The organism is Rhizobium sp. J15 (assembly GCF_002531825.1).
Classification (GTDB): Bacteria; Pseudomonadota; Alphaproteobacteria; order Rhizobiales; family Rhizobiaceae; genus Rhizobium.
Genome location: NZ_NWSX01000017.1, coordinates 1 through 56294 on the forward strand (window position 1 = coordinate 1; position 56294 = coordinate 56294).

54 protein-coding genes (1 of these 54 running past the window's edge) are annotated in these 56294 nt (G+C 63.5%); 14 read left to right on the forward strand and 40 right to left on the reverse strand.

Annotated elements, in window-relative coordinates:
- Window positions 1-498: 498 nt before the first annotated feature.
- The 4 genes from CO670_RS16515 to CO670_RS16530 form a co-directional block, all read right to left on the reverse strand.
- Window positions 499-900: a GFA family protein gene (locus CO670_RS16515; protein WP_097591234.1), complete on the reverse strand. Its 402-nt coding sequence runs from the start codon at window positions 898-900 to the stop codon at window positions 499-501.
- Between the two features lie 10 nt (window positions 901-910).
- A complete protein-coding gene (locus CO670_RS16520; RefSeq protein WP_097591235.1) occupies window positions 911-2440 on the reverse strand; it encodes a carboxypeptidase in 1530 nt (509 codons plus the stop codon).
- A 100-nt stretch (window positions 2441-2540) separates the two neighbouring features.
- Entirely contained in the window at window positions 2541-3833 is a 1293-nt protein-coding gene (locus tag CO670_RS16525) for an MFS transporter (protein WP_097591236.1), read from the reverse strand.
- The gene (locus CO670_RS16530; protein WP_097591237.1) at window positions 3830-4507 is read right to left on the reverse strand and encodes a FadR/GntR family transcriptional regulator; all 678 of its coding nucleotides are present in this window, start codon (window positions 4505-4507) and stop codon (window positions 3830-3832) included. The genes CO670_RS16525 and CO670_RS16530 overlap by 4 nt, the downstream gene beginning before the upstream one ends.
- A 508-nt stretch (window positions 4508-5015) precedes the next feature.
- Between CO670_RS16530 and CO670_RS16535 the strand changes: the two genes are divergently transcribed.
- The gene (locus CO670_RS16535; RefSeq protein ID WP_097591238.1) at window positions 5016-5828 is read left to right on the forward strand and encodes a class II glutamine amidotransferase; all 813 of its coding nucleotides are present in this window, start codon (window positions 5016-5018) and stop codon (window positions 5826-5828) included.
- A gap of 31 nt (window positions 5829-5859) precedes the next feature.
- Here CO670_RS16535 and coaBC read toward each other — a convergent pair whose 3' ends face one another.
- A complete protein-coding gene (gene coaBC / locus CO670_RS16540; protein ID WP_097591239.1) occupies window positions 5860-7065 on the reverse strand; it encodes a bifunctional phosphopantothenoylcysteine decarboxylase/phosphopantothenate--cysteine ligase CoaBC in 1206 nt (401 codons plus the stop codon).
- Between the two features lie 129 nt (window positions 7066-7194).
- A complete protein-coding gene (locus tag CO670_RS16545; protein WP_097591240.1) occupies window positions 7195-7959 on the reverse strand; it encodes an SDR family oxidoreductase in 765 nt (254 codons plus the stop codon).
- A gap of 125 nt (window positions 7960-8084) precedes the next feature.
- Between CO670_RS16545 and CO670_RS16550 the strand changes: the two genes are divergently transcribed.
- Window positions 8085-8990: a LysR family transcriptional regulator gene (locus CO670_RS16550; protein ID WP_097591241.1), complete on the forward strand. Its 906-nt coding sequence runs from the start codon at window positions 8085-8087 to the stop codon at window positions 8988-8990.
- Here the strand turns inward: CO670_RS16550 and CO670_RS16555 are convergent.
- Window positions 8969-9862 carry a LysR family transcriptional regulator gene (locus CO670_RS16555; RefSeq protein WP_097591242.1) on the reverse strand — a complete coding sequence of 298 codons (894 nt, stop codon included), beginning with the start codon at window positions 9860-9862 and terminating at the stop codon, window positions 8969-8971. The genes CO670_RS16550 and CO670_RS16555 overlap by 22 nt on opposite strands.
- A gap of 90 nt (window positions 9863-9952) precedes the next feature.
- Here CO670_RS16555 and CO670_RS16560 point away from each other — a divergent pair, with 90 nt between their 5' ends.
- Complete coding sequence (locus CO670_RS16560; RefSeq protein ID WP_097591243.1) at window positions 9953-11200, forward strand: MFS transporter; 1248 nt, start codon at window positions 9953-9955, stop codon at window positions 11198-11200.
- The gene (locus CO670_RS16565) at window positions 11197-11583 is read left to right on the forward strand and encodes a VOC family protein (protein ID WP_097591244.1); all 387 of its coding nucleotides are present in this window, start codon (window positions 11197-11199) and stop codon (window positions 11581-11583) included. The genes CO670_RS16560 and CO670_RS16565 overlap by 4 nt, the downstream gene beginning before the upstream one ends.
- 30 nt (window positions 11584-11613) lie before the next feature.
- Here the strand turns inward: CO670_RS16565 and CO670_RS16570 are convergent, their stop codons facing one another.
- The 8 genes from CO670_RS16570 to ubiE all read right to left on the reverse strand — a co-directional run bounded on the left by CO670_RS16570 (window position 11614) and on the right by ubiE (window position 21497).
- Entirely contained in the window at window positions 11614-13275 is a 1662-nt protein-coding gene (locus CO670_RS16570; protein WP_097591245.1) for a urocanate hydratase, read from the reverse strand.
- 56 nt (window positions 13276-13331) lie between these two features.
- Window positions 13332-13661 carry a TfoX/Sxy family protein gene (locus CO670_RS16575; RefSeq protein WP_097591246.1) on the reverse strand — a complete coding sequence of 110 codons (330 nt, stop codon included), beginning with the start codon at window positions 13659-13661 and terminating at the stop codon, window positions 13332-13334.
- A 3-nt stretch (window positions 13662-13664) separates the two neighbouring features.
- Window positions 13665-14762, reverse strand: coding sequence for a DUF917 domain-containing protein (locus CO670_RS16580; protein WP_097591247.1), 1098 nt, complete (start codon window positions 14760-14762; stop codon window positions 13665-13667).
- The gene (locus tag CO670_RS16585) at window positions 14743-16023 is read right to left on the reverse strand and encodes a Zn-dependent hydrolase (RefSeq protein ID WP_097591248.1); all 1281 of its coding nucleotides are present in this window, start codon (window positions 16021-16023) and stop codon (window positions 14743-14745) included. Before CO670_RS16585 ends, CO670_RS16580 begins: the two co-directional genes overlap by 20 nt.
- On the reverse strand, window positions 16020-17399 hold the full coding sequence (locus CO670_RS16590) for an amidohydrolase family protein (RefSeq protein WP_097591249.1): 1380 nt from the start codon (window positions 17397-17399) through the stop codon (window positions 16020-16022). The genes CO670_RS16585 and CO670_RS16590 overlap by 4 nt, the downstream gene beginning before the upstream one ends.
- A 21-nt stretch (window positions 17400-17420) precedes the next feature.
- Window positions 17421-19007, reverse strand: coding sequence for an aromatic amino acid lyase (locus CO670_RS16595; protein ID WP_097591250.1), 1587 nt, complete (start codon window positions 19005-19007; stop codon window positions 17421-17423).
- Between the two features lie 90 nt (window positions 19008-19097).
- The gene (gene ubiB / locus CO670_RS16600; protein WP_097591251.1) at window positions 19098-20672 is read right to left on the reverse strand and encodes a 2-polyprenylphenol 6-hydroxylase; all 1575 of its coding nucleotides are present in this window, start codon (window positions 20670-20672) and stop codon (window positions 19098-19100) included.
- A gap of 48 nt (window positions 20673-20720) precedes the next feature.
- On the reverse strand, window positions 20721-21497 hold the full coding sequence (ubiE, locus tag CO670_RS16605; RefSeq protein ID WP_097591316.1) for a bifunctional demethylmenaquinone methyltransferase/2-methoxy-6-polyprenyl-1,4-benzoquinol methylase UbiE: 777 nt from the start codon (window positions 21495-21497) through the stop codon (window positions 20721-20723).
- A gap of 150 nt (window positions 21498-21647) precedes the next feature.
- Between ubiE and mutM the strand changes: the two genes are divergently transcribed.
- The 5 genes from mutM (at window position 21648) to CO670_RS16630 (ending at window position 27444) form a co-directional block, all read left to right on the forward strand.
- Window positions 21648-22538 carry a bifunctional DNA-formamidopyrimidine glycosylase/DNA-(apurinic or apyrimidinic site) lyase gene (mutM, locus tag CO670_RS16610; protein ID WP_097591252.1) on the forward strand — a complete coding sequence of 297 codons (891 nt, stop codon included), beginning with the start codon at window positions 21648-21650 and terminating at the stop codon, window positions 22536-22538.
- Window positions 22539-22561: 23 nt separating this feature from the next.
- Entirely contained in the window at window positions 22562-23335 is a 774-nt protein-coding gene (locus CO670_RS16615) for an enoyl-CoA hydratase (RefSeq protein WP_097591253.1), read from the forward strand.
- Window positions 23336-23526: 191 nt separating this feature from the next.
- Window positions 23527-23805 (forward strand): 30S ribosomal protein S20, encoded by a 279-nt coding sequence (gene rpsT, locus CO670_RS16620; RefSeq protein WP_008524652.1) that lies wholly within the window; start codon window positions 23527-23529, stop codon window positions 23803-23805.
- A gap of 842 nt (window positions 23806-24647) precedes the next feature.
- A complete protein-coding gene (gene dnaA, locus CO670_RS16625; protein ID WP_097591317.1) occupies window positions 24648-26198 on the forward strand; it encodes a chromosomal replication initiator protein DnaA in 1551 nt (516 codons plus the stop codon).
- Window positions 26199-26361: 163 nt separating this feature from the next.
- Entirely contained in the window at window positions 26362-27444 is a 1083-nt protein-coding gene (locus CO670_RS16630) for a saccharopine dehydrogenase C-terminal domain-containing protein (protein ID WP_097591254.1), read from the forward strand.
- A gap of 63 nt (window positions 27445-27507) precedes the next feature.
- Here CO670_RS16630 and hemW read toward each other — a convergent pair whose 3' ends face one another.
- The 4 genes from hemW to rph are packed head-to-tail and all read right to left on the reverse strand — an operon-like array spanning window position 27508 to window position 30506.
- Window positions 27508-28710 carry a radical SAM family heme chaperone HemW gene (gene hemW / locus CO670_RS16635; protein ID WP_097591255.1) on the reverse strand — a complete coding sequence of 401 codons (1203 nt, stop codon included), beginning with the start codon at window positions 28708-28710 and terminating at the stop codon, window positions 27508-27510.
- Window positions 28711-28719: 9 nt separating this feature from the next.
- The gene (gene rdgB, locus CO670_RS16640) at window positions 28720-29364 is read right to left on the reverse strand and encodes an RdgB/HAM1 family non-canonical purine NTP pyrophosphatase (protein ID WP_097591256.1); all 645 of its coding nucleotides are present in this window, start codon (window positions 29362-29364) and stop codon (window positions 28720-28722) included.
- The gene (locus CO670_RS16645; RefSeq protein WP_097591257.1) at window positions 29365-29790 is read right to left on the reverse strand and encodes a VOC family protein; all 426 of its coding nucleotides are present in this window, start codon (window positions 29788-29790) and stop codon (window positions 29365-29367) included.
- Window positions 29787-30506, reverse strand: coding sequence for a ribonuclease PH (rph, locus tag CO670_RS16650; protein ID WP_097591258.1), 720 nt, complete (start codon window positions 30504-30506; stop codon window positions 29787-29789). Before rph ends, CO670_RS16645 begins: the two co-directional genes overlap by 4 nt.
- Window positions 30507-30631: 125 nt before the next feature.
- Between rph and hrcA the strand changes: the two genes are divergently transcribed.
- A complete protein-coding gene (hrcA, locus tag CO670_RS16655; RefSeq protein ID WP_097591259.1) occupies window positions 30632-31720 on the forward strand; it encodes a heat-inducible transcriptional repressor HrcA in 1089 nt (362 codons plus the stop codon).
- A 111-nt stretch (window positions 31721-31831) separates the two neighbouring features.
- Window positions 31832-32467, forward strand: a complete 636-nt coding sequence (gene grpE, locus CO670_RS16660) for a nucleotide exchange factor GrpE (protein ID WP_097591260.1) — start codon at window positions 31832-31834, stop codon at window positions 32465-32467.
- A 42-nt stretch (window positions 32468-32509) separates the two neighbouring features.
- Here the strand turns inward: grpE and CO670_RS16665 are convergent, their stop codons facing one another.
- Complete coding sequence (locus CO670_RS16665; RefSeq protein WP_097591318.1) at window positions 32510-33454, reverse strand: nucleoside hydrolase; 945 nt, start codon at window positions 33452-33454, stop codon at window positions 32510-32512.
- Between the two features lie 272 nt (window positions 33455-33726).
- Here CO670_RS16665 and CO670_RS16670 point away from each other — a divergent pair, with 272 nt between their 5' ends.
- Window positions 33727-34152 (forward strand): Hsp20 family protein, encoded by a 426-nt coding sequence (locus CO670_RS16670; protein WP_097591261.1) that lies wholly within the window; start codon window positions 33727-33729, stop codon window positions 34150-34152.
- Between the two features lie 49 nt (window positions 34153-34201).
- Window positions 34202-34459, forward strand: coding sequence for a DUF1150 family protein (locus tag CO670_RS16675; protein ID WP_088684489.1), 258 nt, complete (start codon window positions 34202-34204; stop codon window positions 34457-34459).
- Window positions 34460-34768: 309 nt separating this feature from the next.
- Here the strand turns inward: CO670_RS16675 and CO670_RS16680 are convergent, their stop codons facing one another.
- The 16 genes from CO670_RS16680 to CO670_RS16755 all read right to left on the reverse strand — a co-directional run bounded on the left by CO670_RS16680 (window position 34769) and on the right by CO670_RS16755 (window position 48862).
- On the reverse strand, window positions 34769-35470 hold the full coding sequence (locus CO670_RS16680) for a tRNA (guanosine(46)-N(7))-methyltransferase TrmB (protein ID WP_097591262.1): 702 nt from the start codon (window positions 35468-35470) through the stop codon (window positions 34769-34771).
- A complete protein-coding gene (gene metK / locus CO670_RS16685; RefSeq protein WP_088676616.1) occupies window positions 35467-36720 on the reverse strand; it encodes a methionine adenosyltransferase in 1254 nt (417 codons plus the stop codon). Before metK ends, CO670_RS16680 begins: the two co-directional genes overlap by 4 nt.
- Before the next feature lie 178 nt (window positions 36721-36898).
- Entirely contained in the window at window positions 36899-37318 is a 420-nt protein-coding gene (locus CO670_RS16690; protein WP_088676617.1) for a helix-turn-helix domain-containing protein, read from the reverse strand.
- Between the two features lie 151 nt (window positions 37319-37469).
- Window positions 37470-39074, reverse strand: a complete 1605-nt coding sequence (lnt, locus tag CO670_RS16695; RefSeq protein ID WP_097591263.1) for an apolipoprotein N-acyltransferase — start codon at window positions 39072-39074, stop codon at window positions 37470-37472.
- A 66-nt stretch (window positions 39075-39140) separates the two neighbouring features.
- Complete coding sequence (locus CO670_RS16700) at window positions 39141-40283, reverse strand: hemolysin family protein (protein WP_097591264.1); 1143 nt, start codon at window positions 40281-40283, stop codon at window positions 39141-39143.
- Entirely contained in the window at window positions 40280-40795 is a 516-nt protein-coding gene (gene ybeY / locus CO670_RS16705; RefSeq protein ID WP_097591265.1) for an rRNA maturation RNase YbeY, read from the reverse strand. The genes CO670_RS16700 and ybeY overlap by 4 nt, the downstream gene beginning before the upstream one ends.
- Window positions 40795-41847, reverse strand: a complete 1053-nt coding sequence (locus CO670_RS16710) for a PhoH family protein (protein ID WP_097591266.1) — start codon at window positions 41845-41847, stop codon at window positions 40795-40797. The genes ybeY and CO670_RS16710 overlap by 1 nt, the downstream gene beginning before the upstream one ends.
- A gap of 18 nt (window positions 41848-41865) precedes the next feature.
- Window positions 41866-43275: a tRNA (N6-isopentenyl adenosine(37)-C2)-methylthiotransferase MiaB gene (miaB, locus tag CO670_RS16715; protein ID WP_097591267.1), complete on the reverse strand. Its 1410-nt coding sequence runs from the start codon at window positions 43273-43275 to the stop codon at window positions 41866-41868.
- Window positions 43276-43324: 49 nt separating this feature from the next.
- Window positions 43325-44122 (reverse strand): 1-acyl-sn-glycerol-3-phosphate acyltransferase, encoded by a 798-nt coding sequence (locus tag CO670_RS16720; RefSeq protein ID WP_097591268.1) that lies wholly within the window; start codon window positions 44120-44122, stop codon window positions 43325-43327.
- Between the two features lie 27 nt (window positions 44123-44149).
- Window positions 44150-44578: a Fur family transcriptional regulator gene (locus CO670_RS16725; RefSeq protein WP_097591269.1), complete on the reverse strand. Its 429-nt coding sequence runs from the start codon at window positions 44576-44578 to the stop codon at window positions 44150-44152.
- Window positions 44579-44662: 84 nt separating this feature from the next.
- Window positions 44663-45163, reverse strand: a complete 501-nt coding sequence (locus CO670_RS16730; protein ID WP_176538959.1) for an N-acetyltransferase — start codon at window positions 45161-45163, stop codon at window positions 44663-44665.
- Window positions 45160-45822 carry a tRNA (adenosine(37)-N6)-threonylcarbamoyltransferase complex dimerization subunit type 1 TsaB gene (gene tsaB, locus CO670_RS16735; protein ID WP_097591271.1) on the reverse strand — a complete coding sequence of 221 codons (663 nt, stop codon included), beginning with the start codon at window positions 45820-45822 and terminating at the stop codon, window positions 45160-45162. Before tsaB ends, CO670_RS16730 begins: the two co-directional genes overlap by 4 nt.
- Before the next feature lie 89 nt (window positions 45823-45911).
- Window positions 45912-46478, reverse strand: coding sequence for a NifU family protein (locus CO670_RS16740; RefSeq protein WP_088676962.1), 567 nt, complete (start codon window positions 46476-46478; stop codon window positions 45912-45914).
- Between the two features lie 220 nt (window positions 46479-46698).
- Window positions 46699-47190 carry a universal stress protein gene (locus CO670_RS16745; protein ID WP_097591272.1) on the reverse strand — a complete coding sequence of 164 codons (492 nt, stop codon included), beginning with the start codon at window positions 47188-47190 and terminating at the stop codon, window positions 46699-46701.
- An 87-nt stretch (window positions 47191-47277) separates the two neighbouring features.
- A complete protein-coding gene (gene trpS / locus CO670_RS16750; protein WP_097591273.1) occupies window positions 47278-48342 on the reverse strand; it encodes a tryptophan--tRNA ligase in 1065 nt (354 codons plus the stop codon).
- Between the two features lie 121 nt (window positions 48343-48463).
- A complete protein-coding gene (locus CO670_RS16755) occupies window positions 48464-48862 on the reverse strand; it encodes a VOC family protein (protein ID WP_097591274.1) in 399 nt (132 codons plus the stop codon).
- 189 nt (window positions 48863-49051) lie between these two features.
- On the opposite strand from CO670_RS16755, the gene CO670_RS16760 reads away from it, so the two are divergent.
- Complete coding sequence (locus CO670_RS16760; RefSeq protein WP_097591275.1) at window positions 49052-49480, forward strand: D-Ala-D-Ala carboxypeptidase family metallohydrolase; 429 nt, start codon at window positions 49052-49054, stop codon at window positions 49478-49480.
- A gap of 100 nt (window positions 49481-49580) precedes the next feature.
- On the opposite strand, the gene murJ is transcribed toward CO670_RS16760, so the two are convergent.
- The 4 genes from murJ to mutS form a co-directional block, all read right to left on the reverse strand.
- The gene (gene murJ, locus CO670_RS16765) at window positions 49581-51161 is read right to left on the reverse strand and encodes a murein biosynthesis integral membrane protein MurJ (protein ID WP_097591276.1); all 1581 of its coding nucleotides are present in this window, start codon (window positions 51159-51161) and stop codon (window positions 49581-49583) included.
- Window positions 51162-51171: 10 nt separating this feature from the next.
- Window positions 51172-54078, reverse strand: a complete 2907-nt coding sequence (locus CO670_RS16770; protein WP_097591277.1) for a [protein-PII] uridylyltransferase — start codon at window positions 54076-54078, stop codon at window positions 51172-51174.
- Between the two features lie 132 nt (window positions 54079-54210).
- On the reverse strand, window positions 54211-54486 hold the full coding sequence (locus CO670_RS16775; RefSeq protein ID WP_097591278.1) for a hypothetical protein: 276 nt from the start codon (window positions 54484-54486) through the stop codon (window positions 54211-54213).
- Window positions 54487-54496: 10 nt separating this feature from the next.
- On the reverse strand, window positions 54497-56294 hold the 3' portion of the coding sequence (mutS, locus tag CO670_RS16780) for a DNA mismatch repair protein MutS (RefSeq protein ID WP_097591279.1). The gene runs 929 nt beyond the window's last position; the window shows 1798 of its 2727 coding nt (coding positions 930-2727); the start codon falls outside the window, past its right edge; its stop codon occupies window positions 54497-54499.

Here is a 56294-nt window from a genome sequence, read left to right on the forward strand (position 1 = left end):
AGCTGATTTGGGAATCCTGAATGTCGATTGGTCCTAGTCCATTTTCAGTTGTAGGGTGTTAAGACTAAGGTCCCAAGATTAAGTAAGACCAAGGTCTGAAGGTTGTCGGGATAACAACTCCGAAGATTACGTCCTCAGGAAAATGCAAGAGAGGGTTTGTAAAATTCAGAAGATATCTGGTTAAGACTATCGCAACCTCTCGCGCCCCACGCGAGGATTTCCCCCACGTCTTTTGTATACTATAAATTCATCTATGGCGCACTTAGCCAGTTCGAGCTAAAGGACGGAGTTGTATTGAGAGGAATTGCCGTTTTTTCTGTTTGTTCACGTGTGAATACATCGCATTCACGCAATCGGCAGGGTTCGCGGGCGTCGCAGGTAGTCGAAACGCGGAGCGCTTTTTGATTGTGATAAAGCGAGCGTGAACGCGATCGGGAGGACGAGCGGGGTCGCGCTCCTCGATTGCATCCTGATGTCCCGGATCAACGGAGTTTCGTCCTAGTCCTCGCCATCGAACCGTGGCAGCGGTTCGATATTCTCCACCCAGGGCAAGGCCGACCGGCACCAGATCTGTTTCCTGGGCGCCAGCTCTCGCCGCTGATCGATGCCGCCGAGGCGAATGCCGACCGCGCCGCCGTCGCCATTCGTGCGGTAAAGCGGCGATCCGCAATTCGGGCAGAAGAATTGCCGGCTGAGGCCGCCGCTGTCGCCATATTTGGCGTAGCTTTTCGGCTCGCCCGATAGGAGGCTGAAACTTCCCGGCCGCGCCGGCGCCGTGACGCGATAGGCGGAGCCCGTCAGCCGCTGGCAATCGGTGCAGTGGCAGATCGAGACCCGCTCCGGATCGATCTCCGCCTGATAGCGGATCGCCCCGCAGTGGCATCCTCCTGATATATGCATCGGCAATTCCTCAATCCGCCGGCTGAGCGAGCGGCCTCGCGGCGTAGAAGGCTTTCGCATCCGCCGTGAAGGCGGCCCGCTGGTCGGCTTTCGTGTAGAACATGTGGCCGCCGCGATAGAGTTCCAGCCCGACGCGGCCGCCGGCGAGCGACGGCGGCAGATGATCGACGACATAGCGGCTGACTCCGTAAGGCGTCACCACATCGCTGTAGCCATGTGCGATGAGGAGATGGAAGGCCGTATTCGAGGCGAGCAGCTGCCTGACGTCGTCGGTAGCGCTTGCCTGGAAGCGCGATCCGCCGCGCCCGCCGCCCCATTCCCAGCGCCGGCTGATATCGCCGTCGAGCAGCGAATAGGTCATTTCCGTCTTGAAGCCGAGTTCGTTGCGGGCATAGTCGGCGAAAGCGCCGCCATAGGCCCGGGTAAAGCCGTCGAGAATGGCGTCGTCCCCACGGTCGTAATCCGATTCCGGATAGGGGTCGGGGGCTGCGAAGGAGGCGTCGTATGAACTCATCACCTCGCCGCTTCCCGCATCCGAGTGCTTGACGAAGGAATTACCGAGGAAGCCGCGGTTGCGGGCGACGATATCCTGGGGAATGCCGGTCAACCGGGAGATCCTGCCGTAGAAGGCGTCGGCCTCGGCACCTGTCGGCGGCGGACCGGCCAGTGTGGTCAGATAGTCGCCGAGCGCAAAGGTCTCGGCCTCGCGCTGCTTCTCTTCATCGAAGGCGTTGTCCCGGTCGAGCTTGGCCGCGGCCAGCGACGGCAGTTCCAGTGCGGCGCCGAGCGCGAACTGATCGGCATTGAACATCAGCTGGCCTTCGAGCAAGGGCGAAAGCATCACCGCGCCGGCAACGATGATGCCCTGGCTTTCCTGCAGCGCCGAGGCGACCTTGGCCGCACGGAAGCCGCCATAACTTTCGCCGAGAAGATATTTCGGCGAGTTCGAGCGGTTGTTGTGCGCGATATAAAGAGCGATCGCCTTGGCAATGCTCTGGGCATCGGCATCGACGCTGTAATAGTTGGAGGCGTTGTCGGCCTTCGCTGTTCGGCTCCAGCCGGTGCCGATCGGATCGATGAGCACGAGATCGGTGAAATCAAGCCAGCTTTGCGCGTTGTCGACGAGCTTCGCATTGGCGCCGTCGCGGCCCTGCGGCCCGAAATCGAGCACTTTCGGCCCGACCAGCCCGAGATGCAGGAAGGCGGAAGCCGCCCCCGGCCCGCCATTGAAGGCAAAGGTCAGCGGTCGGTCTCGCCCGCCGTCCTTTGCGACATAGGCGGTATAGAAGATCGCGCCGGTCTGGGCGCCGTCCTGGCCGAAGAGATCGAGCGTACCGGCGGTCGCGGTATAGGCGATCGTCCGCCCGCCGATCGTCAGCGCGTGTTCCGTCACGGAATCGGCCGGCAGCAGCTTCAGCACGCCGTCGCGCGCGCTGCGCTCGACATTCGCCTGGCCTTCGCCGGTTTCCTGAGCTTGGGAAAGGGCAGGGGCGAGCGGCGCCATAAGCGCGGTGAGCAGAAACAGGGTTCGTATACGCACGACTTGTCCTCCGGCGAATCCAGGCGGAGATAGCGTAGCACCCGCGGCCGGCGACCGGCATCAAGAGAAGGTGATGGGCGAGTGACAGCGGAAGAGCGGCTCAGGATGCCTTCTCGACCGCGTGCACATTCACTTCCAGAGCCCGGCCGGCCCTCCAGCCGTTGATTGCCGCCCCGAGCCCGAGCGCGACGAAGAGGAGCGCGCACCAGGAAAAGCTTCCGGTCCAGCCGCGGATGAGGCCGACCACCAGCGGGCCGATCGCCGCAAGCAGGTAGCCGACGCACTGCGCCATGCCGGAGAGATGGGCGGCGACATCGGGATCGCGCGAGCGCAGCACGATCGTCGTCATCGCCGCCGCGATCAGCCCGCCCTGGCCGATGCCCTGCAGCACCGCCCACAGCCAGACGGTCGAAAGCGGCGCGAAGAGCAGGCCGAGCAGGGCAGTGACGGCGACGCCGCAGAGGCTCGCATTGATCAGCCGTTGGTCCCGGCCGCGCACGGCGATATGCGGCACGATGAGGCAGGATGCCGCCTGTATCATCACCGACATGGAAACGATCGCCCCGGCGGTGACGCCGTCGATCCCGCGTTCGCGCAAGATCGGCACCAGCCAGCCGAAGACGCAATAGGCGAGCGCCGATTGCAGGCCCATGAACAGCGTAACCTGCCAGGCGAGCCGGTCCCGCCAGAGGCCTTCGACGCGAAAGCCGTTTCGCCTCGGCTGGCCGCCGCTGCGAAGAACCTGCGGCAGCCAGATCAGGCCGACGACGAGCGCCGGCAGCGCCCAGGCGGCGAGCGCGCCCTCCAGCGAGCCGCCGAGCGCGTGCTCGATCGGCAGCGTCAGGCCGGCGGCACTTGCGGCGCCCGCGCAGAGCGCCATCGTATAGAAGCCGGTCATCAGCGCGGCTTGCGCGGGGAAATCCCGCTTCACCAGCCCCGGCAGGAGCACGTTGCCGATGGCGATGCAGGCGCCCGCAAGAGCGGTGCCGATGAAGAGCAGGGGCACGGAAGAAAGCCCGCGCAAAGCCGTGCCGAGGGCAAGAAGCAGGATGACGCCGAGCAGCGTGCGTTCAGAACCGATGCGCTGGGCAAGACGCGGCGCCAGCGGCGAAAAGGCGCCGAGGCAGACGACCGGCAGCGTCGTCAGCAGGCTGGCGCCGAGTGCGGTGAGGCCGAGTTCGGCGCGGATCTCAGGCAGGAGTGCGGAGGCGCTGGAGAAGACCGGACGCAGGTTGAAGGCGATCAGCACGAGGCTGGCGCCGAGCAGAAAGCGATCCGCAGCGCCCCGCACCGGTGTCGCCCGCGGCGGCGGAAGGCTGCCGGCCTCGGCATCGATCAGCAGGTCGTCGGCAGGGTCGAGTGCGTCGACGGCCTGGTTGGACGGTGTGCTCATGACAGGATCATCCGGTCGAGTGCCGCAAGAACCGGCGCCATGAAGCGGCGCACTGCCGCGTCTGCTCTGTCGGGATCGCCGGTTTCGATCGCGTCGACGATACGGGCATGCGCCTGCATGTCGGGCTCGGGAATATCCTTGCCGAGCGTCGCCGCGATGGTGTCGGCGATCGAAGCCGAGAAGAAGTCATAGATCTCGATCATCGCGCGGTTGCCGGAGGCGGCGATGACCGCCTTGTGGAAGGCGAGGTCGCGCCGGATGAAGGCGGCCTCGTCGCCGCCGGCGTAACTGCCGCGTTCGGCAAGCAGCCTGCGGAGACCGGCGACCGTCTCCGGCGTCTTGCGCGCCGCTGCCAGCCGGGCTGCCTCGACATCGAGCGCCAGGCGCGCTTCGAACTGGTCGCGCAGGCTTGCCCGCCGCGCCATCGTCAGCGGCCGGCCGGCATCGCTGGTCGAGCGCACATAGGTTCCCGAACCCTGCCGGGTTTCGAGATAACCCTGGGAGACGAGCACCCGCACCGCCTCGCGAACCGTGCCGCGGCTGACGGAAAGCATGGCGGACAGCGTGGCCTCGTTCGGCAGCTTGTCGCCGACCGCCCAGCGCTTGCCGAGAATGTCGCTGCGGATCGCCTCGATCGCCTCGTCGGCGAGGTTGGTCTTGCTGAGCGCCTGCATCTTCTACTCATAAAGTCATCTGATGACTTTATGAGTAGAAGGATTTCAACCTTCCGTCAATGGGATGAAGAGCAGGCAATAAAAAAGGGCCGCCTCGGCGACCCTTTCCATGAGTTTGGCCTCATACTGGCCTGGACTGTCGATGCAGCCCCAGGAAAGCGGGTATTAGCGCGAGGGCTGCCTCGCTTTCATCACCTCTCCCATGCCCGTTACGAGGTCCGAAATCTCATTAGACATTGGATCACCTTCCTTTCGTTCTGTTGCTGATAGACCAAAGGTAGGCTGATTCTTTTGAGATGCAAGTAGAAATCGCTCTACACGCTGCCCTGGTGGCCGCGAGGCGTTCACGAGAGAAGACAGCGTTTCGCGGAATTTGAACCGGTGCTCGGTCACGAAACAGTCATGATCGGCTTGCAAATCGCCTCCGCGTTAAGCTGTTATTAGCCGCAGCGTTCGACAATTTCAGCATTCCCGCCGGTGCGGCGGCGGGTTCCGGAGCAAGAAAGCCATGTGTCGCTGGGCAGCCTATCGCGGAGATCCCCTCTATCTCGAGGAGCTGGTGTCCTCGCCTGCCCATTCGCTGATCGAGCAGTCCCATTGCGCCACCCGCGCCAAGACGGCGACGAACGGCGATGGCTTCGGCATCGCCTGGTATGGCGACAGGCCCGAGCCGGGCCGCTACCGCGACATCCTGCCGGCCTGGTCGGATTGCAATCTGAAGAGCCTGGCGCGGCAGATCCGCTCGCCGCTCTTCCTCGCCCATGTCCGCGCCGCCACCGGCGGCGGCACGCGGCGCGACAACTGCCATCCTTTCACCCATGATACCTGGTCCTTCATGCACAATGGCCAGATATCCGGCTTCGAGCGCCTGCGCCGGCCGATGGAGGCGATGCTCGACGACGAGCTGTTCAATGCCCGCGGCGGCACCACCGATTCCGAGCTGATGTTCCTGCTGGCGCTGCAGTTCGGCCTGCGCGAGGCGCCGATCGCCGCGATGGCCGATATGGTCGGTTTCGTCGAGGACCTGGCTGAAAGCAGTCTCGGCTCCATCCTCTTGCGCTTCACCGCCGCCTTTTCCGACGGGAAGACGCTGTATGCGATCCGCTATGCCACAGATCGCAAGGCGCCGACGCTCTATGCTTCTCCGGTCGGCACGGGCCACTGCCTCGTGTCCGAACCGTTGAATGACGATGTCGATGCCTGGGCCGAAATTCCTGATGGCAGCGCCGTCATCCTCGGCGAGGACGGTATCGAGGTTACCGATTTCCGGCCGGAGAAACGCGGCGCGGCAAAGCCGCAGCGTGTGGCCATATCGGCCTGAGTCGTCCGGCTGTCAGCTGAGCCACTCGCGACTAGCGGAGTCGCTCGGCGATCAGCGCCGCCAGCCTTTCGGCAACGTCTTCCTTGGCGAGGTCAGGCCATTGCTCGACGCCGTCATGGCGGACAAGTTTGACGCTGTTGCGGCTGCCGCCCATGATGCCGGTGGCAGGAGAGACGTCATTGGCAACGATCATGTCGGCGCCCTTCCTCTCGAGCTTCGCCCTGGCATTGCTTTCGACGTCCTGGGTCTCGGCGGCAAAGCCGATCACCAGTTTCGGCCGCATCGTGTGATGGCCGACGGTCTTCAGGATGTCGGGGTTCTCGGTGAGTGCCAGCGTCGGAATGGATTCGCCGGGATGTTTCTTGATTTTCTGATCGGCGGCCGAAGCCACGCGCCAGTCCGCCACCGCCGCGACCATGACGGCGATGTCGGCCGGCAGCGCCGCAAGCACGGCGTCGCGCATTTCCTCGGCCCGCTCGACATGGATGACGCTGACGCCGATCGGATCGGGGATCGTCACCGGACCGGATACCAGCGTCACCTCGGCCCCGAGTTTCGCCAGGGCCGCGGCGATTGCATGCCCCTGCCGGCCGGAAGAGCGGTTGGCGATGTAGCGCACCGGATCGATCGGCTCATGCGTCGGTCCTGACGTGACGATCGCCTTGCGTCCCTTGAGCGGCTTTTCGCCGTCGTCGAGCAGCGCTTCGGCCGCGGCGACAATCTCCAGCGGCTCCGCCATCCGGCCGATGCCCGCCTCCCGGCTTTCGGCCATTTCGCCGGCCATCGGCCCGACGAAGCGGACGCCGTCTCGCTTCAGCGTTGCCACATTGCGCCGGGTCGCCGCATGCGCCCACATGCTGGGGTTCATCGCCGGCGCGGCAAGCACCGGCCGCTCCGTCGCCAGCAGCACCGTCGAGGCGAGATCGTCGGCAAAGCCGTTCGCCATCTTCGCCATCAGGTCGGCTGTGGCGGGAGCAATGAGAACCAGATCGCAATCGCGCGCCAGCCTGATATGGCCGACATCCTGTTCGTCCTGCCGCGAAAACAGATCGACAAAGACATGATCCGCAGCCAGTGCGCCGACGGCAAGCGGCGTGACGAATTCCTGCGCCCCCTTGGTCATGACAGGGCGCACGCTGGCGCCGCGCTCGCGCAGCCGCCGGATCAGATCCAGGCTCTTGTAAGCCGCGATGCCGCCCGAGATGATGAGGAGGATGCGTTTGCCGCTGAGAGCCATGGCTTTCTACCCGTCGCCTTTTTGACCTGCTCCGACCCTAAGCCTTTGGCGCAGAACATGCAATCGCGCGGACGTCAAGCGCTGCGGCCGGGTTCGAGGCACACCACCCGGCCGCCAGATATCGCCGTTTCAGCTGCGCGTGATCGAAATGCCGCCGTCAACAAGCGAGGCCGTGCCGGTGACGAAGCTCGCATCGTCAGAGGCGAGGTAGAGAACCGAGCGGGCGACTTCCTCAGGTGTCGCGACACGCTTCAGCGCATGCATGTTGGTGACGGCAGCCTGCTTGTCCGCCGTATCGTTCATGTCGCGATACATGTCCGTATCGACGGCGCCCGGCAGCACGGCGTTGACGCGTACGCCCTGCGGCCCGAATTCGGCGGCGAGCGCCTGGGTCAGGCCGATCAGACCGGATTTGCTGGCGGCATAGGCGGCCACACCGGGAAATGCGAAGCTGTAGCCGACGAAGGTCGAGGTGAAGATCACCGAGCCGCCACCATTCTCCGCCATCGCGCCGATCTGGTGCTTGGCAGCGAGGAAGGATGCCGTGAGATTGACGGCCACCGTCTCGCTGAAGCCTGCTTCCGAAACGCCGGTGCTCGGGCCGGCCTCGCCGATGATGCCGGCATTGTTGAAGGCGATGTCGAGCTTGCCGTAGTTCGTTACGGCGGCCGTGACCAGCGCCTTGTGATAGTCTTCCGACCGGACGTCGCCGGCAACGGCCATGGCGTCACCGCCCTCCGCCCTGATCTCCGCGACGAGACTGTCGAGCTCGGCCTGCCGGCGGGCGCCGACCACGACCTTTGCGCCTTCGGCAGCAAAGAGCTTCGCCGTGACGCGGCCGATGCCGGAGCTTGCGCCGGTAACGATCGCGACCTTGTTGTTCAAGCGGTTCATGGTTCGATCTCCTGTGTTGATGCGGGTCGGCGCTTGCCGTCCCTTTCGTTGAATGGAAGATGGCATTTTTCCTTCGTTCGGATTAGTCTTCAAATAGGGGAATTCGAATTCGGAAAGTCCGGACAATGATCAGGATCGAAGGCATTACCGCTTTCGTCGCGGTGGTCGAGGCCGGCTCGGTTAGCGAGGCCGCGCGGCGTCTGCGGCTCTCCAAATCCGTCGTCAGCGAAAGACTGGCGGAGCTGGAGAAGTCACTCGGGGGGATGCTGCTGCACCGCACGACCCGCAAGCTCACTTTGACGGAGGATGGGACGGCTTTCCTGGAGCGCGCAACGCGTATCGTGCGCGAGATCGAGGACGCCGCAGCCGCTATGGCGGAACGGCGCGGAACTTTGTCCGGCTCGATCCGCATCGCCGCCCCCGTCACCTTCGGCCGCATGCATCTCGGTCCGGCGCTCTATCCCTTTCTCGCCGAACATCGCGAAATCGAATTGACCCTCGATATCGACGATCGCCGCGTCGATGCCGCTTCCGATGGTTACGACGCCATCATCCGCCATGGCCCGATCGCCGACAGCCGGCTGGTCGCCTGGAAGCTTGCACCGAGCCGTCGTCTTCTTTGCGCCTCACCGGACTATCTCGCACGGGAGGGAGTGCCGGCGTCGCTGATCGATCTCAACAGCCATCGCGGCATCTTCTACACCAATCGCGGTGTTGCCGACTGGCGCTTCGAGACCCCAGAGGGGGCAGTCCTCGTCCGCGCGAAACTGGCGCTCGGCATCAACAACGGGGACATGCTCCGCGACGCCGCCATCGCCGGCCTCGGGATCGCGCTGCTGCCCGCCTTCATCGCCGGCCCGGCCATCCGCGACGGCCAGCTTGCTGAAATCGATGTCGGTCACAGGCCTGAAGCCGAGTTCATCTACATGGCCCATCCCGAGGGCCGAAATCCCTCGGCCAAGCTGCGCGCCATCGCCGATCACCTGAAGAAGAGCTTCGGCGACCCGCCCTATTGGGATCCGCCAGGATAGCTCAGCAGGCTCATCAGGTTCTCGGTGACGGGCGAGCGATGCGTTTTCAGCATCGCCAGCGCCAGACGCGCGACCGCCGGCGGTCCCTCGATCGGCCGGTAGGCCACACCTTCGAGCTTGATCTGCGAAATCGAGGCCGGCACGATCGAGACGCCGAGATCGGCCGCTACCAGATTGACGACGGAGGAAATTTGCGGCGCCTCCTGCGCTACGGTCAGCTCGAACCCTGCCTTGCGGCAAGCCAGCACGACATCGTCGTAAAGGCTCAACCCCACCAGGCGGGGAAAGAGGATGAAGGGTTCCTTCGCCAGCGCCGCAAGCGGCAGGCTGTGGTGCAGCGCCAGCCGGTGGCTGGCGGGCAGGGCGATCACCATCGGCTCGTCAGGCAGCCGCCGGAGCCGGATGCCGGCGGGATCGTCAAGGCTCGGGCGCATGAACGCGGCATCGAGTTCGCCCGCTTCCAGCTTCTGCATGAGCGCCAGCGTATTCATCTCCATCAGCGCCAGCCGCACCTCCGGCCAACGCGCGCGAAAGCGGCGGATCGTCGTGCTGACGACGGGATTGAAGGCCGAGGAGGCGGTGAAGCCGAGCGACAGGCGCCCCGTCTCGCCGCGATTGGCTCTCTGCGCGGCAAGCTTCGCCTTCTCCGCTGCCGCCACCGCGGCCCTTGCCTCGCCGAGGAATGCAGCCCCCGCCGCCGTCAATTCGGCCCCGTGCGGTACGCGATGAAAGAGTGCTGCCCCCACCTCCGTCTCGAGGTCGCGGATCTGCTGGCTGAGGGGCGGCTGGCCGATGCCGAGCTTGCCGGCTGCGCGGGTGAAATTGCCTTCCTCCGCCACCGCCAGGAAATATCTGAGGTGCCGCAGCTCCATCGCCATCTCCAAAACCTATTGAAGTCGTCGGTTTCATATATTGGACAAATGGAGGGGCGTCGACTAGATCGGCAGTGGAAGGATGAAGTTATGCCGACGTCGCATGCAGTGAAAGCCTCCGAGCAAGCCGCGATATCGGGAGAAAGGCACTATCTCTCGCGCGGCACCGGCGCCTATCGCCGCGCCAGCCTGGCGCTCTTCCTCTCCGGTTTTTCCACCTTCTCGCTGCTCTATTGCGTGCAGCCGCTGCTGCCGATCTTTGCGCAGCAATTCTCCGTCAGTCCGGCCGAAAGCTCGTTGGCGCTGTCGCTCTCCACCGGCTTTCTTGCGCTCGCCATCATTTGCGCCGCCGCCGTCTCGGAAGGGCTCGGCCGCCGCAGCCTGATGTCGATGTCGCTGGTCGGCGCGGCCCTGCTGACGATTGCCACGGCCTTTGCGCCGAACTGGCACCTGCTGCTTGTCATCCGCGCCCTGCAGGGCCTCGTCCTCGGCGGCGTACCTGCTGTGGCCATGGCCTATCTTGCCGAGGAGATCGACCCTCGCGGCCTCGGCGCCACCATGGGGCTTTATGTCGGCGGCACGGCCTTCGGCGGCATGTCCGGCCGCGTGCTGACCGGCATCTTCGCTGAATATCTCGGCTGGCGGCCGGCGCTCTTCCTCATCGGCGCCATCGGCCTTGCCGCCGCCATCGGCTTCATCGCCCTCCTGCCGCCGTCAAGGAATTTCGTCCGCCGGCCGGGCTTCGATCCGCGCTACCATGCGAAGGCCTGGCTCGGCCATGTTGGCAATCCGGCGCTGCCCTTCCTCTTCGCCATCGCCTTCCTGGCGATGGGTTCCTTCGTGACCATCTACAATTATGCCGGTTTCCGCCTCATGGCGCCGCCTTACGGCCTCAACCAGACCGAACTCGGCTTGATCTTCACCGTCTATCTCTTCGGTATCGGCGCTTCCTCGGTCGGCGGCCTCATCGGAGACCGGATCGGCCACTTCCGCGTCCTCCTCTTCGGCCTCGCGCTGACGGCTGCCGGCAGCGCGCTGACGCTCTTCGCGCCGCTGCCGTCAATCATCCTCGGCATAATAGTGCTGACGACCGGCTTTTTCATGAGCCATTCCATCGCCAGCGGCCTGGTCGGCAACCTGGCGCGCGGCACCAAGGGCCACGCCTCGTCGCTCTATATGCTCGCCTATTATGTCGGCTCCAGCCTCATGGGCTCGGCCGGCGGCTGGTTCTTCGCGGTCGAAGGCTGGGCGGCCGTCGTTGCCTTCACGCTTGCCATGCTGGCGCTCGCCTTTATCTGCGCCGGTGCCGCCCAGCATTTCACGAGGAGAAAAATATGATCCGCATCGACCGTTTCGATCATCTCGTGCTGACCGTCGCCGATGTCGCAGCCACCTGCGATTTCTATTCCCGCATCCTCGGCATGTCGGTCGAAACCTTCGCGGAGGACCGAAAGGCGCTGAAATTCGGCCGCCAGAAGATCAACCTGCATCGGGCCGGCCATGAATTCGAACCCAAGGCGAAGCATCCGATCCCCGGCTCGGGCGATCTCTGCTTCATCGCCGAAACGCCGCTTGCCGACGTTATCGCCCATCTGCAGGCATCGGGCATCGTGATCGAAGAGGGTCCGGTCGAACGCACCGGCGCGACCGGGCGCCTGCGCTCGGTCTATTTCCGCGATCCTGACGGCAATCTCATCGAAGTTTCGAATCTGATTGATTGACTGGATATTTGGCTGAGGCTGCCTCCGGGCTCAATCCAGCCGGATATAGGGCACTTCCTTCTTCGCCACCTCGTCCAGCGCCTCCTCGTAGCCCGCATCGGCGTAACGCATCACGCCGAGGGCGGTGTCGTTGGTTAGCGCGTGGTCGAGCCGCTCGTCGGCGGCCTCGGTGCCGTCGGCGACGACGGTGACGCCGCAGCTCGTCATGTAGCCGGCATAGCCGCCGCCGCCGGAATGGACGACGACGAGATCGGCCATCGACGAGCAGAGCATCATCGCGTCGATCAGCGGCCAGTCGGCGATCGCGTCGGAGCCGTCTTTCATCCGCTCGGTCATGATATTGGGATGCGCCATGGCGCCAGCGTCGAGATGGTCGCGCGAAAAGGCGACGGGGCCTTTCAGCTCGCCGCTTGCGACCAGCGCATTGACGCGAAGGGCAAGTGCGGTGCGTTCGCCATGGCCGAGCCAGGCAATGCGGGCCGGCAGGCCTTCGAAGGGAATGTGCTCGCGCGCCAGCCGGATCCAGTTGGTAATGATCTTGTTATCGGGGAACATGTCGAGCAGTAGATCGTCGATCCGGGCGATGTCGCTCTGCTCGCCCGACAGAGCCATCCAGCGGAAGGGGCCGATCGCCCGGGCAAAGAGCGGTCGGAGATAGGCCTCGGTGAAGATCGGGATCTCGAAGGCGTTGGCGACGCCGCCCTCGCGAGCTTGGGTGCGGATGAGGTTGCCATTGTCGAAGACCTCGGAGCCGCGTTTCTGGAACTCCAGCATCGCCGTCACATGCTCGACGATCGACGCGCGGCTGGCTGCCATGAGCTGGCCTTGCCCGTCGTCGCGCAGGCTCTTGACCTGATCGAGGCTCATGCCTTTCGGCACATAGCCGTAGACGAGGTCGTGCGCCGAGGTCTGGTCGGTGACGATATCGGGCACGACGCCGCGCCTTGCGATCTCGGGATAGACCTCCGCCGCATTGCCGACGAGCCCGACGGAAAGCGCCCGCTTCTCCTTGACCGCCGCGTCGATCATCTGAAGGGCGCTGTCGAGATCGGGGGCGATCTCCTGGAGATAGCCGATCTGCTGGCGCTTGTGAGCGCGCTCCGGATCGATGTCGATACAGAGGATCGCAGCGCCCGCCATGCGGCCGGCGAGCGGCTGCGCCCCGCCCATGCCGCCGAGGCCGGCCGTCAGCACGAACCGGCCGGCGAGGTCGCCGCCGAAACGCCGTTCGGCGATGCGCATGAAGATCTCGTAAGTTCCCTGGATGACGCCCTGGCTGCCGATATATTGCCAGGCGCCGGCCGTCAGTCCGCCCCAGCAGATCAGCCCCTTGCGCTGCAACTCGTAGAACACTTCCGCTTTCGCCCATTGCCCGACGATATTGCAGTTCGCCATGATGACCAGTGGTGCTTTCGCATGGGTCCGAACAAGCCCGACCGGCTTGCCGGACTGGATGAGCAGCGTTTGGTCTTCCTCCATCTCGGTCAGTGCCTTGACGATGCCCTTGTGCGCCGCCCAGTTGCGCGCCGCCTTGCCGAGCGCGGCATAGACCACGAGATTGTCAGGATCTTCGCCGACCGAGAGCACATTTTCCAGAAGCCGCAGCAGCGCTTCCTGCCGCCAGCCCTTGGCCCGCAGCTCCGGCCCGCCGGGGATGGGGAATTTCGGATGACGCGGATTGGCCTTCGGCATGGTTGTTCCTCGCTTGGTCTCTACTTTTCCCTTCTCCTCGCTGGGGCGAAGAGGGATCATTTGCCCGGCAGCGATTCCACATAGGCGAGCGCGCCGTCCAGTAAACGCCTTCTCAGCGCATCGTCGCCGTAAACGTCCGCCGTGGCCCGGACCCAGCCCTGCATCACCCGCTCGCCCGACAGCATCTGGATCACGCCCGGCAGCGCCAGCGCCCAGCCGTCATTGCCCCTGCCGAGACGGATCAGCATGCCGTCGCTGCGCGCGCCGCAGAGAAGATTGCCGTTCAGCATGAAGGCCCGGCCGCCGAACATGGATTTTTCGCTGAGGCCCGGGCGGTCGCCGAGTTCCTCGCGCAGCAGTTCTTCGAGACCGGGATCGCGCGCCATGGCTCAGGCCTTCGTTTCCAATGCATAGCGTGCGATCTCGATACCCATCGCCTTTTCGACGACGGGATAGACGGTCGGATCGAGCACGCTTGCAGACAGCGGAATGATATCCTTCGGCACATGCAGGATGAAGATCTGCATGCCTTCCCTGAGCTGGCCGACGCTGAGCGGCTCGCCTTCCGGTGACAGCGTGGTGATCACGGCGGGGAAGGTGGCAAGCCGCCCGCCATCGGCATCGTTCACGGCCATGTATTCGTTCATGACGTGCAGCGTCACCGATTTTGCGCCCGAACCGACGATAACCGTGCCGATGTCGAAGGCTTCCTTGGTGTAGACGACGTCTTTTCGGGAGATAACGCCCTCGGCGAGGATATGTCCGCCCGTCGTCTTGCAGATCGCGTCGATGACCGCAGACCCGCCGCGCTTCTCCGCCGCGATGATTGCTTCTCCGAGGGAGAGCGCCATCGAAATGCCGCCGAGCGCCGCATGGCCGCGCACATAGGAGGCTCTGAGCGGATTGCGGCAGCTGGCGATGAAGCCGCCGGATTGATCGGCGGCAGCACGCAGCACCGGCGAGATCTTCGCCGTCGCCCCCTTCACCACCAGTTCGATATAACGATTCTCGGCCCTGTTGCCGCCGACCGCGGTCTGGATCATCGGCTCGGGCGAACCGGCCATGCCGATCGAACCCATGTCGCCGGTGGGATGCGCGCGGATATCGCCGACCGCATCGACCACCTTGGTGCCGAGGATCGCCGAGGGCAGCCAGCCATTCAGCGTCGAGGATTTGCCGTTCTGGCCGATGATCAGCCCGGAAAGCTTTTCGCCGAGCGCCTCCTGCAAGAGCTGCACGGCCTTCACATAATCGATGCCCTGCATTTCCCAGGGCGTGGTGGAGGCGGGCGCGCCGATTGCGGCTGCGGTGGCAACCCAGTCGTCGTCCTTGAGCTCGTCGATCGAGACCAGCTCCGGTTTTCCGACATTGACGGCCGCAAGCCCGAGCATCCGCCCGTGATCGGCCCAGCCGCCGCCGCCGGCGGCATAGACGGAGCCGCCCTTGACGGCGGCTTCCACGTCTTTCTCAACCAGTATGCGTCCCATCGGCCTTCTCCCGCTTCGAATCCTTGTCCATCTCGCGCACCGCCTCGAACAGCACGGCGGCGCCGAGCGCGATGTCGTCATTATCAGCCCATTCGTCGGCGGAGTGGCTGCGGCCCTCCCGGCAGGGCACGAAGATCATCGCCGCCGGCGCCACCTTGGCGATCCAGGCCGTGTCGTGTCCGGCGCCCGACGCCATGCGCCGATGTTTCGCGCCGACGCGTTCGCAGGCGGTTTCCAGCGTCGAAAGCAGGCCGCCATCGCCCGGTGTCGGCATGTTGTCGGACACTCGGTTCGGCGTCTCGATCGTCACGCCGTAGGCGGTGGCGAGCTTTTCGACATGGCCGTCGAGCCAGCGGCAGAAGGCCTCCATGTCGGCGCGGATCTCGGCGCGCCCGTCGATCAGCAGCACGACCTTCGAGGGCACGACGTTGGCGGCATTCGGTTCGATCCTGAATTCGCCGACCGTCGCCGCAAAATGCCCCGGCGTCTTGGCCAGCTCGGCGGCGGCGTTGCGAATGTCGAGCACCAGCTGCGATGCCGCCACCAGCGCATCCGCCCGCCGGTCCATCGGTGTCGTGCCGGCATGATCGGCCCGTCCCGCGACGGTGATCTCGATACGGGTGATGCCGGCGATCGCGGTGACGATGCCGATATCCTGTCTTTCGGCCTCCAATACCGGCCCCTGCTCGATATGAAGCTCGAGAAAGCCCGCTATATCGGGCCTATTCTGCTGCATCAGCACATCAGGACTGCCGCCCACCTGCGCTATGCTCTCAGCCAGATCGCGCCCGCCGCTGACGCGCGAAAGCCAGCCCTCCGGCAATTGCCCGGTCATGCCGCGGCTACCGATGCAGGAGACGCCGAAGATGCTCACCTCCTCGGCAAAAAAGTCGACGATTTCGAGATCGTGGTCGAGCTCGATAGCCTGGTCGCTGAGCGCGCGGGCCACCTCGAGCGCCGCGATCACCCCGGCAATGCCGTCGAAGCGCCCGCCATCCGGCACGGTGTCGGAATGCGAACCGACCATGATCGTGCCGAGCCAGGGTTTGCGGCCCGTACGCCGGCCGATCAGATTGCCGGCGGCATCGATCCGGGTTTCCAACCCCGCCGCTTTCATCCGCGCTTCGATATAGGCCCGCCCTTCGAGAAAGAGCGGCGAGAAGGCCCGCCGCGTCCAGGGATGCCCCGGCTCGGTGATGGCGGCCAGCGCGTCGATATCCCCAGCGATCCGGGCGGGATTGACGGGTAGATTGCGGTTCATCCGGTTGCCCCTTGGATGATTTGGCGCGCCGGCGGCCGCAGGAACCGGCCGCTGCCGGGCTCGGCCAATACTTTCCCGCCCTCGGCGATCTTTTCGCCGCGCAGATAGGTGGCCGCGACGGTCCACGGCAGGCGGATGCCGTTGTAGGGGCTCCAGCCGACGACGTTATTGCCGCTTGCCGACGCGTCATAGACGCTTTCCCGCGGCTCCAGCACGGTGATATCGGCATCCTTGCCCGGCGTCAGCGCCCCCTTGATATGGTCGAGCCGGAAATGCCTGGCCGGATTTTCTGACATCAGCCGGGCTGCCCATGTCAGCGGAATGCCGCGTTCGATGGCGCCTTTCACGAAAAGCGGCACCATCACTTCGAGGCCGGGAACGCCGGATGCATTGGCAAGCATATCGGGATTGGTCTTGCGGTTTTCCGACCAGCTGACGTGATCGGTTGAGACCAGCCAGACATCGCCGTCGGCCACCTTGCGCCAGAGCCTCTCCACCTCGGCGCGCGGGCGGATCGGCGGATTGATCTTCGCCTGGCCGCCGAGGCGCTTCACGTCGTTTTCCTCGTCGAGGGTGAGGTAATGGATGCAGCATTCGACCGTCGCCGCAAACCCGTCGCGGCGATAGGCGCGGGCGATATCGTAGCCGCGCCCGAGCGAGCAGTGCACCACATGCGCGGGGCAGCCGGTGTTGGCGCCGGTCTCGAAGATCGTGTGCATCGCCAGCAGTTCGGTGATCGCAGGCCGCGACAGGCCGTGCGCGCGCCAGTCGGTGATGCCGCTCGCCTTGACCTGCTCCATGTAGCTGCGCACCGCCTCGTCGTCCTCATTGTGCACGCCCGCCGTCAGCCCGGTCGGCGCGATGGCCGCAAAGCAGGCATCGAGCAGGGCCGGAGGAATGCGCGGAAAACGCTTGGCATCGGTGCCGAAGGTCGAGAACTTGAAGGCCGCGACGCCCGCCTCCACCATCTCGCGGATCCGCGCCGGGCCTTCCTCCGGATCGACCGTGCCGTAAAGGGCGAAGTCGACGCGCGCCTGCGGGCCGGCATGGTCGATCTTCCGCTTCACCGCCGCCGCCGAGCAGACGAGGTTGCCCTCGTCATAGGGCATGTCGACGATCGTTGTTACGCCGCCGGCGGCGGCCGACCGCGTCGACCAGATGAAATCCTCCTGGTCTTTCTGGGAAAGCGAATGTACCTGCGCATCGATCGCGCCGGGCAGGATCAGCGCTTTGCCGAGCAGATTCCGCTCGCGCGCCGCAGGTGGAGTGCCGAGACCGACCTCGGCGATCTTTCCGTCGCGGGCGGCGACATAGCCCTCTTCGAGAATGCGGTCCGGCAGTACCACCGTGCCCTGCAGAACGAGATCGAAGTCCATACCGCTACTCCTCAGCTGAAATCAGACTGCTGCCGGCTCGTGCCGGGCGAGCCGCTCCTCGATATGTTCGGGCGAGCTAAGCGCGAAGAAATCGTCGAAGGACGCGATCGGAACCTGCTCCGTCAGTTTCGAAAGGAAGGCGTCGGAGCCGAGTTCCTCTTCGATCGCCTCCACCTCCGCCGAAAGCGGCCGGTCGACGATGTAGAAATCCGCATGTTTGCGCACGACGTCGTAGAGCATGGCGGCAACACCCCTGGGCTCGTCGCCCAGAATGTCGATCGCCTGGGCAGACAGCAGCGCTTCGAGAGCCGCGAGGCGCTTTAGCGCCTGCATCTGTCGCTCGAAGCGTTCGATGACGAGCGGCAGGAAGGCGGCCTCGTCCTCCAGGCCGGCCGCAACCACCAGCGACTGCGCCGAAACCGGGCTGGACATCGACAATACGCGCGAGAAGATCTCGCCGGCAAGCTTGATGATCGGCCCGAAGCCGGTGGCGATCCGTCCCGGCGGCACCAGGTTGACCGGCAGGTCGCGCCGTTGGCCGTTGCCGAGAATGACGCAGCGGTTGAAAGCGTTGCGTGCCGCATGCGCCATGCAGAGTGCCGCCGATTCCAAGAGGATCGTCACATCGAGCGGCAGCGATCCGCCCGACGTCATCACCCGGCCTTCCACCACGACGGGATTGTCGTCCGAGCGGCCGGTGGCGGCAAGGATCTTGTGGCCGGTCGACAGCAGGTTTTCGATCACCGCGCCGAACACCTGGGCGATCATGCGCAGGCTGAGCGGATCCTGCACATGCGTCGCGACCGGCCAGTTCCAGTCCTCCGACGCATTGCAGAGCCAGGCGCCGATCAGCGCCTCCCGCGCCGTGCCGACATGGCGGACCGCCTTCCAGGGGTCGCGGGAGGCGCCGAGCGCGCCGGCCGCCATCATCGCGGTCGCCAGTAGCACGCGGATCGAGGCGGCGGCATTGCGCGTCGTTTCCGCCGCCGCGGCAAAGCTCACCGCATTGACGCTGAGCGAGGCGAGGCTGTCGCGCGGGGCCATCCGCACCGGTTGCAGTCCTGCCGCGCGGAAGGCGTCGGCCGCCTGCATCCGTTGGCCGCGATAGACCGCTTCACCGACCCCGGTCAGCACCGCGCCGATCTGCCCCATCAGGCCGATATCGGCGCAGCCGATCGAGCCGGTTCGGCGCACCACCGGAATGAGATCGGCTTCCAGCATCGTGATATAGGCCTGGATCAGCTCCGGCGTGCAGCCGACTTGGCCGGTCAGCGCCGTATTGACGCGGATCGCCATGGCGTTGCGCACGACATTGCAGGAAAAGGGCGTGCCGGTGCCGAAATGATGGGCGCGCACCAGGCCGAGATTGAAGGTGTCGAGTTCGTCGGCCGACCACTCCACATCCTTCATGGCGCCGACACCCGTCGTCGAGCCGTAGACCGGCATGCCCGAAGCAATCGCATCCTCGACGATCTCGCGGGCGATGGCGATGCGGGCCATGCCGGTCGGCGAAGCCGAAATCGCCGCCTTGCCAGCACCAATCGTCACCATCTCGGCAAAACCGAGCGGTCGTCCGGAAAGTTCGATGCCAGGGCGTTCGTGCTTCATATGCCGTATCTCCTAACTTCAGAGACTAAGCGAGCCTTCCGTCACATGGGATATCCCAAATGCCGAACACAGCATGCTTCCGGCAGGCTGTCAGCTCAGCATCCAGGCAATATAGAGAAGCGTCAATGCGATGACCCAGAGAGCGATCCTGGCCGAGCGGTTGTGGCGGGCCTCGGCCTTGCCGATCGCTTCGGCCGTCTGTGCGTCGAAACGCAGGCCGTGCTCGCTCATATGCAGCAGTTCGTGGTGGAATTTTTCCGTTTTCGCCGCGATTTCGGGCGCGGCTTCGGCGAGTTTCACCGCCGCCTTCAGGCCGTCCTTGAGGTCGGTGACGATCCGCTTCGGGCCGAGATTGGTGCGGATCCAATCGCCGACCACAGGTTCTGACGCCTTCCACATATTGAAGCGCGGATTGAGCATGCGCGACACGCCCTCGACCACGACCATGGTCTTCTGCAGCATGACGAGCTCCGGCCGCGTCGCCATGTCGAAAAGTTCGGTCACTTCGAACAGCAGCGTCAGCAGCTTGCCCATCGAGATGGTCTCGGCCGGCTGCCCATGGATCGGCTCGCCGATCGCCCGGATGGCCTGGGCGAAGCTCTCGACATTGTGGTGACCCGGCACATAGCCCGCTTCGAAATGCACCTCCGCCACGCGGACATAATCGCGGGTGATGAAGCCATAGAGGATTTCGGCGAGGAACCGCCGCTCCTTCTTGCCGAGCCGCCCGACGATGCCCATGTCGACGGCGACGATCATGCCGCCCGCATCGACGAAGAGATTGCCCGGATGCATGTCGGCATGGAAGAAGCCGTCGCGCAGCGTGTGGCGCAGGAACGACTGGATCAGCGTATCGGCGAGCAGGTTGAGGTCATGGCCCGCCGCGCGCAGGCCCTCGACGTCGGACATTCTCGTGCCGTCGATCCACTCCATGGTGATGACGTCGCGCCCGGTGCGCTCCCAGTCGACCTTCGGCACGCGGAAGCCGGGATCTTCCTGGGTATTCTCGGCGATCTCGGAAAGGGCGGCCGCCTCCAGGCGAAGATCCATCTCCACCTTCGTCGTCTGTTCCAGTGTCTTCGTCACCTCGACCGGCCGCAGCCGCCGGCTGAAAGGCAGGAAACGCTCCTGCATGTGGGCAACGAGGTACATGGCCTCGATGTCATGGGCAAAACGCTGGCGCACGCCGGGTCGCACGACCTTGACGGCGACCTTCTTGCGGCCCGCGGCCGTTTCGACTTCCGCCGGATGCACCTGTGCGATCGAAGCGGCGGCGATCGGATCGCCGAAGCTCGCATAAAGCTCGTCGATCGGCCGCCCGAGCGAGGCCTCGATATTGGCCTTGGCGGCAGCAGGGGGGAAGAAGGCCATCCGGTCCTGAAGCTGCGACAGGTCGTTGGCGAATTCGACGCCGACCACGTCAGGCCGCGTCGCCAGGAACTGGCCGATCTTCACATAGGAGGGCCCGAGCCGCTCGACGGCCTGTGCCAGCCGGTCGCTGCGCTTCTGATGCCTCGCCTTGCTCCGCTCGAAAATCGTGACGCAGGATTTGGCGAGCGCCACCGGAGGCGGCAAGCCTTCGGAAGGAAGCGCCGAGACGACGCCCTCGCGCACGAGGACCCAGCCGACGCGCCAAAGGCGGAAATAGGCCCCGAAAGTGCTCATGCCGGAATGCCCCGCCGAGGAAGGTTTGTCTTTTCTTCCCTCATTCCCTCAGAGCTTCCAGCCGGAATGCAGTGCGGCGATGCCGCCGGTATAATTGGTGTAGGTGACGCGCGAAAAGCCGGCCTGACGGATCATTGCCGCGAAATTCTCCTGGTTCGGGAATTTGCGGATCGATTCCACGAGATATTGATAGGGTTCGGCATCGCCGGTGATCGCCTTGCCGAATTGCGGAATGGCGTTGAACGACCAGGCGTCATAGATCTTGTCGAGAAGCGGCATCTCGACCTCGGAAAATTCCAGCACCAGCAGCCGTCCGCCGCGCTTCAGCACGCGATGGGCCTCCGACAGCGCCACGTCGATCCGGGGCACGTTGCGGATGCCGAAGGCGATCGTATAGGCGTCGAAGCTCGCCGCCTCGAAGGGCAGTTCCTCGGCATTGGCTTCGACGAAGGTGAGATTGCCGGAAAGCTTCTTCTTTTCCGCACGCTCGGCGCCGACGCCGAGCATCGAGCCGTTGATGTCGAGCACGGTCGCATGGGCCTGCCGGCCCGAGGCCTCGACGATGCGGAAGGCGATGTCGCCCGTGCCGCCGGCAACGTCGAGAACCTTGTAGCCAGGCTCCCTGCGCGGGTTGAGGGCTGCGATCATCGCATCCTTCCAGGCCCGGTGCATGCCCATGGACATGACGTCGTTCATGATGTCGTAGCGCTTGGCGACCTTGTGGAACACCTGGTTGACCAGGCCCTGCTTCTCGCCGCCCGACACCTCGCGGAAGCCGTAGGAGGTCTCCATGCCGCCATCGGCGGAAGTGCGGCTTTCTGACATCAGGCTGCTCCATTCCTTCAAGATTCGGGCGCGGCGGCCATAGCGAAAGACCGCGAGCGACGTTATCACTGGGCCGCGCTCTCCGCGGCACACAGGCGCTATAGCGCACATCGTGCTGGGTTGAAACACGTTAGATATAGATGGGTTAAGATGCCGGAATTGCCAGAAGTCGAAACGGTCAAACGCGGCCTGACGCCGGCGATGGAGGGCGCTCGCGTCGCAAGGCTGGAACTGCGCCGGAGCGATCTGCGTTTTCCCTTTCCCGATGCCTTGGCGGAACGGGTTTCCGGCCGCACCATTGTCGGCCTCGGCCGCCGCGCCAAATATCTGCTGGTCGATCTCGACGACGGCAACACGCTGATTTCCCATCTCGGCATGTCCGGCTCGTTCCGCGTCGAAGAAGGGGCGGTTTCCGAGACGCCGGGCGAATTCCACCATGCCCGCTCCAAGGACGAGAAGCACGATCACGTCGTCTTCCATCTGGAGGGGCAAGGCGGCCCGCGCCGCGTCGTCTATAACGATCCGCGCCGTTTCGGCTTCATGGATATAGTCGGGCGCGCCGATCTTGGCGCCCATCCCTTCTTCCGCGATCTCGGGCCGGAGCCGACGGGCAACGAGCTCGGCGCCGCCTACCTCGCCGAACGCTTCCGCGACAAGGCGCAGCCGCTCAAGAGCGCGCTCCTCGATCAGAAGAACATCGCAGGGCTCGGCAATATATATGTGTGCGAAGCGCTATGGCGTTCGCATCTTTCGCCGATCCGCGCCGCCGGCACGCTGGTAACGGCAGGCGGTAAGCCGAAGGAAAAGCTCGCCCTCCTCGTCGCCTCGATCCGCGATGTCATCGCCGACGCGATCGCCGCCGGCGGATCGTCGCTGCGCGACCATATCCAGACCGATGGATCGCTCGGCTATTTCCAGCATTCCTTCTCCGTCTACGATCGCGAAGGTCAGGCTTGCGGCACGCCGGGCTGCGGCGGTACGGTCGCCCGTATCGTGCAGGCAGGGCGCTCGACCTTCTATTGCGCCGCCTGTCAGAAGTAAGAGTGACAAACCGGGAGAGCAGCATGGCCTATGAGACCCTGATCGTCGAAACCCGAGGCAATGTCGGCCTCGTCACGCTGAACCGCCCACAGGCGCTGAACGCGCTGAACTCCACCGTGCTGAAGGAACTGAAGGAGGCCTATGCCGCCTTCCACGCCGACGAGGCGGTCGGCGCCATCGTCATCACCGGTTCCGAGCGCGCCTTTGCCGCCGGCGCCGACATCAAGGAAATGCAGTCGCTCCAGTTCGCCGATATGTATAAGAGTGACTTCATCAGCGGCTGGGACGATATCGCCAAGGCCCGCAAGCCTGTCATCGCCGCGGTCAGCGGTTTCGCGCTCGGCGGCGGCTGCGAGCTTGCCATGATGTGCGATTTCATCATCGCCTCGGAGACGGCCAAGTTCGGCCAGCCGGAAATCACCCTCGGCGTCATTCCCGGCATGGGCGGCTCGCAGCGGCTGACGCGCGCCGTCGGCAAGGCGAAGGCGATGGATCTCGTGCTGACCGGCCGGATGATGGATGCGGCCGAGGCCGAACGATCGGGACTCGTTTCGCGTGTGGTGACGCCCGAGCGCCTTCTCGACGAGGCTCTGGCCGCGGCCGAAAAGATCGCCTCGCTTTCGCAGCCCTCGGTGATGATGGCCAAGGAGGCGGTGAACCGCGCCTTCGAGGTGACGCTGGAGGAGGGACTGCGGTTCGAGCGCCGCCTGTTCCATAGTCTCTTTGCGCTGGACGATCAGAAAGAGGGCATGGCGGCCTTCGTCGAGAAGCGCAAACCTGCTTTCAAGCACCGTTGAATGCTTTTCGGCGCTTCCGGCTGGAAAGCTTGAAAATCCGCGTTGACGTGGGCCGGCTTTAGGGTTATATGCCCGCCCACGGTTCGGAAAGCCGGTCTGGTTTTCCGCGATTGCTCCCGCATTGCTGGATTTGGTGGCCGCAGGGCCCGCGGTAATGGCGGAGTTTGTTCGAATTCTTGAGAGAGGCATCCATGGCCAATACAACTTCGGCGAAAAAAGCGACCCGCAAGATCGCCCGCCGTACCGACGTCAATAAGGCTCGTCGCTCGCGCGTTCGTACTTTCGTTCGCCAGGTCGAAGAGGCTATCGCATCCGGTGACGCCGACAAGGCGAAGGCCGCTTTCCTGGCCGCCCAGCCGGAGCTTGCCCGCGCCGCCAGCAAGGGCGTACTTCACTCCAACACGGCATCCCGCAAGGTCTCGCGCCTGGCCGCTCGTGTGAAGGCTCTTTCGGTCTCCGCGACCGCGTAATCTTCCGTTAACGACCACCTCGTTATGATTAGCCCGGTAATTTTACCGGGCTTTTTCGATTCCGCCGATCGGCTCTTTCATGGTTAATCTCACGACCGTTTCGTGTCAGTGCCATGACAGGAAAAGTTGTTTAAAATCAATGGCTTGCGCAAGGATGCTTTCGTGCTGCGCGACTCTGGCCAAAGCTTGCCGGACCATGGGCGAGTCAAGAAGATTTTTATTTTTTTTCTTTCCATGCGTGTCAAAATAGCCCGAAAGGGGAATCTCCTTGATTCAAAAGCGATTCTTTTTTGACGCTGGTGTGACGCCCGAAAAGGGCGGGCGGAGTCAATGGCCGCTTCTTAATTTTGCGTAAAATTCATCGTTGATCTTGCCTTTTGATCCTGCCTAAATGGCTTCCAACAAAGGGCGCGGACATCACCTGCAGAGGCTCGGTCTTAACTGCCACGTCGGCAGGGCGATAAGTTTGTGCCATTTGTTACGGAGCCTTTGCGCTTCCGTTTTTTCAAGCACTTGACGGATTTGGGCCGTAACGTGGCTGTTACGGAGCGGGGATGTTTTGTGCCTAGGGCAGCCACACGTTTAACGCGAGGCTGTTGGATAGGGGTAAGGAATATTGCGTTCGGGCTGGTCGGCCGAAAACGAGGATTGACCGCCAGCCTGGCACGGAAGGCCGATGAAGGTTGCCGCATGAACGCGGTGCCGGCAACGGTGTTCTGCGCCGTGTTTGAGTGAACCGGCAGGTGAGCGGCTTCATGAGGATGCCGTCAGCCCGCCAAGGCGGGGAATGATCGGGCGGCTATTTTAGCGGAAGCCGCCCGGTGGAATTGAAAGGCGGCATTATGCACATGAATACGATGACGGCGGGCGGGCTCGACAATGGGGATGCGGCACCGCAGGCGTTCGGCTCCATTCGCCTGGAAGTGGGGGAAGCAAAGGCGGAAATGAAGCAAGGCGTATTGTTTGAGCGCGTCAGTGCGCGCTTGAAGGCTCAAGTCGGTCCAGACGTTTATGCCAGCTGGTTTGCAAGGCTGAAGCTGCATTCGGTATCGAAGAGCGTGGTTCGCCTCTCGGTGCCCACGACCTTCCTGAAGTCGTGGATCAACAATCGTTATCTCGATCTCATCACCGGTCTGTTCCAGGCCGAGGATGCGGAAATTCTCAAAGTCGAAATCCTGGTGCGCACGGCAACGCGCAGCGGCATGAAGGCTGCCGACGAGGTCGTCCAGCCGGAGCCGGCCGCTCCCGCGCAGATGCGCCGCCCGGTCAGCGCCCAGCCGGCCGGTCAGGCCGTCCAGCAGGCAGTTTCGGCCGTCGCCGCGGCAAGGCCCGCAAGCCTTGGCTCGCCGCTCTTCGGCTCGCCGCTCGACAGCCGTTTCACCTTCGAGACCTTCGTCGAAGGCAGCTCGAACCGGGTCGCCCTTGCGGCGGCGAAGACGATCGCGGAAGCCGGTTCCGGCGCCGTGCGCTTCAACCCGCTCTTCGTCCATTCGACGGTCGGTCTCGGCAAGACCCACCTCCTGCAGGCGATCGCCAACGCGGCGGTTCAAAACCCGCGGGCTCTGCGCGTCGTCTATTTGACGGCCGAATATTTCATGTGGCGCTTTGCGACCGCGATCCGCGACAATGATGCGCTGACGCTGAAGGATTCGCTGCGCAACATCGACCTGCTGATCATCGACGATATGCAGTTCCTGCAGGGCAAGATGATCCAGCACGAGTTCTGCCATCTCCTGAACATGCTGCTCGACAGCGCCAAGCAGGTGGTTGTCGCCGCCGACCGTGCGCCCTGGGAGCTGGAGTCGCTCGATCCCCGCGTCCGCTCGCGCCTACAGGGCGGTGTGGCGATCGAACTCGACGCGCCCGATTACGAGATGCGCCTCGAAATCCTCAAGCGTCGCCTTGCCGCGGCCCGGCTCGAAGATCCGTCGCTCGAAATTCCGGCCGATCTGTTGCAGCACGTCGCCCGCAACGTCACGGCCAGCGGCCGCGAGCTGGAAGGCGCCTTCAACCAGCTGATCTTCCGCCGCTCCTTCGAGCCGAACCTGTCGATCGAGCGTGTGGACGAGCTGCTCGCCCATCTTGTCGGCTCCGGTGAGCCGCGCCGCGTGCGCATCGAGGATATCCAGCGCATCGTCGCACGGCACTATAATGTTTCGCGCCAGGAACTGGTCTCGAACCGCCGCACCCGCGTCATCGTCAAGCCGCGCCAGATCGCCATGTATCTGTCGAAGACGCTGACGCCGCGCTCCTTCCCCGAGATCGGCCGCCGTTTCGGCGGGCGTGATCACACGACCGTGCTGCATGCCGTGCGCAAGATCGAGGAGCTGATTTCAGGAGACACCAAGCTTTCGCACGAAATCGAGCTGCTGAAGCGGCTGATCAACGAATAAGTGGTGGATTTTCGAGGAAATTCGACGGCCGGGAGCGATTCCGGCCGTTTTCCTTTATAAGCTTTTTATTCTATACCTCCGCCCATCCCGTGCATGTCCGATTTGGAGCGGCGCGCATCGGAGAAAAACGAAAGCGCCGAAACGGGCGCGTGGGAGGATATGCATGAGTTTCAGAAAGATTGCCGTTCTCGGCCTGGGCAAGGTCGGGCGGCTGGCGGCAACGCTTTTGCATGAAGGCGGCTTCGAGGTCATCGGCGTCGACGCGCAACTGCCTTCGGGCGAGCTCCCTTTCAAGTGCCGTGCCGGTGATATCTCCGACCCTCAGGTGATCGGTGCGCTGCTGTCGAATGTCGAGGCGGTGCTGTCTTGCCTGCCCTATCATCTGAACATCGAGCTGGCGCGCGCCGCGCATCTTGCCGGCATCCATTATTTCGATCTGACGGAAGACGTTCCCACGACCAATTTCATCATCGAGCTGTCGAAGACGGCCCGCGGCCTGATGGCGCCGCAATGCGGCCTGGCGCCCGGTTTCGTCGGCATCGTCGGCTCAAGCCTTGCCGACGGTTTCGATCGCTGCCGTTCGATCCGCATGCGCGTCGGCGCTCTGCCGCAGCATCCCACAGGTCTTCTCGGCTACGCCTTCAACTGGTCGCCGGAAGGCGTCGTCAACGAATATCTGAACGATTGCGAGGTCATCGAGGGCGGCGTGCGCAAGCTCGTCTCGCCGATGGAATGGCACGAGACCGTCTATGTCGGCGGCGTCAAGCTCGAAGCCTTCACGACCTCGGGCGGCCTCGGCACCATGTGCGACACCATGCTCGGCAAGATCGACAATCTCGATTACAAGACCATGCGTTATCCCGGCCATATGGAGCTGATGAACTTCTTCTTCCATGAGCTGCTGATGCGCGACAAGCGCAAGCTCGCCGGCGAGATCCTGACCAATGCCAAGCCGCCTGTTGAAGACGATGTGGTCTATGTGCATGTCGCCGCCGAGGGCACGGAGAACGGCAGCCTGCGCCGCAAGGAATTCGTGCGCGCCTATTACCCGATCGAGATCGCCGGCGCGCGCCGTACGGCCATTGCCTGGACGACCTCGGCCTCCGTCGTCGCTGTCATCGAGATGGTCCGCGACGGCCTGCTGCCTGCGACCGGCTTCCTGCACCAGGAGCACATTCCGCTGGAGATGTTCCTGAAGACGCCGACCGGCAGCCTCTTCAAGGCCGGCGCCACCAATCACGGCTGAGAAATGCTTTTCGGCGCGGCAGCGATATCGCTGCCGCGCCGGAATAAACCCGTTGCGGGAGCCTCAGCAGGCGAGGTCGGCGACGACCGAGTCGAGGATCAGCATGCCGGATGGCGTGCAGCGCAGGCGGGAATTGCCGATCCGCTCGACGAATTTGTGTTCGAGCAGGAATTCTTCGCGTTTCGGATCGAGCTCGCGTCCCGAAAGCTGCTGCCAGCGCGAAAGGTCGACCCCCTCCCGCAGCCGCAGCCCCATCAATAGCAGCTCGTCGGCCTGTTCTTCGTAGCCGAGGCGTTCCTGGTCGAGAATGCCGTTGCCGTCGCGCTCAACCATCTCGAGCCAGGCCTCCGGCTTGCGCTCGGTGGCGGTTGCGATCTTCTCAGGCCCACGCGTCAGCCGGCCGTGCGCGCCGGGGCCAATGCCGGCATAATCGCCGTAACGCCAGTAGGTCAGGTTGTGCCGGCTTTCAGCACCCGGCCGCGCATGGTTGGAGACCTCATAGGCCGGCATTCCTTCGCGCGCCGTAATCTCCTGCGTTGCCTCGTAGAGCAGCGCCGATTGCTCACCATCCGGCACGATCAGCTTGCCCGCCTTGTGCAGGCCGTAGAAGGGCGTGCCTTCCTCGATGGTCAGCTGATAGAGCGAAAGATGATCGACCGCATAGGAGATGGCTTCCTTCAGCTCCTTCTCCCATTCCTCGACCGTCTGCTCCGGCCGGGCATAGATGAGGTCGAAGGACATGCGCGGGAAGATGTCGCGCGCCAGCCGGATCGCCTTCAGAGCGTCGGCGACGTCATGCAGCCGCCCGAGGAACTTGAGGTCGCGATCATCAAGCGCCTGCACGCCGAGCGAGACGCGGTTGACGCCGGCGGCGCGGTAGCCGCGGAAGCGTTCCGCTTCGACGCTCGAAGGGTTCGCCTCCATGGTGATCTCGATGCCGGCAGGCACATGCCAGTGCCGTGCAATGCCGTCGAGTATGGCGTCGACGGTTTCCGGCTTCATCAGCGAGGGTGTGCCGCCGCCGAGGAAGATGCTCGTCACCGTCTTCGGCCCGCTCATCGCCCTGACTGCCGCCGTCTCCCTCAGGAAGGCCGATGTAAAGCGCTCCTGATCCACCGGCTGGTGGCGCACATGGCTGTTGAAGTCGCAGTAGGGACACTTCGCCGCGCAGAAGGGCCAATGCACGTAGACGCCGAAGCCGGGCTCGCCGGTATCGGGCAAGAGCGCCGCATCGCGCGAGAGGCTTGGCGTATCGAAATTGCCCACGAACAGACCTTATGCCTCCAGGCAGGTTTCGACGAAGAGCTTGAAGGCGCGCGCCCGGTGCGACAGCGCCTGCGGCTTGCCGACGTTCCAGCCGTGCTTTTCCTCGCCGCTCATCTCGCCGAAGGTAACGCCGTAACCCTCCGGCTGGAAGACCGGATCATAGCCGAAGCCCTGAGTGCCGCGCGGCGGCCAGACGACATTGCCTTCCACCTCGCCGCGGAACAGTTCCGTATGGCCGTCAGGCCAGGCGAGGCAAAGCACGCTGACGAAACGCGCCTTGCGCTGTTCGGGCGTCTTCGCGCCGGCATCCTGCAGCGCCTTTTCCACCTTGGCCATCGCCATGTCGAAATCGCGCGTGCCGTCGGGCTTCTCCGCCCAATTGGCGGTATAGACACCGGGATCGCCGCCAAGCGCATCGACCATCAGCCCGGAATCGTCCGACAGCGCCGGCATACCGGCTGATTTGGCCGAGGCGACCGCCTTGATCGTTGCATTCTCCTCGAAGCTGGTGCCGGTTTCGTCGGGCTCGACGAAATTCAGCTCGGCGGCCGATTTGGCGGTGAAGCCGAGCGGTCCGATCAGTTCCTGGATCTCGCGGATCTTGCCGGCATTGTGGCTGGCGACGACGATGGTCTTCGTTTCGAGCTTGCGCATTCAGTTATCCTGTTCGATGCCCCAGATTTTAGCCTCAGCGCATTCCAGGCTGTTGCCGGCTGGATCGCGGAAATAGATCGAGCGGCCGCCATTCGGCCAATGCACCTCGGATTCGATCGCCACGCCGGCGGCTCGCAACCGTTCGGCCATGGCATCGATATTGCGGCCGGACACCCTGAAGCAGGCATGGCCCTGGCCTGATGTGCCGTGCGGCGGCACCTGCAGCGCATCGGGCGCCGGCGGCTTTACCGTTTCCTCGGGATTGAAGATCAGGAGAACGCCCAGCCCGCAGCGGAAGAAGACATGCCGGTTGGCGGCACGGGTGATCTTTTCGAGCCCGAGAACGTTCTCGTAGAACGCCTCGGCCTGATCGAGATCACGCGCGTAGAGCGCCGTTTCCAACATGCCTTCCAGCATGGGGTTCATCCCGCAATGGCCTCTTTCTGCAGGGCGACGAGTTCGCCGATGCCGTTCTTGGCAAGATGCATCAGCGAGGTGAATTCCTCTTCGCTGAAGGGCGCGCCTTCAGCCGTGCCCTGGATCTCGACGATCCCGCCGGCGCCCGTCATCACGAAGTTCGCATCGGTCTCGGCCGAGGAATCCTCGAGATAATCGAGATCGATGACCGGCTGGCTGGCGAAAACGCCGCAGGAGATGGCGGCGACATGATCCTTCAGGACCCGGTCGACCTTGATCATGTTGCGGCTTTCCATCCATTTCAGGCAGTCGTAAAGCGCGATCCAACCGCCGGTGATCGAGGCCGTCCGTGTGCCGCCGTCGGCCTGGATGACGTCGCAGTCGAGCGTGATCTGTCTTTCGCCGAGCGCCTGCAGATCGACGACGGCGCGCAGCGAGCGGCCGATCAGTCGCTGGATTTCCTGGGTGCGCCCGCCTTGCTTGCCGGCCGCCGCCTCGCGCTTCATCCGCTCGCCCGTCGCCCGCGGCAGCATGCCATATTCGGCCGTGACCCAGCCCTTGCCGGTATTGCGCAGCCACGGCGGCGTCTTTTCTTCGAGGCTTGCCGTGCAGAGCACGTGCGTATCGCCGAATTTCACCAGGCAGGAGCCTTCCGCATGCTTGGAAAAGTTGCGCTCGAACGAGACCTTGCGCATCTGGTCGGTTTTTCTGCCTGAAGGCCGCATTCTTATCTCCTGGAGTTGTTGACCGCTTCTACGATTGGCCGCGCCCATTTGCAAATTCCCTTTTGCCACGGGTGCGAGTTTGACTATATTTTCGAGAGCATCATCAGCGTGGGTTCGAGAGGTTCATGGGCATCAGGTCGACGTCGGTTTCGGATGCCGTTGCTGCATTGGACGAGCGCTCCAGGGAAATTTTCCGCCGCATCGTCGAAGGCTATCTGGAAAGCGGCGAGCCGCTCGGCTCGCGCAATCTGTCGCGCCTTCTGCCGATGTCGCTCTCGCCGGCCTCGGTGCGCAACGTCATGAGCGATCTCGAAGAGCTCGGGCTGATCTATTCGCCGCATGTCAGCGCCGGCCGGCTGCCGACCCAGATCGGCCTGCGCTTCTTCGTCGACGCCTTCATGCAGGTCGGCGATCTCTCCGCAGAGGACCGCGCCAATATCGACCGGCAGGTCCGGGGCGAAGCCGGCGGCAATCCTCTGGAATCGATGATGAACGAGGCAAGCCGCATGCTGTCGGGCATTTCGCGCGGCGCCGGCCTCGTCATCACCTCGAAAAGCGATCCGGTGCTGAAACATGTCGAGTTCATCCGGCTCGAGCCGACCAAGGCGCTCGCCGTGCTCGTCGGCGATCACGACCAGGTGGAAAACCGCATCATCGAGCTGCCGGCGGGCGTTACCTCCTCGCAATTGACGGAAGCGGCGAATTTCCTCAATGCCCATATGTCCGGTCAGACCCTGCCGGAGCTGCGCAAGCAATTGAGCCGTTTGAAGGATGATGTCCGTCACGAACTCGATGCCTTGTCGCGCGATCTCGTCGAGCGCGGCATCGCCGTCTGGGCCGGCAGCCCTGATGAGGGGAAGCCCGCCCAACTCATCATCCGCGGCCGCGCCAATCTGCTCGAAGGCCTTGCCGGCGCCGAGGATATCGACCGGCTGCGCATGCTGTTCGACGATCTGGAAAAGAAGGACAGCCTGATCGAGCTTCTCAATCTGGCCGAAAGCGGTTCGGGCGTGCGCATCTTCATCGGCTCGGAAAACAAACTCTTCTCGCTGTCCGGCTCGTCGCTCATCGTCGCGCCCTATCGTGACGAGGATGACCGGATCGTCGGCGCCGTCGGCGTTATCGGCCCGACGCGGCTCAATTATTCGCGCATCGTGCCGATGGTGGATTATACCGCCCAGCTCGTCTCCCGCCTTTCGCGCAATCCGCTTTGAAGCTGTCGCCGCCGAAGATACGGAATCTTCTCTTCTTCGTCACGCAGACTTGATTTTTTCCGGTCAAACCTCGATATCGGGCGCATCTGAAGACACCAACCGGAGACCGTCATGACCGATGAAACGACGAAAAACGGACCTGACGCAACTGCGGCCGATGCCGCAGCCGACGCCGCCGCCAACGTCGAGATTGATAATGCCGGGCAGGAGGAGGCAAAGCAGCCGGATCCGCTCGAGCTTCTGAAGGCCGAGAATGCCGAGCTGCGCGACCGCTATCTGCGCCTTGCCGCCGAGATGGACAATCTGCGGCGCCGCACCGAGCGCGAGGTCAAGGACGCCAAGTCCTATTCCGTCGCCGGCTTTGCGCGCGACATGCTCGCCGTTTCCGACAATCTGCGCCGGGCGCTGGATGCGATCTCGCCGGAGGCCAAGGCCACAGCCGATGCCGGCCTGACCACGCTGATCGAAGGCGTGGATATGACCGAGCGCTCCATGCTCTCGGCGCTTGAGCGCCATGGTGTGCGCAAGCTGGAGCCGGTCGGCCAGAAGTTCGATCCCAATTTCCATCAGGCGATGTTCGAAGTGCCGAACCCCGAAGTGCCGAACAACACCGTCGTCCAGGTCGTGCAGGCAGGTTTCACCATCGGCGAGCGCGTGCTGCGCCCGGCCATGGTCGGCGTCGCCAAGGGCGGCCCGAAGCCGGTCGAAGCCGAAGCCAATTCCGTCTTCGACGAGAAGGACGCCTGAGTTTCTTTCCTTCCCTCCGATAGGGAAGGAAAGCCGAAAAAGTCAGATGCGGGCGAAGCGTTCGGTCAGCAGATCGAAGAAGCCGTCCGCATCGACGAAGCGCATAACCGTCGCATTGCGTTTGCGCTCGGTCACATGCCACCAGTCGACCACGGTCATGCCGACGGTGAGTTCGGACTGGATCTCGATCTCGACATTGCAATGCCGCCCTTTGAAAAGCTCCGGCTTCAAGAGGTAGGCGATAACGGTGGGGTCGTGCAGCGGCCCGCCGTCGGAACCGTATTTCTCGATATCGAAGCGCTCGAAGAATTCCAGCATCTCGACCATCGCCTTGGCCGGCGCCGTGCCGATCTCGGCCATGCGCTTCACCCGGTCCTTGCGGGTCAGCAGCTGATGCGTCACGTCGAGCGGCATCATCACGATCGGAACGCCGGAGCGGAAGACGATGTCGGCCGCCTCAGGATCGACGTAGATGTTGAATTCGGCGGCCGGTGTGATGTTGCCGCCTTCGAAGAAGCCGCCGCCCATCGTCACCAGCTCGCGGATACGCGGAATGATGTCGGGCGCCTTCTGGAAGGCCATGCCGATATTGGTGAGCGGCCCGAGCGTGCAGAGCGTCACGCTGCCTTCAGGCTCGCGGCGCAGCGTCTCGATGATGAAATCGACGGAATGGCCGGGCTGCAGCGCCATCGTCGGTTCGTCGAGTTCGGGGCCGTCGAGGCCGGTCTTGCCGTGCACATGCTCTGCCGTCACCAGCTTGCGGGCGATCGGCCTGTCGGCGCCGGCGAAGACCTTCGTCTCCGGCCGGCCGCAGAGTTCGCAGACGATGCGCGCGTTGCGGCTGGTGAGCGGAAGCGGCACGTTGCCGGCAACCGTCGTGATGCCGAGCACCTCCAGCTCTTCGGGGCTGCCGAAGGCAAGCATGATGGCGGCTGCATCGTCCTGGCCGGGATCCGTGTCGATGATGATTTTTCTCACGTTTGCCATTCCGATCGTCCCATCCTCGCGGCGCTCTGTTTCCGCATGCACCATTTTATTCATCTCCCGTCACAAATCAGCACATCCGTGCGGGCACGTTTTGATGCGAGGCAGCCCGCATTTTGTCAAGCAAGGAGGCCGCCGCGCAGCCTAAATCGAAGGGGCGGCGCCGACATCTCGCCTGCGCCTTGCAGGGCCGGGATCCTGTCCCCATATTAGCGCCATCCGGATGCTGCGTATAAGGTCCGGGATGGTCGCTTGCGTCAAGGACTTGAAAACAGATGAGCCGCATTACCCCTTTCGCCAGCCCGCTGCTTCTGGGCTTCGATGCTATGGAAAAGACGCTGGAGCGCATTTCCAAGGCGAGCGACGGTTATCCGCCCTACAATATCGAACGAATCGCCGCCGATAGCGGCGCGCCCGAGCGCCTGCGCATCACCCTTGCCGTTGCCGGTTTCAGCGAGGAGGAACTCGACGTTTCCACCGAGGAAAACCAGCTTGTGATCCGCGGCCGCCAGGCGGAGCAGGGCGAGCGGGACTATCTCTATCGCGGCATTGCTTCCCGGCAGTTCCAGCGTACCTTCGTACTGGCAGACGGCATGCAGGTCTTGGGCGCCGGCCTGAAGAACGGCTTGCTCTCCGTCGATCTAATTCGTCCGGAACCCGCGCGCATGGTCAAGAAAATTAACATTTCGGTCTCACAGTAGCACAACGGTTTCCAAAAACCGTTGGTCCCTTCTCTCGGGAGGAACAGGAATGTTGATGAAAGAAGCCACGTCTCGTCTGACCAAGTCCGAGCTTGCCCATATCGGCAACGGCGAGGTCGCCTATATCAGAAAGATGCGCACCGAAGAGGTCGCCAAGTGCTTTCCCGAGGCGCCGGATATCGATCCGAACGTCGATCTCTGGGCACTCTTCGGCGCCGACGGCACGCCAATCCTCTTGACGGACAACCGCTCCAGCACCTTCTTCAAGGCTGCCGAGGATGAACTGAAGACGGTCAGCCTGCACTGACTGTCGAAGAGGTGCTTAATTATCGCGACGCTGCCTCAAGATAGGCTGCTCGCCGTTGGTGTCGTGCCCGTGGCCCCCCTCATCCGACCCTTCGGGCCACCTTCTCCCCGCTAGGGAGAAGAGGAAGCAAGGCGAGCCGACACTGGCCAAACGAACCTTTCCGCTTAAAGACACTCCGTCCAACGGAGGCGATGGCGAAGCGGCATTCTCCCTCTTCTCCCCAGCGGGGAGAAGGTGGCCCGCAGGGCCGGATGAGGGGGCCCCACGGCATGCCTTTCATGAGCGCCCTTCGCCGAACTTCCCTGAGCCTCAGACCTTCCTGAACGTCAGATAGGCTGAAGACCGGCCCTCGCGCCGCGCCTTGGCCTCGTAGCGGGTGCTCGGCCAGCCCTGGTAAGGCGTCAGCCAGTCCGCGGCATTTTCGGCCAGCCAGTCGAAGCCGCCGTGGTCGCGGCATTTGAGCAGCGTCCAGTTCACATAGGTGTCGATGTCGGAGGCAAAGCAGAAAAGGCCGCCGGGCTTCAGCACGCGGTGAAAGCGGTCGAGATTGGTCTTCGAGACGAAGCGCCGTTTCCAGTGCTTCCGCTTCGGCCAGGGGTCGGGATAGAGCAGATCAATCTGGTCGAGCGACGCGTCGGGCAGCCAGTCAAGCAGTTGCGTCGCGTCGTCATTATAGACGCGGATGTTTCGCGCGCCCGTCTGGCCGACGCGCGCAAGCAGCTTCTGCATGGAATTGACGAAAGGTTCGACGCCGATGAAACCGGTGGACGGCGTCTCGAGCGCGCGGTGCATCAGATGCTCGCCGCCGCCGAAACCGATTTCCAGCCGCAATGTCTTGACCGGAACCGGAAAAAGCGAAGTCAGCGGCCCCGGTGGAGCCGCCGAGAGATCGATGAGGAATGCCGGCAGCAGGCTGTTTAACGTCTCGGCCTGCTGTTCGCGCAGGGCCTTACCCTTGCGGCGACCGAAGAAGGCTTCGGTCGCCCGGCCCCGGCGTTCCATATCCGTCATGCAGCAGCCTTGGTCTTGACGGCTTCCTTGAGTGCCTTCACGAGGTCCGTGCGCTCCCAGGAGAACGAGCCGTCGCGGCCGGCCTTTCGGCCGAAATGGCCGTAGGCCGAGGTCTTGGCATAGATCGGCTTGTTGAGGTCGAGGTGACGGCGGATGCCCGACGGCGACAGGTCCATGTTCTCACGGATCGCGGCTTCGATCTGGTCTTCCGAAACGCCCTTGCCGGTGCCGTGCAGGTCGACATAGATCGACAGCGGCTGAGCGACGCCGATCGCGTAGGAGAGCTGGATCGTGCAGCGGTCGGCTAGGCTGGCGGCGACGACGTTCTTGGCGAGGTAGCGAGCGGCATAGGCGGCCGAACGGTCGACCTTGGTCGTGTCCTTGCCGGAGAATGCGCCGCCGCCATGCGGAGCCGCACCGCCGTAGGTGTCGACGATGATCTTTCGGCCGGTGAGGCCGGCGTCGCCGTCCGGACCGCCGATGACGAACTTGCCGGTCGGGTTGATGTACCACTTGCAGTCTTCAGCGATCTTCAGTTCGCCGAGCGCTTCGCGGATATAGGGCTCGACGACGGCGCGGACCTTCTTGGAATCCCAGCTGTCGTCGAGATGCTGGGTCGAAAGCACGATCGACGTCACTTCCGACGGCTTGCCGTCGACGTAGCGCACGGTCACCTGGCTCTTGGCGTCCGGGCCGAGCTTGGCGACTTCGCCATCGCCCTTCTTGCGGGCGACCGCAAGCAGCTGCAGGATCTTGTGGGAGTAGTAGATCGGGGCCGGCATCAGGTCCGGTGTTTCCTTGCAGGCGTAGCCGAACATGATGCCCTGGTCGCCGGCACCCTCGTCGCCCTGCTGGTCGGCGGCGCTGTCGACGCCCTGGGCGATGTCGGCCGACTGCGAGTGCAGCAGCACGTCGATCTTCGCCTTCTTCCAGTGGAAGCCGTCCTGCTCGTAGCCGATATCCTTGATGGCGCGGCGGGCGGCGGCCTTGAACTTGGACGGGTTGATGACGTCCTTGCCGTCCTTGTCCTTCTTCATCAGGCTCGGCGGCAGGCGGACTTCGCCGGCGATGACGACGCGGTTGGTCGTTGCCAGCGTCTCGCAGGCAATGCGCACGCCCCAGGGATTGACGCCTGTTTTGGCCGCTTCGCGGTAGACCAGGTCGACGATCTCGTCGGAGATGCGGTCACACACCTTGTCCGGATGACCTTCGGCAACAGATTCGCTGGTAAAGAGATAATTCGCGCGCATTCCGGGATTCCCCTCAAAGAACAAAAGCTAGCTAGTAGGTACTCAGTTCACGCGCTGATGACAAGCGTACAACGACATAAATATATCTTTATATCTGCGGCAAAGTGACAAAGTTTGCCCCAAAACAGCAAAAAAGCGGCCTTTCGACCGCTTTTCGAATTTCGGCAATGGCGATGGCTCAGTCGGAGTCGGCTTCGGCGGCCAGCGCCTTCACCAGCTCCACGACCTTGCGGCGAACCTTGGGGTCGGAAATCTTCACGAAGGCGCGATTGAGCTGCAGGCCTTCCGAGGAGGAGAGGAAATCGACGACGTAATTCGAGCTGGAAGCTTCGGCCATGCCGCCGATGGCGCCGGAATGTTCGCCCGGCGCATCCTCGAAGAAGAAGGACACCGGAACATTGAGAATGCTCGAAATGTTCTGCAGGCGGCTTGCGCCGACGCGGTTGGTGCCTTTTTCGTATTTCTGAATCTGCTGGAAGGTGATGCCCAGGCTCTCGCCAAGCTTTTCCTGGCTCATGCCCAGCATCGTGCGGCGAAGGCGAATGCGGCTGCCGACATGGATGTCGATCGGATTCGGCTTCTTCTTGTTTTCAATCATGGTCGTGCCCTAGCTACGAATTTCAACCTGTTTCTAACCGGCATGCCCCTGATCCATCCCAAAACGCCACGTTGTAAGCGGTGGGAACCCACCGATTAACATACGTTAAGAACGCCGATTGACGCTACTATGCAATTTTAGGGGTTTTTGGTCAATTCAACCCTGAAATAAAACCTGCGCGTGAAATTAGTGCAATCAAAATCAACAGCGCCTCAATCAACCAGAAGTATGTTTGATGGGGGAATGTTGTTCCGAACCCATTGCCGAGCCCATCAACAGTTGCATCAATAAAGCCGCTCTCACCAAGATCGAGGCCGGCGATGATTTCTCCATGCGCGTTCACCAGGGCCGAAATGCCGTTGTTGGCGTCGCGAATCAGCGGCAGGCCGGTCTCGATCGCGCGTACCCGCGCCTGCTGGAAATGCTGATAGGGGCCGGGCGTGATGCCGAACCAGGCATCGTTGGTGATATTGAGGAGCGCGTTCGCGTCTTTTATGTCGCCGGTCATTTCGCCGGGAAAAATGATCTCGTAGCAGATCAGCGGGTAGAGATTGAGGCCGCCGGGCAGCGCCAGCAGATGCCGGGTGGCGGCAGCCGAAAATCCTCCGGGTATTTCGACGACGTTCTGGATGCCGAATTCGGTGAGCAGGTCCTCGAAAGGCAGATATTCGCCGAAGGGCACCAGATGCACCTTGTCGGAGGCGGCGATGATCTGGCCGCGCCCGTCGATCACGTAGATGGAATTGTAGTAGCGCACCGGCGTGCCCGGCCCCATCTCCTCGGCGCGCACCGCGCCGGCGATCAGGATCTGGTTGTCGTCGAGCGTATCGGCGATCCGGGTCAGCGCATCCTGATTGTCGGTCAGGATGAACGGGATCGAGGTTTCCGGCCAGACGATAATGTCAGGCTTGCGCCCGCCATTCTGAGGGGCTGCGGCCGAAAGCTTCAGATGCGTTTCGAAAATTGCGTTGCGGTCGGCGTCGTTGTCCATCTTCGCCGCCTGGTCGATATCAGGCTGCACCAGCCGTACCACCGGCCGCTTGTCCTCGGGCAGGGGTTGCGGCCGCGGCGCGAGATAAAGGGCATAGGCGCCGTAACCGAGATGGGCACCGAACAGCACCACGGCGAGCGCGATACCCGGCAGCGCGCCTTGCCGCGTTCCGGCAAGGGCAGGGGCGGAAAAGACGAAGACGGCAAGGGCCGTCACCCCCATCGCCCCGACCACATGCGCCGACTGCATCATCAGCGGAACGGGCATCATCCCGTAGCCGACGGCGTTCCAGGGGAAGCCGGTGAGGATCGTGCTGCGAAGCCATTCCAGGAGGCCGAAGGCTGCCGCAAGCGCGGCGATCCGCCCCAGGCCGTCAGACCAGAAGATGCGGGCAAGCGCGGTCGCCAGGCCGTAAAAGATCGCAAGACAGGCCGGCAGGCCGAGGATGGCGAGCGGCAGCGCCCAGGCGAACTCGTCCGAATCGACGAGCAGCGCGTGGGCGAGCCACCAGAGACCGGCGACGAAATAGCCGAAGCCGAACAGCCAGCCGACGGTGAACGCCGGCCATAGCCTGCCGACGAGGCTGCTTTCAGGCGAAGCCGCTGCCCCGTCGATCAGCCAGACGAGCAGCGTGAAGGACAAGAACATCGCCGCGAAGAAGCCGAAGGGCGGCAGCGCCAGCACGGCGAATGCCCCGGCGAAGACGGCCAGCAACGACCGTTTGAACCCCCAGACGAGGATAACCCTGTCCGCAAGCCGCTCCATGCGCACTCCCATCAAGCCGCGAATCAACCCATCCGCAGTCTTTCAAAAAAGCGGCTCTTTGTCCTGTCAGTTGGCAGTCGATTCGGCCGGCCTGTCGTCGCCGACCTCGGAACCGGGGCCGATATCGCCGTCCGCCTTGGCGCGGCGGCGGATGGCGTGGCGCTTGCGGGTGATGCGCAGCCGCTTGATGCGGCGTGGATCGGCATCGAGAATGTGGAACTCGAAGTTCGGGAGCGCCTGGACGACTTCGCCGCGAACCGGGATGCGGCCCAGGGCGGAGAAGATCAGGCCGCCCAGCGTATCGACCTCGTCGACCTGCTCGCTGATATCGAAATCCGGTCCGATCGCTTCGGCGATCTCTTCCAGTTCGACGCGGGCATCGGCGACGAAGACGTCTTCGGCGACGCGCTTGAACATCACCTCTTCGTCGTCATGCTCGTCGTCGATGTCGCCGACCACCATTTCGACGATGTCCTCATGCGAGGCGAGCCCGTCGGTGCCGCCATATTCGTCGATGACGAGCGCCATCTGGGTACGGTTCACCTGCATGCGGCGAAGCAGGTCGGAGGCCAGCATCGACGGCGGCACGAACAGGATCTTGCGGATGATGCCGGCTTCGGCCAGCGTCTTCTGCAGATCGACGCGGGCGAGATCGAAATTCGGCTTGGCCGAGCGCGACGGCTTCTGGATGTTTTCCGGCGCGACCTCGATCGCCGGCGCGGCGGCGGGTTTGGCCGATCCGCGGCGCTTGTTGCGCGCCTGCTTGGCGACATAGGAGAGCAGGTCGCGGATATGCACCATGCCGCGCGGATCATCGAGCGTGTCGGCATAGACGGGCATGCGCGAGCGTCCGGATTCCTCGAAGAGGATCATCAGTTCGCCGATGGTGATGTTCTGGTCCACCGCCTCGATATCGGCGCGCGGCACCATCACGTCGGCGACGCGCACTTCGCGAAAGCGCAGGATGTTGTGCAGCATCGCCCGCTCGTCGGGCGAAAAGGCGTCGTCGCCGGCCGCATCGGTCATCAGCGCGTCGGCAAGATCTTCGCGCAGCCGCGAACCCTGTTGCGGGCGGAGAATGCGCGCGGCGCGCGACCAGAAGGATTGGGGTCGGCCGGATGGCCGACTACTACTGCCCGCCTCGTCTGAGGAAGAGGATGGCTCGGAGTCCTTGGCGTCTGCCGCCGGCTTCGTCGTAAAGTCGCTCATGGTTCCATTTTAAGGTCTTGACCCTCGTAAGGATCAGATAGGCCGAGCTGCGCCAAAATGCGAGTCTCCAACCCCTCCATAATTTCGGCTTCGTCACTATTCATATGGTCGTAGCCGAGAAGATGCAAGAAACCATGGACCAGAAGATGCGTCAGGTGGTCGTCGAAACTCTTTTCGAGCTCCTGAGCCTCCCGTTCCACGGTCTCGCGGGCGATGATGATGTCGCCGAGCATCGGACCCGGCATCTTGCCGGGCTGAACCGGAAAGGCCGGGAAGGACAGCACGTTGGTCGCCTTGTCCTTGCCGCGCCATTCCGCATTGATGTCCTGGATCGAGGCATCGTCGGTAAAAACCAGGGAAACCTCGGGCGGCATCTGCGGAAAGGGCTGCTTCTCGCTGTCACGCAAATAGACCGCTGCGGCCCCGAGAACGCGGTCGCAGAACGACAGCAGCGTTTCCTCCCCGGGCCAGCCGATGTCCTCGACGCTGATCTGGATGTCGAGTTCGGCCATTAGTCCTGCCGGCTGACGTCTTCAGCGTCGACGGCATAGGTGGAATCATAGGCCCTGACGATGCGCCCGACCAGCGGATGACGCACGACGTCGGTATCCTTGAAGCGCACGATCGAGATGCCCTCGACGCCGTTCAGAAGCTGCAGGGCCTCGACCAGGCCGGATTTGACGCCGCGCGGCAAGTCGATCTGACTCGGGTCGCCGGTCACGATCATGCGCGCGTTTTCGCCGAGACGCGTCAGGAACATCTTCATCTGCATCGACGTGGTGTTCTGCGCTTCGTCGAGGATGATGGCGGCGTTGGCGAGCGTGCGGCCGCGCATGAAGGCGAGCGGCGCGATTTCGATGACGCCGGCAGTGATCGCCCGGTCGACCTTGTCGGCGGGGATCATGTCGTAGAGCGCGTCATAGAGCGGGCGGAGATAGGGATCGACCTTTTCCTTCATGTCGCCCGGCAGGAAGCCGAGGCGCTCGCCGGCTTCGACCGCCGGACGCGACAGGATGATCTTTTCGACCGCGCCGCGCTCCAGAAGCTGGGCGGCGTGCGCGACGGCGAGATAAGTCTTGCCGGTGCCGGCAGGACCGACGCCGAAGACGAGCTCGGCGCGCTCCAGCGCCCGGATATAGGCGTCCTGCGTCGGTGTGCGCGCGATGATCGTCTTCTTGCGGGTGGAAATCTGCGCCATGGTCAGCTTGGCCTTGCGCTCCATTGTGGGAAGGCTGAGCTGATCGTCGGCGGCGACCGCCATGCGGATTGCGCCCTCGACGTCGGATCGTTCCACGCTGCCGCCCTTCTGAAGCTTTTCATAGAGATAATCGAGCGTGCGCCGCGCCTGGTTGGTGGCCACGACGTCACCCGATATGACGACGGAATTGCCGCGCGCCCGCGCATCGATGTTGAGCCGCTCTTCGAGCAGCTTGAGATTCTGGTCGAACTGGCCAAAGAGCTCGCTGGCGAACCGATTGTTCTCGAACGTCAGGACGAAGTGATTGGTGTCGCTCGGCGTGCGGGGGTGGCGCGGTGAAGAAGAAACCAATTCTTGTCCGTTCAAGCGGTCGGGCTCCTTGGGTTAAACCGCAGCCTCTGCGCGTTCGGCAAACAGGCTGTTGGTTCCGGTTCCGGTGATTCGCACTTTGATAATGTCACCGATTTGCGATGCTTTTGCATCAACATTCACGGATTGAAGCCACGGAGAACGTCCGATGAGCTGGCCGGCCATGCGGCCGGGCTTTTCGAGCAGCAGATCGATCTCCTTGCCGATGCAGGATTCGGCAAATTCCTGCTGCTGCTTCAGGAGAAGCGCTTGCAGGCGTTCCAGCCGTTCTGCCTTGGTTTCTTCCGGCACCTGGTCCTTCAGTTCCGCACCGGGTGTGCCCGGCCGAGTCGAGTATTTGAACGAGAAGGCCTGCGCGTAGCGCACCTCCTCCACAAGTCTCAGTGTATCCTCAAAATCCGCGTCTGTCTCCCCCGGAAAGCCGGTAATGAAATCGCCCGACAGCGCGATGTCGGGCCGCACCGTGCGGATGCGCTCGATCAGCGTCAGATATTCCGCTGCCGTGTGGCGCCGGTTCATCGCCTTCAGGATACGGTCCGAGCCAGATTGCACCGGCAGGTGCAGGTAGGGCATCAGCGCCCTCAGGTCGCGATGGGCCTCGATCAGCCGGTCGTCCATGTCGCGCGGATGGCTCGTGGTATAACGCAGCCGCGCAAGGCCGGGGATCTCGGCGAGGCGGTAGAGCAGGTCGCCGAGGCTCCAGGCCTCGCCGCGCGGCCCGGCACCGTGCCAGGCATTGACGTTCTGCCCGAGCAGGGTGATCTCGCGCACGCCGCCCTCGACCAGCTTTTCGGCTTCCTCGACGATCTGGGAAACCGGCCGCGACACTTCCGAACCGCGCGTATAGGGCACGACGCAGAAGGTGCAGAACTTGTCGCAGCCTTCCTGCACCGTCAGGAAGGCAGTGACGCCGCGGGCGCGGATCTTTCGGCTTTCGGCGATCGGCAGATGCTCGAACTTGTCCTCGATCGCATATTCCGTATCGACGACGCGGCGGCCCTCCTTGGCCTGGCGCAGCGCTTCCGGCAGGCGATGATAGGTCTGCGGGCCGATGACGACATCGACGGCGGGCGCCCGGCGCAGGATCTCCTCGCCTTCGGCCTGGGCGACGCAGCCGGCCACGCCGATCATCATCTCCCGGCCGTCCGCCGCCTTCTTCTTTTTCATCTCGCGCAGCCGGCCGAGCGCCGAATAGACCTTCTCAGCGGCCTTTTCTCTGATATGGCAGGTGTTGAGGAGAACGAGGTCCGCCTCTTCCATGTCTTCCGTCGGCTCGTAACCGTCGCGGGCGAGGGCATCGCTCATGCGTGTGGAATCGTAGACGTTCATCTGGCAGCCATAGGTCTTGATGAAGACCTTGCGGCTGTTGGAGCCATCGCGAAGTGTCTGCTCCGGGGCCGGAAGAAGGGCGCTGTCCTGTGTCATGCCCGGCTATTTAGTGGTTTTTGCGGCCTGAGAAAATCGAAATCTTGCTTCAGGAAATTTCGCGCCCGCGCAGGCAGGTGTTGAGCAGGTTGCGGATGCGCAGGGCGATCGTCGCGCTCACCTCCTTGCGGTTGGTGTCGGCGCGATATTCCACCGCCTCGCCGAAGCAAACCTCGGCATCGATGGCGCCGCATCTGACGATGTCGATGAGATGCGGCAGGAGCTCGATATCGCCCGGCCAGGCGGCGAGCGGCCTATGATAGCGCCCCATGGCGATGCCGTGCACCTTGGTATAGGCGATGGCCACCGGCTGCACCACGACGGTGCCCGTCGGCGAAGCGGGCACGGCCATCGCGGCGGCGCCGAACAGCGAGGACTTGACGTCCAGCAGCCGGTTGCCGTCCGACGTCGTGCCCTCGGGGAAGAGCACGATGATCTCGCCGTCGGCCATGCGCCCGGCGATCTCATTGGCCTGATGGCCGGTCTTGCGCCTTTCCTCGCGCACGACGAAGACGCTTTTCTGCAGCTTGGCGAGCGTGCCGAAGATCGGCCAGTCGGCCACCTCGATCTTGGCGATGAAGGCGACGTCGGCGACGGCCGACATCACCATGATATCCATCCAGGAGGAGTGATTGGAACAGAGCATCAGCGGTCGGCGATCTTCCAGCCTTCCGCTCACACGGATGCGGATGCCGAGGCAATAGCAAACGATGCGGTGCCAGATGCGCGGAAGCCAACGGCGCAGCCGCCAGTCGAAGCGCAGGGCCAGCAGCTGCAGCGGCATAAGCGCGATGCTGACGACGAGGATGACGACCGCGGCGAGGGCGATGCGCAGCCAGGCGATCAAATGCCACTCTCCCGGGCTGCCATTGCTTCAGTGGTCTTCGTTTTTCAGCGGAATGCCGTAGAGCTCCAGGCGGTGGTCGACCAGCCGGAAGCCGTGCTCGCGGGCGATGCGTTCCTGCAGCGCCTCGATCTCGGGCGAACGGAATTCGATCACCGTACCGTTCTTCAGGTCGATCAGGTGGTCGTGATGTTCTTCCGGCACGGTTTCGTAGCGCGAGCGTCCGTCGCGGAAGTCGTGGCGGGCGATGATGCCGGCATCCTCGAACAGCTTGACGGTGCGATAAACGGTCGAGATCGAAATCTTCGCGTCGACCTTCACCGAGCGGCGGTAAAGCTCTTCGACGTCGGGATGATCTTGTGAGTCTTCCAGGATCCGCGCGATCACGCGGCGCTGCTCGGTCATGCGCATGCCGCGTTCGGTGCAAAGCTCCTCGAGGGTCTTGGCTACATCAGGCATGGCCCGCCTTCAAAAAGATATTCGTCTTGCGACAAGGCAGGACGGCGTTCGCGCCGACCAGCATGTCATCTCTCTGTCAGGGAACTACCGAAGAACGCGCTTCATGACAAGCGCCGTGGAGAGGGCGCCGTTCTCCTGCTTGTAGTAGCCCTGGCGCTCGCCGACCTTTTCGAAGCCGAGCTTGCGATAGAGGCCAAGAGCCGCCGTATTGCCGTTGTCGACCTCGAGAAACATGGCCTCGCCGCCGCGTGCGCGTGCTTCCCGCATCGCCGCCTGCATCAGCCGCCAGCCGAGCCCGGAGCGGGCGGCCTTGGCCTGTACGGCGATCGTCAGGATTTCCGCCTCGCCGGCGACTTCGCGTGCGAGAATGAAGCCCGGAAGCGGTTTCCTCAGGATGGCGTTGGTCTGGCGCGCGACGAAGCCGAACACCGTCTCTTGAGAGAGCAGGCTGTGGAATTCGCCGTCGCCCCAGGGACGGGCGAAGCGTTCGCCATGCAGGACGGCGACATCACGGCAATCCTCGCGCTCCATGGCGACGATTTCGAATTCGGGCTTCAGCGTCAGATAGGCTTCCAGCATCGTCATACTCGTCGCGCAATCGCATACCCGGCCTGCGGTTTGGCATCGGGTCCGCGCAGATAAAGGGGCTTCGGCTTTCCGGCATCGGGGGAGGCGGCAGCACCGAGGCGCGCCACAATGGAGATCGGGAATCTGTTGGCGTGATCGCCGTCAGCGCCGCGCTTCAGGAGCGGCGTTGCCGATCCGGTGATCTCGCCGTCGAAGCCGGCGGCAAAAGCCTGCGCGTCCGCGATATCAAGCGCCCGCGGCTCGTCGAGCGGGGAGCCGTCGGCCGCGAAGGGCTGCAGGTAGATTTCGTTCCGCTTGGCGTCCATGGCCGCGAGCACCGCGCGGCCGGGCGTCTTCTCGCGCTGGGCGGCGGCCATGACTTCGAGCGAGGTGACGCCGACGGCAGGCACATTGAGAGAGAGCGCAAAACCGCGGGCGGCGGCCACGCCGACGCGGATACCGGTAAAGGAGCCGGGGCCGATGGTGACGGCCAGGCGGTCGATATGAGAAAGCGTCACTCCGGCCTGATCCAGCGCCCGGTCGACGATACCAATCAGATGTTCAGCATGCCCCTTGCCGATCATGTCCGATGCCTCCCCCAGCATCGTATTCCTGCCGCTGTCATAGACGGCGGCAGCGCAATCCACACCTGCCGTGTCGAGCGCCAGAACGATCATGCCATCAATTTCCGAATAAACTATTGTCGCCTATTCATAAATCCCTCCGGCCGAACCTGACATGAACGGCCGGAGAAAATTCGGGCTTCTTAAGCGGCGATCACTTCCTGCACTTCCGGAACGAAATGGCGCAGCAGGTTCTGGACGCCGTGCTTCAGCGTTGCCGTCGAGGACGGGCAGCCGGAGCAGGAACCCTTCATGTTCAAATAGACTTTGCCGTCCTTGAAACCGCGGAAGGTGATGTCGCCGCCGTCCTGGGCAACGGCCGGGCGCACGCGGGTCTCCAGAAGTTCCTTGATGGTCAGCACGATCGATTCATCGCTCTCGTCGAAGAATTCTTCGTCGGCATCGGCATCTTCGGAGAGGATGGAGGCATCGCCCATGACGGGCTTGCCGGACATGAAATGCTCCATGATCGAGCCAAGGATAGCCGGCTTAAGATGCTGCCATTCGGCATTGTCCTTGGAGACGGAAATGAAGTCGTAACCGAAATAGACGCCGGTCACGCCGGGAATGTCGAACAGGCGAGCCGCAAGCGGCGAGGCCTGCGCCTCTTCAGCGCTGCGGAATTCGGCCGTACCGTTTTCCATCACCACCTTGCCCGGCAGGAATTTCTGCGTGGCGGGATTGGGTGTGGCTTCGGTCTGAATGAACATATGGATCTCCATGCGGGCGGGCCCATGACCTCGGCCGACTTTAGAATTCTTCAAAAGAAAATAAGCCCAATGCGGGCTCTAATCAAGAGACTTGTACTCAAGAAATGCTGGAACAGGATGATTTTAGGCCCGATCGGCGTAAAATCCGAATCCCGTTCCAATCTAAACAGTTAGAGCATGATGTCGTCCGAAAACCGCTCGCACTTTTCGGCAGCATGCCTCAGCAGAGGGCGTCGATCTCCTCGTTGGTCAGCGTATCCGGCAGCACGGTGACCGGGATCGGAAAGGCGGCGGCACGGCCGGCGACCGATGAAACCAGAGGCCCCGGGCCTTCCTTGGCCGAACCGGCAGCAAGAACCAGGATCGCCACATCGCGGTCTTCTTCGATCATGGCGTTGATCTGCTCGGCCGCGCTGCCCTCGCGGATGACGATCTCGGGCTCGATGCCGATCGTTTCGCGCACAATCTGGGCGATCTTGGCGACCACCGCCTCGGCTTCCTCGCGCGCCTCGGCCCGCATGATCTCCTCGACGCCCAGCCATTGCTGGAAATCGCCCTCAGGGATCACGTAGAGCAGCACGAGGCCGCCATTGGAATTCTTCGCGCGCCGGCCGGCATAATGAACGGCGCGCTGGCATTCGGGTGTACCGTCGATCACCGCCATGAATTTGCGGCGATGACCTTCGAGCCGTGAGAGTCGCTTCGATACCATGAGGCGGACTCTGACACCCGAAGCGAAAAAATTGCAAGCTCAGTTTTTGCTCCTCTTCCCTCAGCAGAGAGAAGAGGAGACGTGCCCTTAGTAGAGGAAGCCGATGACGTCGCGTACCTGCTTCATCGTCACTTCGGCGCGTTCCCTTGCGCGCTCTCCGCCCTTGCGCAGGATGGCGTCGATATGGCTGGTGTCGTCCATCAGCCGGCGCATCTCGCCGGTGATCGGCGCAAGCACATGGATCGCCAGATCGACCAGCGCAGGCTTGAAGACGGAGAACTGCTGCCCGCCGAATTCGGCAAGCACGTCCGCCTTCGACTTGTCGGCGAGGGCGGCATAGATCGCCACCAGATTATCCGCCTCGGGACGGCCCTGCAGCCCCTCGGTTTCGCTCGGCAAGCCGTCCGGATCGGTCTTCGCCTTGCGGATTTTCTTCGAGATCGCTTCCTCGTCGTCCATCAGATTGATGCGCGAGAGGTCGGAGGGGTCCGATTTCGACATTTTCTTGGTGCCGTCGCGCAACGACATGACGCGCGGCGCCGGTCCGCCGATCAGCGGCTCCACCATCGGGAAATAGGCATGCACCGGCTCATCGCCGACGGTGATGTCGACGCCGTAACCGGTCTTTCGAATATGCTCGGCATAATCGAGGTTGAATTTCATCGCGATGTCGCGGGCGAGCTCGAGATGCTGCTTCTGGTCCTCGCCGACCGGCACGTGGGTGGCGCGATAGACGAGGATGTCGGCGGCCATCAGGCTCGGATAGGCATAGAGGCCGAGCGAGGCCTGCTCGCGGTCCTTGCCCGCCTTGTCCTTGAACTGCGTCATGCGGTTCATCCAGCCGATGCGGGCGACACAGTTGAAGATCCAGGCGAGCTCGGCATGCTGCGGCACGGCCGACTGATTGAAGACGATATGTTTTTCCGGATCGATGCCGGCGGCGATGAAGGCGGCCGTGATCGAGCGCGTCTGGCTCGGCATGTCCTCGTGGACAAGCTGAGCGGTGAGCGCATGCATGTCGACGACGCAGTAGATGCAGTCGTTGCCTTCCTGCAGCGCCACGAACCGGCGGATCGCGCCGAGATAATTGCCGAGATGCAGATTGCCGGTCGGCTGCACGCCGGAGAATACGAGTTTCTTGAATTCGCTCATGTCGTCCTCAATAGGCTGGTGGAGGGCCCACAGCTTTCGTTTTGCTGCACGGCAGCAGGGCTTTCGCCCATGTTGCTAACGCCGCGGCTTATGCACGGGCAGCCCGTCGCAATCAAGGGGTTCAGCCTGCGGCATGCTGGATCAGGTCGAAGCTGTTGCCATAGGGATCCGCAAAGACCGCCACCGTGCCGTAAACCTCATGCCTGGGCTCTTCCAGAAAACGCACTCCGGCGGCAAGCATGGCGGCATGATCACGGGCGAAATCGTCGGTCTTCAGGAAGAAGCCTACGCGGCCGCCCGTCTGATTGCCGATCGCCGCCCGCTGCGCATCGCTTGCCGCCTGCGCCAGCAGAAAGGCGGCGCCATCCCCGCCCTTCGGCTTCACCACCACCCAGCGCTTCCCCTCCGGCTGCGCTTCGTCCTGAAGGCAATCGAACCCGAGGGCATCGCAATAGAAGGCCTTGGCGCTGTTGTAATCGTCGACGACGAGAGTGACGAGGAAAAGCGACTGGATCGTCATGTGATCTCCTGGATTTGGACATTTATTCCATTTCGAGGCGGTTGAACCCCAGATTTTAAGCCAAATTGATCATTTGGTTTAGCTATAATTGAGTATAAAATTTCACAGAAAAGCTTTTATTGAACTGAAAATCCCCGGGGCGCTCGTTTGGCGGCTCGCCGGCCGCCGTGCCAACCGCTCGGAGGGACCATGCAGAACGCCAGTTTGCTCGTCATGGCAGGCCTTTTCGCCCTACAATCAGCAACCAATGTGCTCGGTCAAGACGCCAAAAGGCATGCCGTTCATCTTCCCAGACATGAGGCGCGTCTCGCCTATGCGGTCCAGACCGTCAGCGTTCGCGCCGGCTGTTTTCCCACACGCTTGAGGGCGATCCTGTCCCATATCGCGGCAAAGACGGGCCGCCGCCCGATCGTCACCTCCGGCCACCGGCCGCATCCGCGTCGCCACGGCTCCCTGCATGGAAAATGCCTGGCGGCCGATATCAGGGTTCCCGGCCTCTCCGAGCGCACCATCATTGCCGCCGCAAGAAGCGCGCCCGGCATCGGCGGCATCGGCAGCTATTGCAACGGCATCATTCACGTCGACGTCGGCCCGCAGAGGCGATGGGTTCACTGCTAAAGCATGTCGCGCAAAAGTGTGCCGCGGTTTTGCGATAACGACATGCGCGAAAGGGAAAAACTAAAGCGCGAGCAGCGAATCTGAAAGATCGCGTCGCGTTTTAGCCATCCTTCGCCGGCGCCGGCTTGCGGTTCAGATTGCGGCGGATCATGCCGAGATCGGCGCCGCCGATCAGGAAGGCGGCGGCGAAATAGATCAGCATGCTGATCGCAATCAGCAGCCCGAGCGTGCCGATCTTGGTCAGAAGCGGCGCGCCGGAAGCCAGCCAGGGTGCGAAATATTGTTTGAGGAAGACGATGGCCGCACCCATTACCGCAGCGGCGATGACGAGCAGCGCGGCGCGCTTGGCCAGCGCCCATTCCCATGTCAGATGGCCGCGGCGCAGAAGCGTGGTGAACAGCAGCACGGTGCTGATCCAGCCGGCGGTGGCTTCGGCGACGGCAATGCCGGGTGCGCCCATATAGGGGAAGAGGGTGAGCGCGGTCGCGCAGTTGGTCGCAACCGCAATCGCCGAGAAGCGCATCGGCGTCTTGGTGTCCTCGCGGGCATAGAAGCCGGGCTGCAGCGCTTTGATCAGCACGAAGGCGGGCAGGCCGATGCCGTAGATCGCCAGGATCGCGCCGACGACGGCGGTGTTTTCCTGATGGAAGGCGCCGCGTTCGTAAAGCACGCGGATGATCTCGTCGGAGAGGATCCAGAGCGCGAATGCGGCGGGGATCGTCAGGAACAGCACGAATTCGATCGAGCGGTTCTGCAGGTTCGCCGCTTCGCGCAGCGCGCCGCCCTTCAGCGCCCGGGCAAGCTCCGGCAGCAGCACCACGCCGACGGCGACGCCGACGACACCGAGCGGCAGCTGGTAGATGCGGTCGGCATATTGCAGTGCTGCGATCGCGCCGTCGCGCGAGGAGGCGATCGCCTGGCCGATCAGCTGGTTGATCTGGGTGATGCCGCCGGTGACGGCGGCCGGTACGGCGAGGATCAGCAGCCGCTTGACGTTCGGCGTCATCTTCGGGAAGCGGAAGCCGATGCTCATGCCGGCCGCAAGCACGCCGACATAGACGACGGCAAGCTGCAGCACGCCGGCGGCAAGAACGCCCCAGGAGAGATACCAGGCGGTCGCCAGCGGATCGGCGCCGGTATAAAGCGCATAAAACAGCGCCCCGATCATCACCACGTTCAAGAAGACGGGAGCGATGGCGGCGGCGAAGAAATGATGCAGCGAATTCAGCATGCCGCTCATCATCGCCGTCAGCGACATGCACATGAGATAGGGAAACATCACGGCCGCCATGCGGATCGTGATCGAGAATTTCTCAGGGTCGTCGGCGAAACCCGGCGCGATGACGAAGCGCACCAAGAGCGGCATGCAGAGCTCCATCACGATGGTGATGAGCAGCAGCACCGAAAAGAGCACGCCGAAGACTTCTTCGGAAAAGCGCTTGGCCCCATCCGTGCCGTTCGCCTCGATCTCCTTGGCAAAGAGCGGCACGAAGGCGGCATTGAAGGCGCCCTCGGCAAACAGCCGGCGAAAGAGGTTCGGAAAACGGAAGGCGGCGTAGAAGACGTCCGCCATCGGCCCGGTGCCGAGTGCTGCCGCCATCAGCGTTTCACGGGCGAAGCCGAAGATGCGGCTGCCGAGGGTTGCGCCGCCGACGGTCGCGAATTTCTTGACGAGGCTCATGCTTGGGGGCTCATGCGGGAGAACCGGCTTTCTTGTCGGTGGGGGTCGATGTCCGGGCGGTGGCGGCCGGTGCGATGATACCGGAGGGCATGCGCTCGCGCAGTTCGTCCTCCTCCTCGGCCATGACGGCCTTCATCCGGGCGGTGATGTTGGCGCGCTTGCTGTCGCCTGAAATCTTCTGGCCGACCAGATCGGTGACGTAGAAGGTGTCGATCACCTTCTCGCCGAAGGTGGTGATGCGGGCCGACTGGATGTCGAGCGACAGATCGGAGAGCACGGCGGTGATCTCCGAGAGCAGCCCCGGCCGGTCGAGGCATTCGACCTCGATGACGGTGAACTTGTTCGACAGGCTGTTGGTGATGTTGACCGACGGCGGAATGACGAAGGCCTTGCTTTTCTTGCGGTTGCGCGTGCGTGTGGCGATGACCTCGGGCAGGCGCTTGCGGCCGGACAGCACATCCTCGATCATCCGCCCGATCGTCGCCGCGCGGCGCAGCTCGTCGGCATCGTCGGGGAATTCGCGGCTGACATGGATCGTGTCGAGCGCGCGCCCGTCCGATGTCGTGAAGATCTGCGCATCCACGATGTTGGCGCCGGCCGCCGCACAGGCCCCGGCGATGACGGCGAGTAGCCGCGGATGGTCGGGCGACAGCACGGTGATCTCGGTGATCGCGTGGAAACTGTCGGTCCGCACCGTGGTGGCGAGCGCCTGACCCGATTTGTCGGCCTGGCGGATGAAATGGGCGTGGCGGACCTGGTCCTCCAGCGGCACGGAGAGCAGGTAGGGCTGGTAGTGCAGCTTGGTATAGGTGTTGCGGTCCTTCTGGCTCCACTCGGCAAGTGCCGCGCGCAGCGCGTCGGCCGCCGCATTGGCCCGCTCCTTGCGGGAGACTTCCGAAAAGCCGCCAGCGAGCAGCAGCTCGGTTTCGTAGTAGAGCGTGCGCAGAAGCTGGCCCTTCCAGCCGTTCCACACGCCGGGCCCGACGGCGCGGATATCGCAGATCGTCAGGATCAAGAGCATTTTCAGCCGGTCGAGCGATTGCACGCGGTCGGCGAAATCCGTGATCGTCTTGCGGTCGGTCAGGTCGCGGGTCTGCGCCACCATCGACATCGTCAGATGTTCCTCGATCAGCCAGACGACGATTTCCGTCTGCTTCTGCGACAGGCCGAAGCGGGCGCAGAGCTTGCGGGCGACGCGGGCGCCGGCGATCGAATGATCCTCCAGCCGGCCCTTGGCGATATCGTGGAGGAGAACGGCGACATAAAGCGCCTCGCGGTCCTCGATATTGGGCATCAGCTTGTTGGCGAGCGGATGCAGATCCTCGGACCGAGCCCCGTCGATCTCGGAGAGAACCTCGACGGTGCGGATCAGATGTTCGTCGACCGTATAGTGGTGATACATGTTGAACTGCATCATCGCGACGATCTTGCCGAATTCGGGGATGAAGCGGCCGAGCACGCCGGCCTCGTTCATGCGTCGCAGGATGAGCGCCGGATCGCGCTTCGACGTCAGGATCGACATGAAGAGCCGGTTCGCCTCGTCGTTTTCCCGGAGCTTGTTGTCGATCAGGGCCAGCGACCGGGTGACGCGCTTCAGCGCATCCGGATGGAATTCCAGCCCGTTGATGTCGGCGACGTGGAAGAGCCGGATGATGCTGATCGGATCGCGCTTGAAGACCTCGGCATCGGCCAGCGCGATGCGGCCGCGGTCTTCGACGAATTCGACGCTGCCGGCGATCTTGCGGGTGCGATGGGTGAAGCGGCTGATGACGCCGGTGAGGCCCGGAATCGATTTCGCCTGCTGGTCTTCCAGCGCGGCGCAGAGGATGCGGGTCAGATCGCCGACATCCTTGGCGACGAGGAAATAGTGCTTCATGAACCGCTCGACCGCCGAAAGGCCGGGACGGGTGTGGTAGCCGAAGGCTTCGGCGATCTCGCGCTGGATGTCGAAGGACAGGCGCTCCTCGGCCTTGCCGGTGAGGAAATGCATATGGCAGCGCACGGCCCAGAGAAAATCGTCGGCTTTCTCAAGCAGCCTGTATTCGTGCTTCGACAGCACGCCGAGCTTGACCAGCTCCGCCTGGTCGCGCACGTGGTAATAATATTTCGAGATCCAGAACAGCGTGTGCAGGTCGCGAAGCCCGCCCTTGCCTTCCTTGACGTTCGGCTCGACGAGATAGCGCGTGTCGCCTGCCTTGCGGTGACGTTCGTCGCGCTCGGCAAGCTTCGCGGCAATGAACTCGGGCCCGGTGCCGGTGACGATTTCCTTGTCGAAGCGGGTCTCCAGCTCCGTTTCCAGCCGCTGCAGACCGCAGATGTAGCGCATCTCCAGAATCGCGGTACGGATCGTCATGTCGGACTTCGAAAGCGCGATGCATTCATCCACCGTGCGGGTGGCATGGCCGACCTTGAAACCCATGTCCCAGAGCACGTAGAGCATGAACTCGACCGCCTTGTGCGTCTCTTCCGCCGGCCGCGGCAGAAAAAGAAACAGTAGGTCGATATCGGAGCCCGGCGCCAGCGTGTCGCGGCCGTAGCCGCCGACGGCGGTAACCGCGAACTTGTCCCGCTGCTGCGGAAAGACATGGGTGGTGGCGAAATTGTAGAGGACGGTGATGATCTGGTCCTGCAGCCAGGAAAGCCGGTAGGCGCAATTGAGCCCGCCGCCGTCGGCCATAAGGGCGGCGCGGGCCTTCTGCCGGCCTTCCGCGCTCGCCTTCTTCAGCGCGGCGAGAAGATCGGTGCGCATGACGTCCGGCCGGTTGCGATTGGCTTCGGCGACGGCATCGCACTGCTTCTGCAGGAGTTCGGTGTCGAGGATCTGGGAGAAATCGAGGTCGCGCATCGCTGTCACAGGGGCGGTTTCCTGTTCATTCCGGGCTGCCGGTTCAGGGCTTTCCGCTTGTTTCGTTTGCATGCGCTATAGCCTCTTTGCCCGGTGAATGACACGGGCCTTGATACTGCATGAACCTTTAAATTTGGCGAAATGGTGTTGCCATGCTGCGATGCGGGACGCTTTGACGCAAGAAGCGGGCGCTCGCCATAAGCCTCAAGCGGCGGCCTGCGCCTGCAGCGCGTACAGCACCTGCCGGGTTTCGCTCAGGATCTCCTCGAGCGTCTGCTTGTCGCATTCGCGGTAGCCTGCCAGCGCGATCGAGGTCGCGAGCTCCGAGATTATAGCGCAGGAGAGCGTGATTTTCAGCAGTCCGATCGGCGATGTCCAGCCGCGCGTATTGCGGTCCCTGTCGGCGCGCCGCATCGTGTCGAGCATGGAGCAGATGAGCGAGAGGCGCTGCGTTTCGCGAACCAGCTTCTCCATGAACATGGGCGCGCTCCTATTTCAGCTTCTTCTTGAGATCGTAAAGCGCATCCAGCGCGTCACGCGGCGTCATGTCGTCAAGGCTCATCGCCTTCAGCGTCTCCTCGACCTTGGACGGGCCGCGCACCGTTTCCTCGCGGCGCACCGCCACCTGGAAGAGCGGCAGGTCGTCGATCAGCTGGCTGGCCGGGTTTTTGCGGTCGGCGTCCTCGAGACGGGTCAGCACGTCGCGGGCGCGCGCCACCACCGAGGCCGGAAGCCCGGCAAGCCGGGCGACCTGAATGCCGTAGGAGCGATCGGCTGCACCCGGCCCGACCTCGTGCAGGAAGATGACGTCGCCGTCCCATTCCTTGACGCGCATCGTGGCGTTCGATAGCCGGCCAAGCTTTTCCGAAAGCACCGTCAGCTCGTGGAAATGCGTGGCGAAGAGGCCGCGGCAGCGATTGGCCTCGTGCAGATGCTCGACGGCGGCCCAGGCGATCGAAAGACCGTCGAACGTGGCGGTGCCGCGGCCGATTTCGTCGAGGATGACGAGGGAGCGGTCGCTCGCCTGGTTGAGGATCGCCGCCGTTTCCACCATCTCGACCATGAAGGTCGAGCGTCCGCGCGCCAGGTCGTCCGATGCGCCGACGCGCGAGAAAAGCCGGTCGACGACGCCGATATGGGCTGATGTCGCGGGCACGAAGGAACCCATCTGCGCCAGGATCGCGATCAGCGCATTCTGGCGCAGGAAGGTCGATTTACCGCCCATGTTGGGGCCGGTCAGCAGCCAGATGGCGCCGTCCTTGTCGCCACCCTTCGGCGAGAGATCGCAATGATTGGCGACGAAGGGGCCGCCCGCCTGCCGACGCAGCGCCTGCTCGACGACAGGGTGGCGGCCGCCCTCGATCGCAAACATCTTCGAGCCGTCGACCTGCGGCCGGCAATAGGCTTGCTCTTCGGCGAGAAGCGCGAGACCGGCTGCGACATCGATGACGGCGAGCGCCCGCGCGCCTGATTTGATCGCCTCGGCTTCCGCAACGACGGCTGCCGTCATCCTGTCGAAGGCTTCGAGCTCGATTGCCAGCGCCCGGTCGGCGGCGTTGGCGATGCGGCTTTCAAGATCGGCAAGCTCGGTGGTGGTGAAGCGCATGGCGCTCGCCATCGTCTGGCGGTGGATGAAGCGGGCTTTCGCCTCCGCCGTATCCGTCATCGGCCCGGCATTGCCGGCGGTGACCTCGATGAAATAGCCGAGGATGTTGTTGTGCTTGATCTTCAGCGACCTTATGCCGGTTTCCTCGGCATATTGCAGTTGCAGGCCGGCAATGACACGGCGCGACTGGTCGCGCAGCGCCCGGACCTCGTCGAGCTCGGCGTTGGCGCCATCGCGCAGGAAGCCGCCGTCGCGCTTCAGCAGCGGCAATTCGTCCGCGAGCGTCTCGGTGAGCAGCGTTTCGAGCGCCGCCGGAAGGGCCTGCAGCCCGGCGAGCGCCTCGCCGAGTTCTTCGGGCAGCATCGCCTTGCCGAGCATCTCCGCAATTCCGGCCGCCGCTCCGAGGCCCTGGCGGACCGCCGAGAGATCGCGCGGGCCGCCGCGGTCGAGCGCCAGCCGGGAGAGCGCCCGCGGCATATCAGGCACATGTTTCAGCGTGTCGCGCAGATTGCCGCAGAGCGAAGGTTCGTCGATCAGAAAGCCGATCGAATCGAGCCGGGCATTGATGCGGGCTGGATCGGTGAGCGGCGACATCAGCCGCTCGGCGAGAAGCCGCGCGCCGCCACCGGTGACGGTCCGGTCGATTGCTTTCAGGAGCGAGCCGTTGCGATCGCCGGAAAGC

Bases quoted from the DNA above. Each gene is read 5' to 3' on its own strand.
- CO670_RS16515 (WP_097591234.1), bottom strand. From the start codon at position 900: ATGCATATATCAGGAGGATGCCACTGCGGGGCGATCCGCTATCAGGCG.
- CO670_RS16525 (WP_097591236.1), bottom strand. From the start codon at position 3,833: ATGAGCACACCGTCCAACCAGGCCGTCGACGCACTCGACCCTGCCGAC.
- CO670_RS16530 (WP_097591237.1), bottom strand. From the start codon at position 4,507: ATGCAGGCGCTCAGCAAGACCAACCTCGCCGACGAGGCGATCGAGGCG.
- CO670_RS16535 (WP_097591238.1), top strand. From the start codon at position 5,016: ATGTGTCGCTGGGCAGCCTATCGCGGAGATCCCCTCTATCTCGAGGAG.
- coaBC (WP_097591239.1), bottom strand. From the start codon at position 7,065: ATGGCTCTCAGCGGCAAACGCATCCTCCTCATCATCTCGGGCGGCATC.
- CO670_RS16545 (WP_097591240.1), bottom strand. From the start codon at position 7,959: ATGAACCGCTTGAACAACAAGGTCGCGATCGTTACCGGCGCAAGCTCC.
- CO670_RS16550 (WP_097591241.1), top strand. From the start codon at position 8,085: ATGATCAGGATCGAAGGCATTACCGCTTTCGTCGCGGTGGTCGAGGCC.
- CO670_RS16555 (WP_097591242.1), bottom strand. From the start codon at position 9,862: ATGGAGCTGCGGCACCTCAGATATTTCCTGGCGGTGGCGGAGGAAGGC.
- CO670_RS16560 (WP_097591243.1), top strand. From the start codon at position 9,953: ATGCCGACGTCGCATGCAGTGAAAGCCTCCGAGCAAGCCGCGATATCG.
- CO670_RS16565 (WP_097591244.1), top strand. From the start codon at position 11,197: ATGATCCGCATCGACCGTTTCGATCATCTCGTGCTGACCGTCGCCGAT.
- CO670_RS16570 (WP_097591245.1), bottom strand. From the start codon at position 13,275: ATGCCGAAGGCCAATCCGCGTCATCCGAAATTCCCCATCCCCGGCGGG.
- CO670_RS16575 (WP_097591246.1), bottom strand. From the start codon at position 13,661: ATGGCGCGCGATCCCGGTCTCGAAGAACTGCTGCGCGAGGAACTCGGC.
- CO670_RS16580 (WP_097591247.1), bottom strand. From the start codon at position 14,762: ATGGGACGCATACTGGTTGAGAAAGACGTGGAAGCCGCCGTCAAGGGC.
- CO670_RS16585 (WP_097591248.1), bottom strand. From the start codon at position 16,023: ATGAACCGCAATCTACCCGTCAATCCCGCCCGGATCGCTGGGGATATC.
- CO670_RS16590 (WP_097591249.1), bottom strand. From the start codon at position 17,399: ATGGACTTCGATCTCGTTCTGCAGGGCACGGTGGTACTGCCGGACCGC.
- CO670_RS16595 (WP_097591250.1), bottom strand. From the start codon at position 19,007: ATGAAGCACGAACGCCCTGGCATCGAACTTTCCGGACGACCGCTCGGT.
- ubiB (WP_097591251.1), bottom strand. From the start codon at position 20,672: ATGAGCACTTTCGGGGCCTATTTCCGCCTTTGGCGCGTCGGCTGGGTC.
- ubiE (WP_097591316.1), bottom strand. From the start codon at position 21,497: ATGTCAGAAAGCCGCACTTCCGCCGATGGCGGCATGGAGACCTCCTAC.
- mutM (WP_097591252.1), top strand. From the start codon at position 21,648: ATGCCGGAATTGCCAGAAGTCGAAACGGTCAAACGCGGCCTGACGCCG.
- CO670_RS16615 (WP_097591253.1), top strand. From the start codon at position 22,562: ATGGCCTATGAGACCCTGATCGTCGAAACCCGAGGCAATGTCGGCCTC.
- rpsT (WP_008524652.1), top strand. From the start codon at position 23,527: ATGGCCAATACAACTTCGGCGAAAAAAGCGACCCGCAAGATCGCCCGC.
- dnaA (WP_097591317.1), top strand. From the start codon at position 24,648: ATGCACATGAATACGATGACGGCGGGCGGGCTCGACAATGGGGATGCG.
- CO670_RS16630 (WP_097591254.1), top strand. From the start codon at position 26,362: ATGAGTTTCAGAAAGATTGCCGTTCTCGGCCTGGGCAAGGTCGGGCGG.
- rdgB (WP_097591256.1), bottom strand. From the start codon at position 29,364: ATGCGCAAGCTCGAAACGAAGACCATCGTCGTCGCCAGCCACAATGCC.
- CO670_RS16645 (WP_097591257.1), bottom strand. From the start codon at position 29,790: ATGAACCCCATGCTGGAAGGCATGTTGGAAACGGCGCTCTACGCGCGT.
- rph (WP_097591258.1), bottom strand. From the start codon at position 30,506: ATGCGGCCTTCAGGCAGAAAAACCGACCAGATGCGCAAGGTCTCGTTC.
- hrcA (WP_097591259.1), top strand. From the start codon at position 30,632: ATGGGCATCAGGTCGACGTCGGTTTCGGATGCCGTTGCTGCATTGGAC.
- grpE (WP_097591260.1), top strand. From the start codon at position 31,832: ATGACCGATGAAACGACGAAAAACGGACCTGACGCAACTGCGGCCGAT.
- CO670_RS16665 (WP_097591318.1), bottom strand. From the start codon at position 33,454: ATGGCAAACGTGAGAAAAATCATCATCGACACGGATCCCGGCCAGGAC.
- CO670_RS16670 (WP_097591261.1), top strand. From the start codon at position 33,727: ATGAGCCGCATTACCCCTTTCGCCAGCCCGCTGCTTCTGGGCTTCGAT.
- CO670_RS16675 (WP_088684489.1), top strand. From the start codon at position 34,202: ATGTTGATGAAAGAAGCCACGTCTCGTCTGACCAAGTCCGAGCTTGCC.
- CO670_RS16680 (WP_097591262.1), bottom strand. From the start codon at position 35,470: ATGACGGATATGGAACGCCGGGGCCGGGCGACCGAAGCCTTCTTCGGT.
- metK (WP_088676616.1), bottom strand. From the start codon at position 36,720: ATGCGCGCGAATTATCTCTTTACCAGCGAATCTGTTGCCGAAGGTCAT.
- CO670_RS16690 (WP_088676617.1), bottom strand. From the start codon at position 37,318: ATGATTGAAAACAAGAAGAAGCCGAATCCGATCGACATCCATGTCGGC.
- lnt (WP_097591263.1), bottom strand. From the start codon at position 39,074: ATGGAGCGGCTTGCGGACAGGGTTATCCTCGTCTGGGGGTTCAAACGG.
- CO670_RS16700 (WP_097591264.1), bottom strand. From the start codon at position 40,283: ATGAGCGACTTTACGACGAAGCCGGCGGCAGACGCCAAGGACTCCGAG.
- ybeY (WP_097591265.1), bottom strand. From the start codon at position 40,795: ATGGCCGAACTCGACATCCAGATCAGCGTCGAGGACATCGGCTGGCCC.
- miaB (WP_097591267.1), bottom strand. From the start codon at position 43,275: ATGACACAGGACAGCGCCCTTCTTCCGGCCCCGGAGCAGACACTTCGC.
- CO670_RS16725 (WP_097591269.1), bottom strand. From the start codon at position 44,578: ATGCCTGATGTAGCCAAGACCCTCGAGGAGCTTTGCACCGAACGCGGC.
- CO670_RS16730 (WP_176538959.1), bottom strand. From the start codon at position 45,163: ATGACGATGCTGGAAGCCTATCTGACGCTGAAGCCCGAATTCGAAATC.
- tsaB (WP_097591271.1), bottom strand. From the start codon at position 45,822: ATGATCGTTCTGGCGCTCGACACGGCAGGTGTGGATTGCGCTGCCGCC.
- CO670_RS16740 (WP_088676962.1), bottom strand. From the start codon at position 46,478: ATGTTCATTCAGACCGAAGCCACACCCAATCCCGCCACGCAGAAATTC.
- CO670_RS16745 (WP_097591272.1), bottom strand. From the start codon at position 47,190: ATGGTATCGAAGCGACTCTCACGGCTCGAAGGTCATCGCCGCAAATTC.
- trpS (WP_097591273.1), bottom strand. From the start codon at position 48,342: ATGAGCGAATTCAAGAAACTCGTATTCTCCGGCGTGCAGCCGACCGGC.
- CO670_RS16755 (WP_097591274.1), bottom strand. From the start codon at position 48,862: ATGACGATCCAGTCGCTTTTCCTCGTCACTCTCGTCGTCGACGATTAC.
- CO670_RS16760 (WP_097591275.1), top strand. From the start codon at position 49,052: ATGCAGAACGCCAGTTTGCTCGTCATGGCAGGCCTTTTCGCCCTACAA.
- murJ (WP_097591276.1), bottom strand. From the start codon at position 51,161: ATGAGCCTCGTCAAGAAATTCGCGACCGTCGGCGGCGCAACCCTCGGC.
- CO670_RS16770 (WP_097591277.1), bottom strand. From the start codon at position 54,078: ATGCAAACGAAACAAGCGGAAAGCCCTGAACCGGCAGCCCGGAATGAA.
- CO670_RS16775 (WP_097591278.1), bottom strand. From the start codon at position 54,486: ATGTTCATGGAGAAGCTGGTTCGCGAAACGCAGCGCCTCTCGCTCATC.